This window comes from Actinoallomurus iriomotensis, assembly GCF_030269445.1.
GTDB classification, from domain to species: domain Bacteria; phylum Actinomycetota; class Actinomycetes; order Streptosporangiales; family Streptosporangiaceae; genus Actinoallomurus; species Actinoallomurus iriomotensis.
Genome location: NZ_BSTJ01000008.1, coordinates 509,856 through 567,120, shown reverse-complemented (window position 1 = coordinate 567,120; position 57,265 = coordinate 509,856). Strand labels below are relative to the sequence as shown.

General features: G+C 71.7%; 52 protein-coding genes (2 of these 52 only partly in view). 19 read left to right on the top strand and 33 right to left on the bottom strand.

The annotated features are described in order from the left end of the window. Positions 1-807 carry the 3' portion of a DUF4349 domain-containing protein gene (locus QSK37_RS32215; protein ID WP_285628829.1) on the top strand. 45 nt of this gene lie to the left of the window's left edge, so only the last 807 of its 852 coding nucleotides appear in the window; its start codon lies beyond the left edge, outside the window; its stop codon occupies positions 805-807. Positions 808-835: 28 nt separating this feature from the next. Here QSK37_RS32215 and hemE read toward each other — a convergent pair whose 3' ends face one another. Then, complete coding sequence (gene hemE, locus QSK37_RS32210) at positions 836-1,888, bottom strand: uroporphyrinogen decarboxylase (RefSeq protein ID WP_285628867.1); 1,053 nt, start codon at positions 1,886-1,888, stop codon at positions 836-838. A 273-nt stretch (positions 1,889-2,161) separates the two neighbouring features. Between hemE and QSK37_RS32205 the strand changes: the two genes are divergently transcribed. The 4 genes from QSK37_RS32205 to QSK37_RS32190 all read left to right on the top strand — a co-directional run bounded on the left by QSK37_RS32205 (position 2,162) and on the right by QSK37_RS32190 (position 4,736). After that, positions 2,162-2,338 carry a hypothetical protein gene (locus QSK37_RS32205; RefSeq protein WP_285581808.1) on the top strand — a complete coding sequence of 59 codons (177 nt, stop codon included), beginning with the start codon at positions 2,162-2,164 and terminating at the stop codon, positions 2,336-2,338. Between the two features lie 70 nt (positions 2,339-2,408). Continuing rightward, on the top strand, positions 2,409-2,987 hold the full coding sequence (locus QSK37_RS32200) for a DUF3000 domain-containing protein (protein ID WP_285628827.1): 579 nt from the start codon (positions 2,409-2,411) through the stop codon (positions 2,985-2,987). A gap of 23 nt (positions 2,988-3,010) precedes the next feature. After that, positions 3,011-4,234 (top strand): ribonuclease D, encoded by a 1,224-nt coding sequence (locus QSK37_RS32195; protein WP_285628864.1) that lies wholly within the window; start codon positions 3,011-3,013, stop codon positions 4,232-4,234. Then, positions 4,224-4,736 carry a GNAT family N-acetyltransferase gene (locus QSK37_RS32190; protein ID WP_285628824.1) on the top strand — a complete coding sequence of 171 codons (513 nt, stop codon included), beginning with the start codon at positions 4,224-4,226 and terminating at the stop codon, positions 4,734-4,736. The genes QSK37_RS32195 and QSK37_RS32190 overlap by 11 nt, the downstream gene beginning before the upstream one ends. Before the next feature lie 124 nt (positions 4,737-4,860). Here QSK37_RS32190 and QSK37_RS32185 read toward each other — a convergent pair whose 3' ends face one another. Beyond that, positions 4,861-5,661, bottom strand: a complete 801-nt coding sequence (locus QSK37_RS32185; RefSeq protein WP_285628821.1) for a polysaccharide deacetylase family protein — start codon at positions 5,659-5,661, stop codon at positions 4,861-4,863. 249 nt (positions 5,662-5,910) lie between these two features. Here QSK37_RS32185 and efeU point away from each other — a divergent pair, with 249 nt between their 5' ends. Next, positions 5,911-6,780: an iron uptake transporter permease EfeU gene (gene efeU, locus QSK37_RS32180; protein ID WP_285628819.1), complete on the top strand. Its 870-nt coding sequence runs from the start codon at positions 5,911-5,913 to the stop codon at positions 6,778-6,780. 27 nt (positions 6,781-6,807) lie between these two features. Here efeU and QSK37_RS32175 read toward each other — a convergent pair whose 3' ends face one another. Continuing rightward, on the bottom strand, positions 6,808-8,460 hold the full coding sequence (locus tag QSK37_RS32175; protein ID WP_285628816.1) for an AMP-binding protein: 1,653 nt from the start codon (positions 8,458-8,460) through the stop codon (positions 6,808-6,810). A 149-nt stretch (positions 8,461-8,609) separates the two neighbouring features. On the opposite strand from QSK37_RS32175, the gene QSK37_RS32170 reads away from it, so the two are divergent. Continuing rightward, complete coding sequence (locus tag QSK37_RS32170; protein WP_285628813.1) at positions 8,610-9,797, top strand: thiolase family protein; 1,188 nt, start codon at positions 8,610-8,612, stop codon at positions 9,795-9,797. Next, positions 9,794-11,875 carry a 3-hydroxyacyl-CoA dehydrogenase NAD-binding domain-containing protein gene (locus tag QSK37_RS32165; protein ID WP_285628811.1) on the top strand — a complete coding sequence of 694 codons (2,082 nt, stop codon included), beginning with the start codon at positions 9,794-9,796 and terminating at the stop codon, positions 11,873-11,875. Before QSK37_RS32170 ends, QSK37_RS32165 begins: the two co-directional genes overlap by 4 nt. 61 nt (positions 11,876-11,936) lie before the next feature. Here QSK37_RS32165 and QSK37_RS32160 read toward each other — a convergent pair whose 3' ends face one another. From QSK37_RS32160 to QSK37_RS32145, 4 genes are all read right to left on the bottom strand, one after another. Continuing rightward, positions 11,937-12,188, bottom strand: a complete 252-nt coding sequence (locus tag QSK37_RS32160) for a hypothetical protein (protein WP_285628810.1) — start codon at positions 12,186-12,188, stop codon at positions 11,937-11,939. 239 nt (positions 12,189-12,427) lie between these two features. Continuing rightward, a complete protein-coding gene (locus QSK37_RS32155) occupies positions 12,428-12,601 on the bottom strand; it encodes a hypothetical protein (RefSeq protein WP_285628808.1) in 174 nt (57 codons plus the stop codon). A 16-nt stretch (positions 12,602-12,617) separates the two neighbouring features. Further along, the gene (locus QSK37_RS32150) at positions 12,618-13,385 is read right to left on the bottom strand and encodes a class F sortase (RefSeq protein ID WP_285628807.1); all 768 of its coding nucleotides are present in this window, start codon (positions 13,383-13,385) and stop codon (positions 12,618-12,620) included. A gap of 59 nt (positions 13,386-13,444) precedes the next feature. Further along, entirely contained in the window at positions 13,445-13,933 is a 489-nt protein-coding gene (locus tag QSK37_RS32145) for a class F sortase (protein ID WP_285628861.1), read from the bottom strand. On the opposite strand from QSK37_RS32145, the gene QSK37_RS32140 reads away from it, so the two are divergent. Further along, positions 13,845-14,042: a hypothetical protein gene (locus QSK37_RS32140; RefSeq protein WP_285628872.1), complete on the top strand. Its 198-nt coding sequence runs from the start codon at positions 13,845-13,847 to the stop codon at positions 14,040-14,042. The two genes, QSK37_RS32145 and QSK37_RS32140, sit on opposite strands and share 89 nt — an antisense overlap. 29 nt (positions 14,043-14,071) lie before the next feature. Here the strand turns inward: QSK37_RS32140 and QSK37_RS32135 are convergent, their stop codons facing one another. From QSK37_RS32135 to QSK37_RS32125, 3 genes are all read right to left on the bottom strand, one after another. After that, a complete protein-coding gene (locus QSK37_RS32135; protein WP_285628804.1) occupies positions 14,072-14,710 on the bottom strand; it encodes a hypothetical protein in 639 nt (212 codons plus the stop codon). A 206-nt stretch (positions 14,711-14,916) separates the two neighbouring features. Beyond that, positions 14,917-16,275 carry an FAD-dependent oxidoreductase gene (locus QSK37_RS32130; protein ID WP_285628801.1) on the bottom strand — a complete coding sequence of 453 codons (1,359 nt, stop codon included), beginning with the start codon at positions 16,273-16,275 and terminating at the stop codon, positions 14,917-14,919. A 59-nt stretch (positions 16,276-16,334) separates the two neighbouring features. After that, positions 16,335-17,804 (bottom strand): amino acid permease, encoded by a 1,470-nt coding sequence (locus QSK37_RS32125; RefSeq protein WP_285628799.1) that lies wholly within the window; start codon positions 17,802-17,804, stop codon positions 16,335-16,337. 151 nt (positions 17,805-17,955) lie between these two features. Between QSK37_RS32125 and QSK37_RS32120 the strand changes: the two genes are divergently transcribed. Then, a complete protein-coding gene (locus tag QSK37_RS32120; protein WP_285628797.1) occupies positions 17,956-19,086 on the top strand; it encodes an MFS transporter in 1,131 nt (376 codons plus the stop codon). 55 nt (positions 19,087-19,141) lie between these two features. Here the strand turns inward: QSK37_RS32120 and dxs are convergent, their stop codons facing one another. Continuing rightward, on the bottom strand, positions 19,142-21,034 hold the full coding sequence (gene dxs, locus QSK37_RS32115) for a 1-deoxy-D-xylulose-5-phosphate synthase (RefSeq protein WP_285628795.1): 1,893 nt from the start codon (positions 21,032-21,034) through the stop codon (positions 19,142-19,144). Between the two features lie 123 nt (positions 21,035-21,157). Here dxs and idi point away from each other — a divergent pair, with 123 nt between their 5' ends. Then, positions 21,158-21,748, top strand: a complete 591-nt coding sequence (gene idi / locus QSK37_RS32110; protein ID WP_285628792.1) for an isopentenyl-diphosphate Delta-isomerase — start codon at positions 21,158-21,160, stop codon at positions 21,746-21,748. Here the strand turns inward: idi and mug are convergent. Together mug and QSK37_RS32100 are read right to left on the bottom strand one after the other, a co-directional pair. Further along, complete coding sequence (gene mug / locus QSK37_RS32105) at positions 21,738-22,298, bottom strand: G/U mismatch-specific DNA glycosylase (protein ID WP_285628789.1); 561 nt, start codon at positions 22,296-22,298, stop codon at positions 21,738-21,740. The genes idi and mug overlap by 11 nt on opposite strands. Before the next feature lie 168 nt (positions 22,299-22,466). Next, positions 22,467-25,223: an aconitate hydratase gene (locus QSK37_RS32100; RefSeq protein WP_285628787.1), complete on the bottom strand. Its 2,757-nt coding sequence runs from the start codon at positions 25,221-25,223 to the stop codon at positions 22,467-22,469. 273 nt (positions 25,224-25,496) lie between these two features. Between QSK37_RS32100 and QSK37_RS32095 the strand changes: the two genes are divergently transcribed. Both QSK37_RS32095 and QSK37_RS32090 read left to right on the top strand, forming a co-directional pair. After that, positions 25,497-26,099, top strand: a complete 603-nt coding sequence (locus tag QSK37_RS32095; RefSeq protein ID WP_285628785.1) for a PadR family transcriptional regulator — start codon at positions 25,497-25,499, stop codon at positions 26,097-26,099. 14 nt (positions 26,100-26,113) lie between these two features. Beyond that, on the top strand, positions 26,114-26,725 hold the full coding sequence (locus QSK37_RS32090) for a DUF1707 SHOCT-like domain-containing protein (RefSeq protein WP_285628782.1): 612 nt from the start codon (positions 26,114-26,116) through the stop codon (positions 26,723-26,725). Positions 26,726-26,854: 129 nt separating this feature from the next. Here the strand turns inward: QSK37_RS32090 and QSK37_RS32085 are convergent, their stop codons facing one another. From QSK37_RS32085 to QSK37_RS32045, 9 genes are all read right to left on the bottom strand, one after another. Further along, the gene (locus tag QSK37_RS32085) at positions 26,855-27,463 is read right to left on the bottom strand and encodes an NUDIX domain-containing protein (RefSeq protein ID WP_285628779.1); all 609 of its coding nucleotides are present in this window, start codon (positions 27,461-27,463) and stop codon (positions 26,855-26,857) included. Beyond that, the gene (locus QSK37_RS32080; protein WP_285581769.1) at positions 27,453-28,658 is read right to left on the bottom strand and encodes an ROK family transcriptional regulator; all 1,206 of its coding nucleotides are present in this window, start codon (positions 28,656-28,658) and stop codon (positions 27,453-27,455) included. Before QSK37_RS32080 ends, QSK37_RS32085 begins: the two co-directional genes overlap by 11 nt. Before the next feature lie 17 nt (positions 28,659-28,675). Continuing rightward, entirely contained in the window at positions 28,676-29,977 is a 1,302-nt protein-coding gene (locus QSK37_RS32075) for a sugar ABC transporter permease (protein WP_285628777.1), read from the bottom strand. 8 nt (positions 29,978-29,985) lie between these two features. After that, positions 29,986-30,789, bottom strand: a complete 804-nt coding sequence (locus QSK37_RS32070) for an ATP-binding cassette domain-containing protein (RefSeq protein WP_285628774.1) — start codon at positions 30,787-30,789, stop codon at positions 29,986-29,988. 61 nt (positions 30,790-30,850) lie between these two features. Beyond that, on the bottom strand, positions 30,851-31,945 hold the full coding sequence (locus tag QSK37_RS32065; RefSeq protein ID WP_285628771.1) for a sugar ABC transporter substrate-binding protein: 1,095 nt from the start codon (positions 31,943-31,945) through the stop codon (positions 30,851-30,853). Between the two features lie 390 nt (positions 31,946-32,335). Next, positions 32,336-33,742 (bottom strand): lipase family protein, encoded by a 1,407-nt coding sequence (locus tag QSK37_RS32060; RefSeq protein ID WP_285628770.1) that lies wholly within the window; start codon positions 33,740-33,742, stop codon positions 32,336-32,338. Between the two features lie 165 nt (positions 33,743-33,907). Next, complete coding sequence (locus tag QSK37_RS32055) at positions 33,908-35,833, bottom strand: serine/threonine-protein kinase (protein WP_285628767.1); 1,926 nt, start codon at positions 35,831-35,833, stop codon at positions 33,908-33,910. A gap of 20 nt (positions 35,834-35,853) precedes the next feature. Next, complete coding sequence (locus QSK37_RS32050; protein ID WP_285628764.1) at positions 35,854-36,609, bottom strand: nucleotidyltransferase domain-containing protein; 756 nt, start codon at positions 36,607-36,609, stop codon at positions 35,854-35,856. Next, positions 36,606-37,286: a nucleotidyltransferase domain-containing protein gene (locus QSK37_RS32045; RefSeq protein WP_285581756.1), complete on the bottom strand. Its 681-nt coding sequence runs from the start codon at positions 37,284-37,286 to the stop codon at positions 36,606-36,608. The genes QSK37_RS32050 and QSK37_RS32045 overlap by 4 nt, the downstream gene beginning before the upstream one ends. A 376-nt stretch (positions 37,287-37,662) precedes the next feature. On the opposite strand from QSK37_RS32045, the gene gndA reads away from it, so the two are divergent. Beyond that, the gene (gndA, locus tag QSK37_RS32040; protein WP_285628761.1) at positions 37,663-39,087 is read left to right on the top strand and encodes an NADP-dependent phosphogluconate dehydrogenase; all 1,425 of its coding nucleotides are present in this window, start codon (positions 37,663-37,665) and stop codon (positions 39,085-39,087) included. Positions 39,088-39,300: 213 nt separating this feature from the next. On the opposite strand, the gene QSK37_RS32035 is transcribed toward gndA, so the two are convergent. Continuing rightward, positions 39,301-39,945: a TetR/AcrR family transcriptional regulator gene (locus QSK37_RS32035; protein ID WP_285628758.1), complete on the bottom strand. Its 645-nt coding sequence runs from the start codon at positions 39,943-39,945 to the stop codon at positions 39,301-39,303. 144 nt (positions 39,946-40,089) lie between these two features. Between QSK37_RS32035 and QSK37_RS32030 the strand changes: the two genes are divergently transcribed. Beyond that, positions 40,090-40,869, top strand: a complete 780-nt coding sequence (locus QSK37_RS32030; RefSeq protein ID WP_285628755.1) for a glucose 1-dehydrogenase — start codon at positions 40,090-40,092, stop codon at positions 40,867-40,869. After that, the gene (locus QSK37_RS32025) at positions 40,866-41,342 is read left to right on the top strand and encodes a nitroreductase/quinone reductase family protein (RefSeq protein WP_285628752.1); all 477 of its coding nucleotides are present in this window, start codon (positions 40,866-40,868) and stop codon (positions 41,340-41,342) included. The genes QSK37_RS32030 and QSK37_RS32025 overlap by 4 nt, the downstream gene beginning before the upstream one ends. A 66-nt stretch (positions 41,343-41,408) precedes the next feature. On the opposite strand, the gene QSK37_RS32020 is transcribed toward QSK37_RS32025, so the two are convergent. The 7 genes from QSK37_RS32020 to QSK37_RS31990 form a co-directional block, all read right to left on the bottom strand. Next, positions 41,409-42,764 (bottom strand): DUF2252 domain-containing protein, encoded by a 1,356-nt coding sequence (locus QSK37_RS32020; RefSeq protein WP_285628749.1) that lies wholly within the window; start codon positions 42,762-42,764, stop codon positions 41,409-41,411. Positions 42,765-42,838: 74 nt separating this feature from the next. Beyond that, entirely contained in the window at positions 42,839-43,801 is a 963-nt protein-coding gene (locus QSK37_RS32015) for a hypothetical protein (protein WP_285628746.1), read from the bottom strand. Next, the gene (locus QSK37_RS32010) at positions 43,798-46,326 is read right to left on the bottom strand and encodes a polynucleotide kinase-phosphatase (RefSeq protein ID WP_285628743.1); all 2,529 of its coding nucleotides are present in this window, start codon (positions 46,324-46,326) and stop codon (positions 43,798-43,800) included. Before QSK37_RS32010 ends, QSK37_RS32015 begins: the two co-directional genes overlap by 4 nt. After that, positions 46,323-47,762 (bottom strand): 3' terminal RNA ribose 2'-O-methyltransferase Hen1, encoded by a 1,440-nt coding sequence (locus tag QSK37_RS32005; RefSeq protein ID WP_285628740.1) that lies wholly within the window; start codon positions 47,760-47,762, stop codon positions 46,323-46,325. The genes QSK37_RS32010 and QSK37_RS32005 overlap by 4 nt, the downstream gene beginning before the upstream one ends. Before the next feature lie 42 nt (positions 47,763-47,804). Then, positions 47,805-48,539, bottom strand: a complete 735-nt coding sequence (locus QSK37_RS32000) for a TetR/AcrR family transcriptional regulator (RefSeq protein WP_285628737.1) — start codon at positions 48,537-48,539, stop codon at positions 47,805-47,807. Positions 48,540-48,629: 90 nt separating this feature from the next. Further along, complete coding sequence (locus tag QSK37_RS31995; RefSeq protein ID WP_285628734.1) at positions 48,630-49,559, bottom strand: LLM class F420-dependent oxidoreductase; 930 nt, start codon at positions 49,557-49,559, stop codon at positions 48,630-48,632. A gap of 160 nt (positions 49,560-49,719) precedes the next feature. After that, a complete protein-coding gene (locus QSK37_RS31990; protein ID WP_285628731.1) occupies positions 49,720-51,897 on the bottom strand; it encodes a COG1361 family protein in 2,178 nt (725 codons plus the stop codon). 281 nt (positions 51,898-52,178) lie between these two features. Here QSK37_RS31990 and QSK37_RS31985 point away from each other — a divergent pair, with 281 nt between their 5' ends. Continuing rightward, entirely contained in the window at positions 52,179-52,388 is a 210-nt protein-coding gene (locus QSK37_RS31985; protein WP_285628728.1) for a hypothetical protein, read from the top strand. A 6-nt stretch (positions 52,389-52,394) separates the two neighbouring features. Here the strand turns inward: QSK37_RS31985 and QSK37_RS31980 are convergent, their stop codons facing one another. From QSK37_RS31980 to QSK37_RS31970, 3 genes are all read right to left on the bottom strand, one after another. Beyond that, complete coding sequence (locus QSK37_RS31980) at positions 52,395-52,787, bottom strand: hypothetical protein (protein ID WP_285628725.1); 393 nt, start codon at positions 52,785-52,787, stop codon at positions 52,395-52,397. A gap of 208 nt (positions 52,788-52,995) precedes the next feature. Further along, positions 52,996-53,655 (bottom strand): potassium channel family protein, encoded by a 660-nt coding sequence (locus QSK37_RS31975; protein WP_285628722.1) that lies wholly within the window; start codon positions 53,653-53,655, stop codon positions 52,996-52,998. Further along, positions 53,655-54,323, bottom strand: a complete 669-nt coding sequence (locus tag QSK37_RS31970) for a potassium channel family protein (protein ID WP_285581729.1) — start codon at positions 54,321-54,323, stop codon at positions 53,655-53,657. The genes QSK37_RS31975 and QSK37_RS31970 overlap by 1 nt, the downstream gene beginning before the upstream one ends. Before the next feature lie 170 nt (positions 54,324-54,493). On the opposite strand from QSK37_RS31970, the gene QSK37_RS31965 reads away from it, so the two are divergent. Together QSK37_RS31965 and QSK37_RS31960 are read left to right on the top strand one after the other, a co-directional pair. Then, positions 54,494-56,530, top strand: coding sequence for an APC family permease (locus tag QSK37_RS31965; protein WP_285628719.1), 2,037 nt, complete (start codon positions 54,494-54,496; stop codon positions 56,528-56,530). Next, positions 56,517-57,265 carry the 5' portion of a class I SAM-dependent RNA methyltransferase gene (locus QSK37_RS31960; RefSeq protein ID WP_285628716.1) on the top strand. 505 nt of this gene lie beyond the right edge of the window, so only the first 749 of its 1,254 coding nucleotides appear in the window; the start codon lies at positions 56,517-56,519; its stop codon lies beyond the right edge, outside the window. Before QSK37_RS31965 ends, QSK37_RS31960 begins: the two co-directional genes overlap by 14 nt.

Sequence of the window (57,265 nt, the reverse complement as noted above, 5' to 3'; positions counted from 1 at the left end):
ACGGCCTGCTCCGGCGCCGACAACGGAGCATCCGCCGGCTCGGGCGGCCGCGCCGCCGTCGCGCGCGCACCGAGCAAAGAGGCCGACGCCGCGGGCCGGGCGCAGAACGTGCGCCTCGCGCCCACCCAGGCCATCGTCTACACCGCGGACCTCACGATGCGGTCCGGCGACGTCACCGGCGCCGCGGGCCGGGCGAAGAGCGTGGTCGCCGCCGCGGGCGGCTACGTCGGCAACGAGAACGCGACCGAGAACCCCGGCTCGCGCCCGTCGGCCACGATCACCTTCAAGATCCCGTCGGCGCGGTACCAGGGCGTGCTGGACCAGCTCGCGTCCTCGCGCATCGGCACCCGCGTCTCGCTGCGGCAGCAGGCCGATGACGTGACCCAGGAGGTCGCCGACGTCGACAGCCGGGTCAAGTCGGCCAAAGCGACCCTGGCGTCGTTCCGGAAGCTGCTCGACAAGGCCTCCGACGTCGACGACATCGTGCAGCTGGAACAGGAGATCGCCAGCCGGGAGTCCGACCTTGAGTCCCTGCAGGCACGCCAGAAGTCACTGGCCTCCCAGACGAGCTACGCCACCGTGACGCTGCGGCTGGAGGGCACGACGCCGACGCGCCGCGAACATCACCGGTCGACGGGCTTCTCGGGCGGCGTGTCGTCGGGCTGGCACGCGTTCACGGTGTTCGTGAAGGGACTGGCGCTCGTGGTCGGCTGGCTCCTGCCGTTCGCCGGCCTCGCCGCGGTGATCGGCCTGCCGGCCTGGTGGCTGTGGCGCCGCCGCCGTTCGTCCGGGTCGAGCGCCGCCTGACCGTACGCCCCGGCCCGCCCCGGGGCGGTCAGCGCGCCTGGGCGTGGACGGCGGACTCCTCGTGGACCAGGTCGGCGAGGCGGGCCAGCACGCCCGGGTCGGTCGACGGGAGCACCCCGTGGCCCAGGTTGAACACGTGGCCCTCCGCCGTACGGCCCTGGGCGAGGACCTCGCGGGCGCGTTCGGCCGCGACCTCCCACGGGGCCAGCAGGATGGCCGGGTCGAGGTTGCCCTGCAGGGCCTTGCCGGCGTCGACGCGGCGTACGGCATCGTCGAGCGGGACCCGCCAGTCGACGCCGACCACGTCAGCGCCCGCCTCTCCCATCAGCCCCAGGAGCTCGCCCGTGCCGACGCCGAAGTGGATGCGCGGCACGCCGTACGGCTCCAGGGCGGAGAAGATCTTTTCGCTGTGCGGCAGCACCGACCGCCGGTAGTCGGCCGGCGCCACGCCGCCGACCCACGAGTCGAACAGCTGGATCGCCCGCGCGCCCGCCTCGACCTGCACCTTCAGGTAGGCGATCGCGATGTCGGCGAGGCGGTCGAGCAGCCGCGCCCACAGCTCCGGCTCGCCGTACATCATCGCCTTGGTGCGCTCGTGGTTCTTCGACGGGCCGCCTTCGATCAGGTAGGAGGCCAGGGTGAACGGCCCGCCGGCGAAGCCGATCAGCGGGATGTCGCCCAGCTCGGCGTCGAGGGAGCGCACCGCCTCGGTGACGTAGGGCACGTCCTCCGGCGTCAGGGGGCGCAGGCGGCCGACCGCGGCGGCGTCGTGGATCGGGTCGGCGATCACCGGGCCGACGCCCGGCTTGATGTCCAAGTCGACGCCGATGGCCTTGAGCGGCACCACGATGTCGCTGAAGAAGATGGCCGCGTCCACCGCGTAGCGGCGCAGCGGCTGCATCGTGATCTCCACGATCAGGTCGGGGATCGTGCACGCCTCGAGCATCGGGACGGTGCCTCGTGCCTCGCGGTACTCCGGGAGCGACCGGCCGGCCTGCCGCATGAACCACACCGGCGTGTGCGGCACCGGCAGCCGGCGGCACGCGTTGAGGAACGGGCCGTCGCGGCGGGCGGCGGGCAGGTTCGCACGGCCGTTGTCCGGCCTGGTCTCCGGTGCTGCGCCGGGCCGCGGAGCGGCGCCGTTCTGGGGGTTCTCGACGTCGGGCACACTTGGATGGTCCCACGAAACATCGCAGGCCGGGCCGGTACCCCCAAGTCCGTACGGCGACAAGGGCCGCACGTCCGTTATGAGAATCTTCGGGACACGCCGAGCGACATCCCGCGATCGTGCCGGGCGGCATGCGAGCGTGTGAACGCTCCACCCCGAAGCCGAGTTGAGGGAGGCTGTCAGCGGATGACCCTCACCCGTCACTGCTCCGTCTGTGATGACGAACGCGTCTTCGAGCAGCCGCCGTGCGACGAAGGTCACGGCGTCGACTGCCCCGATCTGATGTGCTCGGTGTGCGGCACGGCGATCGTGATCGGCGATGCCCCCGAGATGCCGGTGATCATTCGGTCCCAGGCCGCGTAGGACCACCCCGTACCATGCGTCCCCTTCTCCCCACCGAGGACATGCGTCCGGCGGATCGCCCGGTGGACCGATGACTCCCCGGGACGCGCGCCCGCCGGAGCCGTTCCGGCGAGCCGTCGAGACCATGCGCGCGTTCGTCGAGGCAGAGCCGGCCCGCTCGGAGCTCGTGATCGAGGACATGCCGGCGCCGCAGCGCCTGGCGCCGTACGCCGCGGCGATCATGGCGACCGTCTACCGCGAGGACGACAGCGAGCTGGGCGTCGGCCGGCTCATCCTGCTGTACGACCCCGAGGGTCAGCGCGGCTGGCACGGCGACTTCCGCGTGGTCGCCTACGTCCGCGCCGACCTGGAGCCGGAGATCGCGGCCGATCCGCTGATCGGCCCGGTCGGCTGGAGCTGGCTGACGGAGGCCCTCGACCAGCGCGGCGCGGGCTACAAGGCCGCCTCCGGGACGATCACCCGGGCGGTCTCGGAGAGCTTCGGCGACAAGAACGACGACCCTGAGACCACCGAACTCGAGCTGCGGGCTTCCTGGTCACCGACGGACGGGGACATGTCCGGGCATATCAACGCCTGGTGTGATGTTCTGTGTCTTGCGGCTGGATTGCCGCCGGCGGGAGTCACCTCCCTGCCTGGTCCAGGTGTTTGACGACGTACGGTAGGCGCGTGGGATTGTCGGAAGCAGAAGTAGTACCTCTCCTCGAACCACGGGAAGGCATCCCCCCGGTCTGTGAGAGCGCGCATGCGCTGGCCGCGGCGGTCGAGCGGCTCGCCGGGGGCGAGGGGCCGGTGGCGGTCGACGCCGAGCGTGCCTCGGGCTATCGCTACGGGCAGCGCGCCTACCTGGTGCAGCTCCGCCGCAGGGGCGCCGGAACGGTCCTCGTCGACCCCGTGCCCTGCTCGGACCTGTGCGAGCTGAACAACGCGCTCGCCGACACCGAGATGGTCCTGCACGCCGCCACCCAGGATCTGCCGTGCCTCTCGGAGCTCGGTCTCGTACCGGGCCGGCTGTTCGACACCGAGCTGGCCGGCCGGCTGCTCGGCTACCCCCGTGTGGGGCTGGGCACCATGGTCGAGACCGTGCTGGGCTTCACCCTCGAGAAGGGTCATTCGGCCGCCGACTGGTCCACGCGCCCGCTGCCCGCCGACTGGCTGCGGTACGCCGCGCTCGACGTCGAGCTCCTCGTCGAGCTCCGTGACGCGCTGCGCACCGAGCTGGACGAGGCGGGCAAGCTCGCCTGGGCCGAGGAGGAGTTCGCCGCGATCCTGGCCGCGCCGCCCAAGGAGCCCCGCCAAGACCCCTGGCGCCGCACCTCCGGCATCCACCGGCTGCGCACCCGGCGCGGCCTGGCGGTCGTACGGGAGATGTGGACGACGCGCGACCGGATCGCCCGCGAGCGCGACCTGTCCCCCGGGCGCGTCCTGCCCGACGCGGCCATCATCGAGGCCGCGCTCCAGCTCCCGCGCACGCCCGACGACCTGGCCGCGCTGCCGGCGTTCCGCGGGCGCAACCCCCGGCGGCACGCGGCGGCGTGGTTCCGCGCCGTGCAGAAGGGCCGTACGCTGCCGGACGCCGCACTGCCCGAGCACAGCCTGCCCGGAGAGGGCCCGCCGCCCGCGCACCGCTGGGCCGAACGCGACCCGGCCGCCGCCGAACGCCTCACCGCCACCCGCGCCGTGGTCGCCGCCCTCGCCGACGAGCACACCATGCCGACGGAGAACCTCCTGCAGCCCGACACCGTACGGCGGCTCGCGTGGAGCCCGCCGGAGTCGATCAGCGAGGAGTCGGTCGGGCTCGTGCTGACCGCGCTCGGAGCCCGGACGTGGCAAGTGACGCTGACGGCGAAGCCGCTGGCCAAGGCGATGGTCAGGCTGGCGACCAAGAGTGAGTCCTGAGGGCCCGCCCGGGAGCCGTGGCGAGCCTTTCGAGGCGATCCGCACCCCTCGGCTCGAACTGCGGCCGCTGACCGCCGGAACCGCACGCGACCTGGCGGACGGCGACTACTCCGGCGTACCCGCCGGTGCCGACTGGCCCACGGAGGCGACGCCGATCGTCGCGATGCGGGCCGCCGTGGACCCGGGCGCGCTGACCTGGCTGATCGCCCGCCGGGGCATGGTGATCGGCGAATGCGGCCTGAAACACGCACCGGGCCCGGACGGGTCGGCGGAGATCGGGTACGGCATGGGCGCGGCCTGGCGGGCGAACGGCTACGGCACCGAGGCGGTCGGCGCCCTGGTCGAGTGGCTGCCGAACCTCGCCGGCTGCCGCCGGGTGACCGCCGAGGTACACGAGACGAACCTCGCGTCCCGGCGCCTGCTCGAACGCCTGAGCTTCACCATCGACCACCTGGCCTCGCCGTACGTCTGGTACTCCCGCGTCCTTTCCCACGACCTGTGAGTGTTCGACCCGGATCAGCCGACGCGCGGCCGTCATGACCGGGCGGCTCAGTCACGGTCGAGCACCCGGGCCCAGCGCGATGCCAGAATTTCGGCCGGCGTCGAGCCGGCGGCCGATCTCGAGTTCACAGGGACACGAAGGTCAGGCCGCGTTTCTTCAGCTCTGGGATGACCTTGCGCAGGGCCTTGATGGTCTCCGAGCGGTCGCCGCCGCCGTCGTGGCAGAGGAGGATGTCGCCGCCCTTGGCCTTCAGCATCGCGCGTTTGATGTGCCCGGTGCCCGGACGCGCCCAGTCGCGGGGGTCGATGTCCCAGTCGATGGGCATCATGCCGTGCCGGGCGGCCGAGTGGAACACCGCGTGCGACCAGGCGCCGCCGGGCGAGCGGAAGAACTTCGGCGCGATCCCGGTCGCCTCACCGATGCGGTCGTGCGCCTCGGTGATCTCCCGGTCGACCCGCTTCCGTGACAGCGAGGCGATGTCGAGCGGATGGGTCATCGTGTGGTTGCACAGCTGGTGACCCCCCTGGACGATTCGCTCCGCCAGCTTCGGGAACTGCTTCACCTGGATGCCGATGAGCGAGAAGGTCGCCTTCACGTCGAACTCGGCCAGCAGGTCGAGCATCTTCGGCGTCCACTCCGGCTGCGGGCCGTCGTCGATCGTCAGCGCGATGGCGTTCGGCGGCGCCGTCGGGAACAGGTCGTGCACCCGGTGGATCGCGTCGGTCCGCGCGGGCACGGGGGCGTTCGGCGGAGGCATGACGCCCGGCCGCGGTCCCGAGGGGACCCGCTTCCTCTTGACCGGCCGGGCCGCCGGCCGCCCCTGCGCTAAGGGGCGCACCGGGAGAGACGCCACCCGGCCACGGTCGCCCACGGCGAGCGCACCGAGGCCGGCGGCGCCCAGCGCGAGCATCCGACGGCGAGTCATCACGTCCCTAAACTCCACATGTCAAACGCTATGCCCTCTAGAGGCGGTTGGGGTACATGTGGCCCCACCAAATCAACACCAAATGATCACCGCTCCGGCACTCCGGACGATCTACCCGCAAGTGTCACAGGCCACAGGGTTGCGTCGCCCCCTCCCGCGCCACAGAATCGCGATTAGGTTAGGTTTACCTAATGGCCTAGTGCGCCTAGGCCCGAAGATCCGGCTCCGCCACCGGAGCCCCTGGAGGAGGTGCGCCCCTTGTTGCTCGGCAACTACCTCATCGGCCTGCGCGAAGGACTCGAGGCCTCACTCGTCGTCAGCATCCTGATCGCGTATCTGGTGAAGTCGGGCAACCGTGCCGCGCTGACACCGGTCTGGGGAGGCGTGGGCACCGCCATCGCGGTCGCCATCGGCTTCGGCATCGCCCTGAGCGTCGCCTCCGGAGAGATGCAGTTCAAGACGCAGGAGACCTTCGGCGGCATCCTGTCGATCATCGCGGTCGGCCTCGTGACCTGGATGGTCTTCTGGATGCGCCGCACCGCACGGTTCATGAAGGCCGAGCTGGAGGGCAAGCTGGAGGGCGCGCTGTCGATGGGCGGCGGGGCCCTGTTCGCGGTCGCGTTCCTGGCCGTCGGCCGGGAGGGCCTGGAGACCGCCCTGTTCCTGTGGACCAACATCAGCAACGCGAACAACTCCACCGAGCCGATCATCGGTGCCGTGCTCGGCCTGCTCACCGCGGCGATGCTGGGCTACCTGCTCTACCGGGGCGGGCTCCGGCTCAACCTCAAGAAGTTCTTCACGATCACCGGCGCGGCCCTGATCATCGTGGCGGCCGGTGTGTTCGGGTACGGCTTCCACGACCTGCAGGAGGCTTCGCTCCTGCCCGGCCTGACCGCTCTCGCCTTCGAGCCGAGCCACTGGTTCGCCGGCCTGGGCCAGGTCGGCCAGTGGATGCAGACGGCGCTGCAGGGCGTGTTCAACCTGACTCCGCAGGTCACGATCGCGCAGGCGATCGCGTGGGTGATCTACATCATCCCGGTGATGTTCTTCTTCCTGCGCCCGGCCAAGCCGCCGGTCACGGCCGCGCCGCGGAAGCAGACCGCCGGCGCGGGCGGCTGAGGCGGCTTCGCACCGCCGGCGCCGGGGTCAGGCGTCGGCGGTCTCGTTCAGCCGGTGCGGCACGACCTTGCCCATCGCGTTGCGGGGCAGGTGCGGGCGGAAGTGGACGTCGCGCGGCACGGCGTACCGGGCCAGGCGTTCGCGCACGTGGCCCCGTACGGTGTCGGCGTCGAGCCGGGCACCCGGCGCCATGACGATGTAGGCCGCCAGCCGCTCGCCGTACTCCTCGTCCGGCACCCCCGTCACCGCGACCTCGCGCACCTGCGGCAGCCGGGCGATCACGTCCTCGGCGGCGGCCGGGAAGACGTTCTCGCCGCCAGAGACGATCATCTCGTCGGCGCGGCCGTCGACGTAGAGCAGTCCCCCGTCGTCGAGGTGGCCGACGTCGCCCATGAAGAGCATGCCGTCACGGGTCTCCACCGGCACGCCGCCGGTGTAGCCCTCGAAGCGCGTGCTTCCCGCGACGTAGATCCGGCCGGTGGCGCCGCGCGGGACGGGGCGTCCCTCGGCGTCCAGGATGGCCACCTCCGCTCCGCTCGCCGGACGGCCCGCGGTGTCCGGGTGCGCGCGCAGGTCGGCGGCGGTGGCGATGCTCACCCAGCCCGCCTCGGTGGAGCCGTAGACGTTGCACAGCTCGACCGAGAAGGCGTCCATGAAGGCCGTGGCCAGGTCGCCCGGCAGCCGTGAGCCGCTGACCGCCGTGATGCGCAGGGACGAGGTGTCGTACGCCGCGCGGGTGCGCTCCGGCAGGGCCAGCAGGCGCTGCAGCATGATCGGTACGGTGACCAGTGTGGTGCAGGAGCGTTCCTGGATCGTCGCGAGCGTCCGCTCGGGGTCGGAACGGCGTCCGAGCACGACGGTGCCCCGCATCGCCAGGGCGAGCTGGAGCGAGGAGTAGCCCCACGCGTGGAACAGGGGCGCCTCGATGAGCATCCGGTCACCGACGCGCAGCGGCGTGCGCGCCAGCATGGCGGTGAGCGGCACGAATCCCGGGCGCGGCGGGCGGCGCGCGCCCTTCGGCCGTCCGGAGGTGCCGGAGCTGAGGAAGACGACACGCCCCTGGATCGGCGGCGGCTCGAGAGCGGGCGCGGGCGTCGCCTCGATCAGCTCCTCCAGGGTGGGCCCGCCCCCGCCCGGGGCGTCCTCGTCGGCCCAGGCGGTCACCTTCGTGAACCGGCGCCCGCCCCGCGGCAGCAGGTCGGCGAACTCCGCGTCGGCGATGACGATGTCGGCCCACAGCTCGCGCATCACGCCGTTGAGCTGTCCGGGCCCGAGCCCGGTGCCCAGGAGCACGACCTCGGCCCCGCGCTTGCTGCAGGCGATCAGCGACTCGACCAGCCCGCGATGGTTGCGGCACAGCACGGCGACCCGCAGGCGGCGACCGCGGCAGTCGGGGATCAGCCCGGCGGCGAGCCGGTCGGTGCGGTCGTGCAACTCGGCGTAGCTCAGCTCGCCCTTCTCGTCGACCAGGGCCGTACGGTCGGGGTCGCGTGCGGCCGCGGCGGCCAGGCCGCCGGCCAGCGTGGTGCCCCAGTGCAGCAGCGCGGTGAGCTGGCGGGTGGCGCGCAGTGGCCGCCACGGCCACAGCAGGCCTCTTCTCGCCATGGTCAGCGGAACGTTGAGGGCCTGACCCGCCCAGCGTCCGGGCCCGGAGCGATACTCCGGTCTGGCGTGCACCACTGACGTGTCACTCCCTGCGATCCCGTGATTCCGGTCAGGCTACGGCGGGGACACGTCTCCATCAAGACCCGCTTTCGCACCTGCTGTTACTGGCGAGTAACCTATACGCGAAAGAACTCATCAGCACCGCATCAGAAGGAGGACCGACCGTGCCTCGTATCGCGCGTGACGTGGTCTTCGTCGACGGCGTACGCACGCCGTTCGGCAAGGCCGGCCCCAAGGGGCTGTACGCCGAGACCCGCGCCGACGACCTCGTCGTCCGGGTGATCCGCGAGCTGCGGAGGCGCAACCCCGCGCTGCCCGCCGAGCGCATCGACGAGGTCGCCATCGCGGCCACCACCCAGATCGGCGACCAGGGCCTCACCATCGGCCGTTCGGCCGCGGTGCTGGCCGGGCTGCCCAAGAGCGTCCCCGGGTACGCCATCGACCGCATGTGCGCGGGCGCGATGACCGCCGTCACGACGGTCGCCGGCGGCATCGCCTTCGGCGCGTACGACGTGGCCATCGCCGGCGGCGTCGAGCACATGGGCCGGCACCCGATGGGCGAGGGCGTCGACCCCAACCCGCGGTTCCTCGCTGAGAAGCTCGTCGACGGGTCCGCCCTGATCATGGGCATGACCGCGGAGAACCTGCACGACCGGTACCCGCAGATCACCAAGGAGCGCGCCGACGCGTACGCGGTGCGCAGCCAGCAGAAGGTCGCTGAGGCGTACGAGGCCGGCCGGTTCCAGCAGGACCTGGTGCCGATGGCGATCCGGTCCGCGGAGAAGGGCTACGGGCTCGCGACGCGCGACGAGCCGCCGCGCCCCGGCACGACCATGGAGAACCTGGCCGCGCTGAAGACGCCGTTCCGCCCGCACGGGCACGTCACGGCCGGCAACGCCGCCGGGCTCAACGACGGCGCGACGGGCTGCATCGTCGCGGCCGAGGAGGTCGCCGCCGAGCTGGGACTGACCGCGCGGATGCGGCTCGTCGACTACTCGTTCGCCGGCGTCGAGCCGGAGGTCATGGGCGTCGGGCCGGTCCCGGCCACCGAGAAGCTGCTCGCGCGCAACTCGCTGACCATGGACGACATCGGCCTGATCGAGATCAACGAGGCGTTCGCGGTGCAGGTGCTCGCCTTCCTCGACCACTTCAAGATCGCTGAGGACGACCCGCGCGTGAACCCCTGGGGCGGCGCGATCGCCATCGGCCACCCGCTCGCCTCCTCGGGCGTACGGCTGATGACACAGCTCGCCCGCCACTTCGAGGAGCACCCGGACGTCCGGTACGGGCTCACCACGATGTGCGTCGGCATGGGAATGGGCGGGACGGTTCTTTGGGAGGCAGTTCGATGAGTGTCGCCGACATCTTTTCCGACGAGGTCGTGACGCACACGCGCGTACGGGACGTCGAGTTGCCGTACGGCGCGGGCACGATGGCGTTGATCACGCTCGACAACGGGTTCGACCACACGAAGCCGAGCACGTTCGGGCCGGGCGGCCTGACGGAGCTGAACGCCGCCCTGGACGCGATCGCGGCCCGTGACGACCTCGCCGCCGTCGGCGTGACCGGCAAGCCGTTCATCTTCGCGGTCGGCGCGGACCTGAACGGCGTGCCGCTGATCACCGGCCGCGAGCAGGCGCTGGAGATCGCCCGGCTGGGACACGACGTGTTCCGCCGGCTGGGCGAGCTGACGGTCCCCTCGTTCGCGTTCGTGAACGGCGCGGCGATGGGCGGCGGCGTCGAGGTCGCGCTGCACTGCGCGTACCGGACGATCTCCTCGGGCGTGCCCGCGGTGGCGCTGCCGGAGTGCTTCCTCGGCCTGGTGCCCGGCTGGGGCGGCACGTACCTGCTGCCGCGCCTGATCGGCGCGGAGAAGGCCCTGCAGGTGATCATCGACAACCCGCTGAACCAGAACAAGATGCTGCGCGGTCCGCAGGCCCACGATCTCGGCATCGCCGACGCGATGTTCGAGCCGGCCGACTTCCTGGAGGAGTCGCTGCGCTGGGCCGCCCGCGTACTGACCGGCGAGGTGACGGTCGAACGCGCGCCGGTCGACACGGGCGCGGCGTGGGACGAGGCGATCGCCCAGGCGCGGTGGCGGGTGGAGGGCAAGCTGCACGGCGCGGCGCCCGCCCCGCTGCGGGCCCTGGACCTGGTCGCGGCGGCCAAGGACCGTACGCGCGACGAGGGGTTCGCGGCCGAGAACGAGGCGCTCGCCGACCTGATCATGAGCGACGAGCTCCGGTCGGGGCTGTACGCCTTCGACCTGGTGCAGAAGCGGGCCCGGCGCCCGGCCGGCGCCCCGGACAAGGCCCTGGCCCGCCCGGTGACCAAGGTCGGCGTCGTCGGCGCCGGCCTGATGGCCTCACAGCTCGGCCTGCTGTTCGCCCGCCGGCTCGGTGTGCCGGTGGTGCTGACCGACCTGGACCAGGAGCGGCTCGACAAGGGCGTGGCGTACGTGCACGCCGAGGTGGACAAGCTGCTCGGCAAGGGACGGGTCTCCCCCGACGAGGCGGCCAGGCTCAAGGGCCTGGTGACCGGCTCGCTGACCAAGGACGCGTTCGCGGACGCCGACTTCGTCATCGAGGCCGTCTTCGAGGAGATGGGCGTCAAGCAGCAGGTCTTCGCCGAGGTGGAGGCCGTGGTCTCCCCCGAGTGCCTGCTGGCGACGAACACCTCGTCGCTGTCGGTCTCGGAGATGGCGGCCAAGCTGCGGCACCCGGAACGGGTCGTCGGCTTCCACTTCTTCAACCCGGTCGCGGTCCTGCCGCTGCTGGAGATCGTCCGCGGCGAGCACACCGACGACGCGACGCTGGCCACGGCGTTCGCGACCGGCAAGGCGCTGAAGAAGTCCTGCGTCCTGGTCAAGGACGCCCCGGCGTTCGTGGTCAACCGTGTCCTGCTGCGGATGCTCGCCGAGATCGTGCAGACCGTGGAGGAGGGCACACCGATCGACGTGGCCGAGCGCGCGGCGGCGCCGCTGGGCCTGCCGATGCCGCCGTTCGTCCTGATGGGACTGGTCGGCCCGGCGATCGCGCTGCACGTGAACGAGACGCTGCACGAGGCGTTCCCGGACCGCTTCCCGCTGTCGGGCAAACTGGCCAAGCTGGTCGCGGCCGGCAAGCCCGGGGTCTACCGGCCGGACTTCACGCTCGACCCGGAGGCGGTGGAGATCTTCGCGGGCGGCACCTCGCCGTCCACGGAGGAGCAGGTGCTCACGCGGGCCCTCGACGCGCTGGCGCAGGAGATCCGCATCATGCTCGATGAGGGCGTCGTCGCGGCCCCGCAGGACATCGACCTGTGCATGATCCTGGGCGCGGGCTGGCCGTTCCACCTGGGCGGCGTGACGCCGTACCTGGACCGCACGGGCGTCGCGGAGCGCGTGACCGGCTCCCGCTTCCTCGACCGCGGAGTCGCCTCGCTGCCGTAGACCGGGCCGGGTGGAGATCCCCGGCGGAGCAGGAGGGCCGCCGGGGACCGCCGTCGGCCGGCTAACCGGCCACGAGCCGGAGGCCGGCCATCTCGGCCAGCCGCCGGGCGTAGGCGCCGGGGTTCCGGTCGTTCGCGCGCGGATGGACGCTCAGGTGCACGGTCGACGTTCCCGGACGGTGAACCGGGTCGTACGGGCTGCCGTGGTAGGTGGCGTTGACGTTGAGGAGGACGCCGCTCAGCGCGGCGGACTCGCCGGGCCAGGCGCAGCACCACTCGACCGTGACCAGATCGTCGTCCGCCGCCGTGAGCAACGCGTCGGGTACGGGCTCGGACGGTCGCGGGTCGCGGGCTCGGGGGCGGGTGACCGGGCTCGGCCCGTACGTGCGTGAAGAACCACTCGGCGATCCGTACGGGTGACGCGGCGGGTGGGAGCAGGCCGGCCTCGGCGAGCGCGGTCAGCCATCGCTCGACACGGGGTCGTTCGATATGTTCCCGGCCGGGTTCGGCGATGAGGCTCAGCCACAGCTGCGATGCCGGTGGCTCGTCCCGGTCACGTCCCAGCCAGAAGGCCGATCCGAACGTCGACGCGCTGTTCGGCGTACCAGTCGCCGAGCGGCTGCTCGCGCGGCGTCGCGGCCAGCCGCCCGAGCCCGGAGGGCGGTACGGCAAGGACGGCTCCGACATGCGCCTCCGGTGCCACCGCGGCGACCGCCGCCAGCCGCATCAGGGTTCCCCGACCGTCAGTGCACGAGGTGGGCGTAGACGATGATGTTGCCCAGGTAGTGCATCGTCTTCTTGTCGTACTTGCCGCCGCACGTGACGACGCGCAGCGCCGCGTACCTGGTCTTGCCGTACACGCTCTGCGTGGGAAAGCGGTCCTTCGCGACCGGCACGACGCTGTCGACGGTGAAGGTGGCCACGCTGCCGCCCGCACGTGTCACGTGGATGCGGTCGCCACGGTGCAGGCTGCCCAGCCGGAAGAACACCGCCTGGTGGCGGTGGGCGTCGACGTGGCCCAGTACGACCGCCGCGCCCTTCTGGCCGGGGGTCGGGCCGTACTTGTACCAGCCCGCGAGGTTCGGCCGGGTCAGGGTCGGGACCTCCACCGTGCCGTCGGCGTTCTGGCCGAGCGCCTCGATCGGGGCGTTCACGTGGATGCGCGGGATGGTGATGCGCACCGGCAGCGCCCGGTTCATCGGGCGGGCCTTCACCACCGGCTCCGGCGCGGTGACCGACTTCGCCTTCGGCGGCTGCGGCGGGCCGCCGCCGTTCGAGCCGACCACGATCATCGTCACGCCCGCGCCCACCACGACGACCATGCCGCCCGCGACGAGGATGTTCGAGCGCCGGCCACGTCGCCTCCGCGGCGCCACCGGCTCCTCCGGGAGAGCCGGCTCCCCCGGAGAGGTCCAGCCCGTGCCGGTGTACGTGCCGAGGTCGGGGACGGTCGCGTCGATCACGGGCATGCGGAGGTCGGGGACCGTGACCTCCGCGAGAGGCACTGCCATCGGTTCCCCGCCCCCGTCGTCTGGCCGGCGGTGCCGGCCGGGACGTACGCTGCGTTCGCTCAGGTGCCGTTCACCAACCTGCCGTACGCGATGATGTTGTCGACGTGATGCCCCCATGACGCGTCGAAGCGGCCGCCGCAGGTGATCAGGCGGATGCCCGGATACGACAGCTTGCCGTACACCTTCTGCGTCGGGAAGCGGCTCTTGGCGATCTGCTCCAGCTTGGTGATCTGGAAGGTTGCGACGCTGCCGTTGGCGCGCGTCACCTGGACGGTGTCGCCCGGCTTCAGCGTGCCCAGCTTCTCGAACACCGAGGGATGGCCGTTGCCGACGTTGTGCCCCAGGATGACCGACGCGCCCTTCTCGCCGGGAGTCGGGCCACCGTCCCACCAGCCGGTCATGTTCGGCCGGCTCAGGGGCGGCACCTGGATCGTGTGGTCGGCGTTGAGGCCGAGCTTCATGATCGGTGAGTTGATGTGCAGCTTCGGAATGCGCAGCCGGGAGGGTACCGAGCGGGCCAGTGGCTTCGTCGGCGCGCTGCTCGACACGGACGGAGCGGGCGTCCACACCTTCGCCGGCGGCTTCGCGCCGCCGCCTCCCCCGCACCCGGCCGCCGTCACCGCGAGCAGCGCACCGGCCGCCACGCCCAAGGCGTGACGGCCGGCACGGTACCGCTCAGGGAGCACTCAGGCTCCAGCCGACGAACGCCGGCGGGTGTAGAGGAAGGTGCCGCCCGCGAGGCCCGCGATGACGACGGCCGCGCCACCGGCGATCAGGCCGGTGTTCCCGCCGCCGCTGCCCGAGCCGTCACCGGTCTGCGGGGCGCCGCTGGGCAGCCCGGTCGGGGTGCCGGACGCGGTCGGCGTCGGGGTGCCGGACTTGGTCGGCGTGGGGGTGGGCTTCGGCCGCTTGTGCGGCTGGGTGGTGAACGTGTCGCTCCAGCGCCCGCAGTGGACGCTCACCGAGTACTTCTTGCCTTCGACCAGCTTCTTGCGGGTGGTCTCCTTGGCCGCGTAGCTGCCCTCGGTGCCCGTCGCCTTGAAGGGCTGGGTGGCGACGAAGAGGCCGTTCACGTCCTCGATCGTCGGCACGACCGCGCAGTTCTCGACGGTGAAGGTGAGCGTGTCTCCCCCGTAGAAGGACTTCGGCGTCACGTCGGCCGTGGGCTCCTTGCCGGCCGGCTTCGACGGCGCCGACGGCGCGTCCTTGGTGACGCCGCCCCCCGTCACCGGGCCCGGCGTGTCGGTGGCGAACGCCGGTCCCGCCGCGCACAGTGCGACGATCGCGGCTGCCCCGCCGACTGCCCCCAGACGTGCGATGTTCATTCGATGTTTCCCCTTAGAGAGTGCGTGGCGTCGGTCGAAGGTGGCCGGAGCGTCGCCACGACGTGTCAGCGCAGCACGCTAGTGGTGCGCATGGGGAAATTACTGATCAAACGGACATACTGGCAAGCTATGGCCATATCGGAAGATTCACAGCAACCAAACAGGCGATTCGCGCGTCTAAGCCTTCGATGAAGGCTTGCTGAGAGTCAGCTCAGAGGGTCATGGCCGTACGCCCGGCGCAGGGCCTCCCAGCCGGACAGCTTCACGCGCTCGCCGCGATCGAGGGAGCGCGCCAGTTCGATCTCGCCCGCGTCGATGCCCAGCCAGTCGTCGTACGTCACCACCCGCACGCCCCGCGACTCCAGCAGCGCCTCGATCGCCTGCCGCTTCCGCGAGCGTCCGCCCAGGTCGGCGAGCAGGGCGCGGACGGTCTCCGCCGCGTCGGCCTTGTTGGTGCCGATCACCCCGGTGGGGCCGCGCTTGACCCAGCCCGCGACGTACTCGCCCGGTAGCGGCGCGCCGTCCTCGCCGAGGACCCGGCCGCCCTCGTTCGGCACGACGTACGCCCGCGCGTCGAACGGCACCCCCGGCAGGGGCACGCTCTGGTATCCGACCGAGCGCAGCACCAGGCCCACCGGCAGCGTCTCGTACTCCCCGGTGCCCACGACCCGGCCCTCGGCGTTCAGCGTCGTGCGCTCCAGCCGCAGGCCCTCGACCCGGCCGGTGCCCAGGATCTCCACCGGGCGCAGCCAGAACCGCAGGTCGAGGCGGCGCGGAAGGTCACCGGCCGGACGGCCGGCCCACTCGCGCATGACCGCGACGTTGGCGCGCACGTGCCGGTCCGACTCGGCCAGCGCGGCGCTCACCGGATCGAGCCGCAGGTCCTCCTCGCGGACGTGCACCTCGGCGCCCGGCAGCGCGCCGAGCTCGCGCAGTTCCTTCGTGGTGAACTTCGCCTGCGCCGGCCCCCGCCGCCCGATCATGTGGATGTGGCGTACCGCGCTGCCGCCGAGCAGGGCGAGGACCGGGTCGGGCACGTCCGTGGCGCGCAGTTCGCCGGCGGTCTTGGCGAGGATCCGTACGACGTCGACCGCGACGTTGCCGACGCCGATGACCGCGACGGCTTCCATCGACAGGTCCACCGCGAGGTCCGTCGCGTCGGGGTGGCCGCAGTACCAGTTGACGAAGTCGGTCGCGGCGACGCTGCCGACCAGGTCCTCGCCCGGGATGCCCAGGTGGCGGTCGACCATCGCGCCGGTCGCGTAGATCACCGCGTCGTAGCAGTCCAGCAGCGTCTCGCGCGTGACGTCCTTGCCGAACTCCACGCCGCCGAGGAAGCGCACGGCGGGATCTTCCAGCACGCGCTGCAGGTAGCGCGCGATCGACTTGATCGACGTGTGGTCGGGCGCCACGCCGTAGCGCACCAGCCCGTACGGCGTGGGGAGCCGGTCGAAGACGTCGACCTGGACCTCACCTTGCGCCTGCTTCACCAGGGCCTCGGCGGCATAGATGCCCGCCGGCCCGGAGCCGATGATCGCCACGCGAAGACCAGATGCGTCCACCACCCCCACATTGTTCCCAGCTCGCGGCCCGATTCCCATGCCCACGCGGTATCAGTCCCCTGTCACCTCGGCCCGCCCGTCGCGCGCCCCACCCGGCTGTGGGCACGGCCGTACAGGAGGTAGACGGCGAAGCCGATGACCATCCAGGCGACGAACCGCAGCCAGGTCGCGACCGGCAGGTTCAGCATGAGGTAGCCGCAGGCCACGACGGCGAGGAACGGCAGGACCGGAGAGGCGGGCACCCGGAACGAACGCGGCAGGTCCGGATGGGTGTGCCGCAGGATCACCACGCCGATCGCGACCACCGCGAAGGCGAACAGCGTGCCGATGTTGACCAGCTCCGCGAGCGCCGAGAGCGGGACGAGCCCGGCGATGAGGGCCACGACGACGCCGATGACGATCGTGATCCGGTACGGGGTGCCGTACCGCGGGTGGACCTTCGCCAGCCACGGCGGCAGCAGGCCGTCGCGGCTCATCGCGAAGAACACCCGGCTCTGTCCCAGTATGAGGATGAGCACGACCGTGGTGAGGCCGGCCAGCGCGCCGATGCTCACGACCGTGGCGAACGCCGGATGCCCGACGTCCCTGAACGCCTGGGCCAGTGGCGCGTCGACGCTCAGGTGGCGGTAGTCCCGCATGCCGGTGACGACCAGGGAGACCGCGACGTACAGGGCGGTGCAGACCAGCAGGGAGGCGATGATGCCGATCGGCAGGTCGCGCTTGGGCCTCTTGGTCTCCTCCGCGGCGGTGGCGACCACGTCGAAGCCGATGAAGGCGAAGAAGACGATCGCGGCCCCGGCGAAGACGCCCGCCCACCCGTACGTCGACGGGGTGTAGCCGAAGAGCACCTGGATCAGCGGCGCCTTGCCGCCGTGCGCCTCGGGCGTGGCCGTCGCCCTGGGCACGAACGGGTGGTAGTGCGCGCTCTTGACGAAGAACAGGCCCGCCACGATGACGAGGAGGACCACCGCGATCTTGACGGCGACGATGACGGCGTTGACCCGCGAGGAGACCTTCACGCCGAGGACGAGCAGCGCGGTGACGGCCAGCACGATCAGCATCGCGGGGACGTTGAACGCCGCCCGCTCCCCCACCAGCGAGGCGGGCAGGTGGAGGCCCATCTCGTCGAGGAGGATCGTGGCATAGCCCGACCAGCCCACCGCCACGGTCGCCGCGCCGAGCGCCAGTTCGAGCATGAGGTCCCAGCCGATGATCCAGGCGGGCAGCTCACCGATGGTGGCGTAGGAGAAGGTGTACGCCGATCCGGCCACCGGGACGGTGGAGGCGAACTCCGCGTAACAGAGCGCGGCGAGCGCGCAGGCGATCCCGGCCGCCACGAATGACAGTGCCACGGCCGGTCCGGCGTTCTCCCTGGCCACCTTCCCGGTGAGCACGAAGATGCCGGTGCCGACGATGACGCCGACACCGAAGACGGTGAGATCGAGCGCGCTCAGCTCACGGCGCAGGCGGGATCCCGGCTCGTCCGTCTCCTGGATGGAACGTTCCACGGATTTGGTGCGAAGAACACTCATCACGATCCTCGAAGGGGCCCGGACCGCGGTGACGTCGACGTCCGTTTCCCGCCAGCGTCGTCGCGCCGATGATTCCTACGGTTGGCGCGTGAGAACTGATCCTGCCGGGGTCGATCGGCACCGCCCATTGTCTGGTCCTGTCATCTGGTTCATGTCGCTCGCGGCCGCGCTCGGGACAGCGACGATCTACCCGTTGCAGCCGGCGATCGCCGATGTGGCGAACTCGTTGGACGCCTCACTCGCCGCCGTCGGCGTGGCTCTCGCGTGCGGGCCGATGGGCTACATGGTCGGACTCGGCCTGCTCGTCCCGCTACTCGACCGATTCCCTCCGGGCCGGGTGCTGTCGGCGCAGGTCGGCGTCTTGGCGGTCGCCCTGTTCGTGAGTGCCGTTGTCGGCAGTGTATGGGCGTTGGGACCGGTGATCGGCGTGATCGGAGCCTGCTCGGCGGTCGGCGCGGGCCTCAGTTCGGTGGTCGGCCGGCTCGCGTCCCCGCATCGGCGAGCGACAACGCTGGGGATCGTGACCGCCGGGATATCGGCGGGGATCCTCGCCGGCCGGATCGTCGGCGGTTGGCTCGCCGAGGCGATCGGCTGGCGCGGCATGCTCATGGTGTTCGCCGCGGCCTGCGCGGCCGTCGCGGTGGGCCTGCCGCTGGTGATCCCGGGAACTCGGGGAGGCCCGGAGCGTGGTTATCTCGCCACGCTCAGGTCGATTCCCGGGCTGTTCGTCCGGTTCACGGCGTTGCGGTCGGCGGCCACGCGTGGCGCCCTGTGGTTCTTCGCCTTCTGCGCGATGTGGGCGGGGCTGGCGGTGGCACTCTCGCAGCCCCCCTACTCGTACTCGGCGGAGCGTATCGGCATGTACGCGCTTGCCGGACTCCTCGGCATTCTCGCCACCCGGGTCTCGGGCATGTGCACCGATCGCCTCGGCGCGCGCCGCGTGATCCTCGTGGGTCTCGTGATCGCCGGAGCCGCGGCGGCGACCGTCGGGTTCGCCCTCCCGAGCACTGCCGCGGCCCTGGCCTGCCTGGCGCTGTTCGACGCGGGCCTGTTCGCCGCGCAGGTCGCGAACCAGAGCATCATCCTGGCGATCGATCCCGCGGCGCCCGCGCGGTTCAACAGCGCCTACATGCTCGTCTACTTCGTCGGCGGAAGCCTCGGCACGGCCTTCGGCACGGCGGCCGTCGAACGGTTCGGCTGGCCGGCGACTACGACGATCACCGCAGCCGCCATCGCGGTCGCCGCGGCGCTCACGCTGCGCGCGGACGATCGGTCAGTTTGATCCAAGCCGGGACGGCCCGATCCGCCGGCCGGGCCGGCGGATCGGCGCCGGAACGTCACTCGGTGGGTTCGAGGACCGAGCCGCGGGAGATGGCGGCGGTGACGTCGCGGGCCAGGCCCTGGGGGGTCAGGCCGATGTCGGTGAGGATCTGCGCGCGCTTGGCGTGGTCGAGGAACTCCTGGGGGATGCCGAAGGTGCGGACCGGCACGTCGACGTCGCCGTCACGCAGCAGCCGCGCCACCGCGTCGCCGACGCCGCCGACACGGATGTTGTCCTCCACGACCGCGACGAGGCGGTGTTCGGCGGCCAGGCCGACGAGCTTCTCGTCGAGCGGCTTGACCCAGCGGGGGTCGACGACCGTCACGCCGATGCCGTGCGCGCCGATCAGCCTGGCCGCCTCCAGGGCGGTGCCCGCCATGGCGCCGACGGCCACCAGGAGCACGTCGCCCCCCTCCGAGCGCGACAGCACGTCGACGCCACCGATGCGCTCGATCGCGGGGACCTCGTCGCCGGCCGGGCCCTTGGGGAAGCGCACGACCGTCGGGCCGTCGGTGACCTCGACCGCCTCGCGGAGCTGCTCGGTGAGCTGGGCGCCGTCGCGCGGAGCCGCCATGCGCAGGCCCGGCACGACCTGCAGGATCGACATGTCCCACATGCCGTTGTGGCTGGGCCCGTCGTCGCCGGTGACGCCCGCGCGGTCGAGCACGACGGTGACGGGCAGCTTGTGCAGCGCGACGTCCATCAGCAGCTGGTCGAAGGCCCGGTTGAGGAACGTGGCGTACACCGCCACGACCGGATGCATGCCGCCGAGCGCCAGGCCCGCCGCCGAGGTCACCGCGTGCTGCTCGGCGATGCCGACGTCGTAGGTGCGCTCGGGGTAGACCTCGGCGAAGGCCGCCAGGCCGGTCGGGTGCAGCATCGCCGCGGTGATGGCGACGATGTCGGGCCGCTCGGCGCCGATCCGCACCAGCTCCTCGCTGAAGATCTTGGTCCAGCTGGGGCCGCCGCCCTTGGCGAGCTTGCGGCCGGTGGCCGGGTCGAACAGGCCCGGCGAGTGGAAGTTCTCCTCCTCGTCGTTCTCGGCGGGCGCGTAGCCGTGGCCCTTGTGCGTGATGCAGTGCACGATGACCGGGCCGCCGAACGCCTTGGCCTTGCGGAGGGCGTGCTCGACGGCGGCCTCGTCGTGGCCGTCGATCGGGCCGACGTACTTCAGGCCGAGGTCCTCGAACATCGCCTGCGGCTGCAGGATGTCCTTGATGCCCTTTTTGATGCCGTGCAGGGCGTCGTACGCCATGCCGCCGACGACCGGCGTCTTCGGCACGGTGCGCTTGATCAGGTCGAGCGCGTGCTCGTAGCCGCGGGTCATGCGCAGGTCGGCGAGGTGGCTCGCCAGGCCGCCGATCGTCGGGGAGTAGGAGCGGCCGTTGTCGTTGACGACGATGACGACGCGCCGGTCCTTGCCCGCGGCGATGTTGTTGAGGGCCTCCCAGGCCATGCCGCCGGTGAGCGCGCCGTCGCCGATGAACGGCACCACGAACCGGTCGCCCTCGCCGCGCAGCTGGAACGCCTTGGCGATCCCGTCGGCGTAGGACAGGGCGGTCGAGGCGTGGGAGTTCTCGATGACGTCGTGCTCGGACTCGGCCTGGCTCGGGTAGCCGGACAGGCCGCCGCGCATGCGCAGGCTGCCGAAGTCGTGACGCCCCGTGAGCAGCTTGTGGACGTACGCCTGGTGGCCGGTGTCGAAGAGGATCCGGTCGCGCGGTGAGTCGAAGACCCGGTGCAGGGCGATGGTCAGCTCGACCGCCCCGAGGTTGGGCCCGAGGTGACCGCCGTTCGTCGACACGGCTGAGACGAGGAGGTCACGGATCTCCCCCGCGAGCTGGGGCAGCTGTTCCGGCTCCAGGCGCTTGAGGTCTTCGGGCCGTTCGATCGACTCAAGTAGGGTCACCCGGGTCATCTCCTCGTGTTCTCTGCGGATGCCGATTTTAGTGGTGCTTCCAACCGGTGGGACGCGGACGGTCCGGGGCGAAGTTCAGGTAGCGCGCCGTAACAATCGGATATAAAGAACGGGATGAGCGAACAGAGAGTGACGACAGACGAACTGATCGTGTTGCTCGACGCCGAGGGGCGGGCGGCCGGCACGGCGCCCAAGGCGCCCAGCCACCATGAGTCCACGCCCCTTCACCTGGCCTTCTCCTGTTATCTCACGGACGACGCCGGACGGGTCCTGATCACTCAGCGGGCCCACGGCAAGGCGTCGTTCCCCTCGGTGTGGACCAACAGCTGCTGCGGGCACCCGGCGCCCGGCGAGAGCCTCCGCGAGGCGGTGAGCCGGCGCGTGGCCACCGAGCTGGGCCTGCGCACCGAGGCGCTCACGCTCGTGCTGCCGGAGTTCCGCTACCGCGCGACGGCGGCGAACGGCCTGGTCGAGAACGAGCTGTGCCCGGTGGTCCGCGCGGCCGCGGCCGGCGAGCTGCGGCCGCACCCGGAGGAGGTCGCGACGGCCGAGTGGCGCGACTGGGACGCCTGCGTCAAGCTCGCCGATCATCCGTCGGCCTCCCCGTGGTTCCGCTCGCAGATGGAACGGCTCGTGCCGCTGGGCGCTCCGGCGACGTGGCCGGCCGCGTCGCCGGAGCTGCTGCCGCCCGCCATCACGTGGTGACCGGCTCATCGGCGGCCGTACGCAACGCGCGGAACTCCGCGGCGAGGGTGTCGACGGTGTAGTGGGCGTTCAGCCCGGACGGGTTGGGCAGGATCCACAGGCGCGCCCCGCCGAGCGTGCGGTCCTGGGGGCCGATGCGAGCCGACCGGTCGCCGAACGCCGTGCGGTAGGCGGTCACGCCGAGGACCGCCACCGCCCGCGGCGCGTGCCGCTCCACGAACGCCTCGAGCAGCGCCCCGCCCTCGGCGAGCTCCTCCGCCGTCAGCTCGGCCGCCTGGGCGGTGGCCCGCGCGGCGAGGTTGGTGATGCCCAGGCCGTAGGAGGGCAGCAGGTGCTGCTCGGCCGGGGTCAGGAGCCGGTCGGTGAAGCCGGAGCGGTGCAGCGCCGGCCAGAACCGGTTGCCCGGCCGGGCGAAGTGATGTCCGGTCGCGGCGGAGTAGAGCCCCGGGTTGATGCCGGAGAGCAGCACCCCGCCACGGGGCGGCACGACGTCGGGGATCGTGCGGTCCTTCGCGGCCGCGAGCTCGGCGGCGGTCGGTCGAGACATCATTGACGAACGGTATCCCCCTAGGCGCGCGGCACGGTGACCTGACCATGGATCACATATTACTGAGGGTAGCTATGAATTTACCCTCCGCACGCGCGGTTTCACGACGCACACGAAGGGCCGCCTCACACAGAGACGGCCCTTCGCACGTCCGGACTCCCGCAGACCTGCCTACTTGCGGAGCAGGGAGCGCAGGACGTACTGCATGATCCCGCCGTGGCGGTAGTAGTCGGCCTCACCCGGAGTGTCGATGCGGAGGACCGCCTGGAACTCCTTGTCGCCGGCCTTCACCGTGACCTCGCGCGGGGTCTCACCGTCGTTCAGGCGCTCGACGCCGACGATGTCGAAGGTCTCCTGGCCGGTCAGGCCCAGGGACTCGACCGACTCGCCGTCGCGGAACTGCAGCGGGAGGACGCCCATGCCGATGAGGTTCGAGCGGTGGATGCGCTCGAACGACTGGGCCAGCACCGCGCGGACGCCGAGCAGGCTGGTGCCCTTGGCCGCCCAGTCGCGCGAGGAGCCGGAGCCGTACTCCTTGCCGCCGAGCACGATCAGCGGCGTGCCCTCCGCGGCGTACGCCTGCGCGGCGTCGTAGATCGACATCTCCTCGCCGTCCTTGACCGTGACCCCGCCCTCGGTGCCGGGGGCGAGCAGGTTGCGCAGGCGGATGTTGGCGAAGGTGCCGCGGATCATCACCTCGTGGTTGCCGCGCCGGGAGCCGTAGGAGTTGAAGTCGCGGCGCTCGACGCCGTGCTCGGTGAGATAGCGGCCGGCCGGGCTGTCGGCCTTGATCGCGCCGGCGGGCGAGATGTGGTCGGTGGTGACCGAGTCGCCGAGCAGCGCGAGGACCTTGGCGCCGGTGATGTCGTTGACCGGCTCCGGCCGCTCCCCCATGCCGTCGAAGTACGGCGCCTTGCGCACGTACGTCGAGTCGGGGTCCCACTCGAAGGTGTTGCCGCCCGGCGCGGACAGGGCCTGCCAGCGCTGCTCGCCGGCGAACACGTCGGCGTAGTCGCGGCTGAACATCTCCTGCGCGATGGCCGACTCGACGACCTCCTCGACCTCCTGCGGCGACGGCCAGATGTCCTTCAGGTACACCGGCTCGCCGTCGGACCCGGTGCCGAGCGGGCCGTTCGCGATGTCGACGTCCATGGAGCCGGCGAGGGCGTACGCGACGACGAGCGGCGGTGAGGCCAGGTAGTTCATCTTGACGTCGGGGTTGATGCGGCCCTCGAAGTTGCGGTTGCCGGACAGCACCGACGTCACGGCCAGGTCGCCCTCGTTCACGGCCGCGCTGATCTCCTCGGGCAGCGGGCCGGAGTTGCCGATGCAGGTCGTGCAGCCGTACCCGACGAGGTTGAAGCCGAGCTTCTCCAGGTACGGCGTGAGGCCCGCGCGGTCGTAGTAGTCCATGACGACCTTCGAGCCCGGGGCGAGGGAGGTCTTCACCCACGGCTTGCGGGACAGGCCGCGCTCGACCGCCTTCTTGGCGAGCAGCGCCGCGCCGATCATGACCGAGGGGTTGGAGGTGTTGGTGCAGGAGGTGATCGCGGCGATCACCACGGCGCCGTGGTCCAGCTCGAACTCGGCGCCGTCCACGCTGACCGTGACCGGGTTGCTCGGCCGACCCGCGGCGGCGTCGGCCGCGCTCTCGGCGGGCTTGTCGCCGCTGCCGTTGTGGGCGATGGCCGGGGAGTCCGAGGCCGGGAACGACTCGGCGGACGCCTCGTCCAGCGGGCCCCGGATGCTGTCCTCGGAGACGTAGTCGCGGACCGAGGTGCGCCAGGCCTGCTTGGCGTCGGACAGCGCGATGCGGTCCTGCGGGCGCTTCGGGCCGGCGATGGACGGGACGACCGTGGACAGGTCCAGCTCGAGGTACTCGGAGTACTCCGCCTCGTGGGCCGGGTCGTGCCACAGGCCCTGCTCCTTGGCGTACGCCTCGACGAGCGCGACCTGCTCGGCCGGGCGGCCGGTGAGCTCGAGGTACTTCACGGTCTCGCCGTCGATCGGGAAGATCGCGCAGGTGGAGCCGAACTCGGGGCTCATGTTGCCGATGGTCGCGCGGTTGGCCAGCGGCACCGCGCCGACGCCGTCGCCGTAGAACTCGACGAACTTGCCGACGACGCCGTGCTTGCGCAGCATCTCGGTGATCGTGAGGACGAGGTCGGTGGCGGTGGTGCCGGCGGGCAGCTCGCCGGTGAGCCGGAAGCCGACGACGCGCGGGATGAGCATCGAGATCGGCTGGCCGAGCATGGCCGCCTCGGCCTCGATGCCGCCGACGCCCCAGCCGAGCACGCCGAGGCCGTTCTGCATCGTCGTGTGGGAGTCGGTGCCGACGCAGGTGTCGGGGTACGCGACGCCGTTAGTGTCGAAGACGACCCGGGCCAGGTGCTCGATGTTCACCTGGTGCACGATGCCGGTGCCGGGCGGCACGACCTTGAAGTTGTCGAAGCCCTGCTGGCCCCACTTGAGGAACTGGTAGCGCTCACCGTTGCGGCCGTACTCGAACTCGACGTTGCGCTCGAAGGCGTCCTCGCGGCCGAACACGTCGACCTGCACGGAGTGGTCGATGACCATCTCGGCCGGGTTGAGCGGGTTGACCTTCTCCGGGTCGCCGCCGAGGTCGCGTACGGCCTCGCGCATCGTGGCGAGGTCGACGACACAGGGCACGCCGGTGAAGTCCTGCATGATCACGCGGGCGGGCGTGAACTGGATCTCCTGGTTCGGCTGGGCGTTCGGGTCCCAGCCGGCGAGGGCGCGGATGTGGTCCGCGGTGATGTTCGCGCCGTCCTCGGTGCGCAGGAGGTTCTCCAGCAGAACCTTCAGGCTGTACGGGAGGCGCGCCGAACCCTCGACGGCATCCAGCCGGAAAATCTCATAGGACGCGTCGCCGACACGGAGCGTCTGTCGGCTGCCGAAGGTGTCCAAGTCGTCTCCTCCTCGTGCGCGCTCGCCGCGGGATCCCCCCTCGTAGCGGAGCGCGGGGGCGGTGTCTTTACGTTCCGAATCTTGCCGCAACGGGGGACGGCGGCGAGCACTGAGGCTCACCTAACTTCCCGCGCGAATTTCTCTCGACGTCAAGGTATCACAGGTATCTCGACATCGAGGTATCTGTGCGCCCTGTTGACAGCGAGCGCTATCGATATATCGTTGTCGTATCGCGAGGGATCAAAGACTGATCCCAGAAGGGAGTGCAGAACCATGCACGCGACATCAGACGCATCACGTCGGCAGCGCGGCGGACGCCGCGGAGGCTTCGGACGGCGGGGCGGTTTCCCCGGCCCGTTCGGCGGCCCGTTCCCCGGTCCGGTCGGGGGGCCGTTCGGCGGTCCGCCGCCGTGGGGAGGACGCCGGGGCAAGGCCCGCCGGGGCAACGTGCGGGCGGCGATCCTGGCGCTGCTCGCCGAGGAGCCTCGCAACGGCTACCAGCTCATCCAGGAGATCGAGGAGCGCAGCGACGGCGAGTGGCGGCCGAGCCCCGGTGCCGTCTACCCCGCGCTCCAGCAGCTCACCGATGAGGGGCTGATCGAGGCCGAGGAGCAGGAGGGCCGCCGCACGTTCCGCCTGTCCGACAGCGGACGGGCGTATGCGGAGGCCCACCCGGACGAGGTGAACGCCCCCTGGGAGGCGATGACCTCCGACGTACGCGACGACGTGCGCGACCTGCTGGGCACCGCCGCCAAGACCGGCGCGGCCGTCATGCAGATCGTCCACACCGGCGACGAGAACCAGGTGGCCGAGGCACGGGAGATCCTGACCGAGACGCGGCGCCGGCTGTACCGGCTGCTCGCCGACGACGAGTGAGGATCCGAAGCACGATGAGCCCCGAGCAGCTCCGCGTCGGCGACGCGGAACGCGACGAGGTGACCGCGGCCCTGCACGAGCACTTCGCGCAGGGCCGCCTCACCCGCGAGGAACTCGACGAACGCCTGACCGCGGCCCTGTCCGCCCGGACCGTCGGCGATCTGCGGGCGATCACCCGCGACCTGCCCGGCGCCCTGGCGGCCACGGACACCGGGCCCCGGGGGCGCGGCCCGTGGGAGCTGGGGACGGCGTACTGGGGCCGGGGCCGGTTCATGGCGCCGTGGCCGCGCGGCGGCTGGGGCCCGCACGGCCGGGGGCCTCTCGTCCCGGCCACCGGTGACGAGGCGGATGACGGCCCTTGGGCTGCGGGCGGCGGGCCACCGGTCGGTCGCGGGGGATCGGCTTGGGCCGCGGCGCGGGGCGGGTGGGGACCCGCCTGGAACGGCTGGGGGCCGCCGCGCGGCCGGCCCTTCGGCCCGTTGCTGCTCGTCGCCCTGATCATCACCGCGGTCACCGGCGGCTGGTGGGTGGTGCTCCCCCTTCTCGCCTGCCTGTGGCTCGCGGTCGCCTTCCGAGGCCTCAGGGGCATACGTCACGCCCGCCGCCACCTGATCGCGCGGCGATAGGGCGGTCTCATGAGAGCCCGCGCGGGCAGGGGCGGCGGTGCCGCGCGGCCGGCCTACGAGGAGGTCGAGCCTCGTTCGCGGTGGGCGCGCGCCACCGGACGGCGGCCCTTGTGCGTCAGCCCCCTCCGGTCACGCTCCCAGAAGGGTGGTGAGGCCGCATACGGCGCGCCCGAGATTCGGGTCGGTGGTCGCCGGCGGCAGGGCGCGGGCCTCCCCCGGCGTCACCCAGCCGATCCCGGCGAACTCCCGCGTGTCGTATCGGGTGATCTCCTCAGGCCGCGCCTGGACGGCGTACCAGAGGGAGACGTCCGTGTGGCTGCCGGCGCCGCGCGTTCGTGCCACGGAGACGAAGAACGGCGTCCGGCCGGTGGGCTCCAGCGGGGCCGCCTCGACGAACAGCTCCTCCCGGCACTCGCGGGCGACCGTGGCCCACGGGTCGCGGTCGGCCGGCTCGACGTGGCCGCCCGGTGGCAGCCGCAGTCCCGCGCCCCGGTGGTCGGTCAGCAGGAGACGGCCCGTGCGCGGGTCGACGACGGTGAAGTACGCGACCAGGTGGACGGCCGGCACGTCCGGCTTGCGGACCCGGTAGAGCGGGGCGCCGCCGGCCGCCCATTCCCGTGCGTACCGGCGGTGCGCGGCCTCGGTGCCGTCGGCGGGGCGGAGCCGGTCGAGCAGGGCCACGAGCCGGGCCCTCGGGTCCGCCGGCTCGTACGGGACGGGCGGCGACTCAGGCGGCATGACGGCTGAGGGTACCGATCGGGTCTTCGAGGAGGGGTTCGAAGGCCAGTTCGGCGGCGCCGACGATCTGGGCGTCGGGGCCGAGCGCCGAGGCGGCCAGGCGCACCTGCTCGCGCGGCGCCACGAGTGACGACTGCGCGGCCGCCTCCGCCACGGTGTCCGCGGTCGCCTGGTACAGCTCACCGAGCGGGCCCGCGAGGATGACGATGTCGGGGTTGAAGGTGTTCACGAGGATGCCGACGCCCACGCCGAGCCAGTTCGCGACGCGGGCGGCGGCCGCCACGCAGTCACGCTCTCCCGCGGCGGCCTTGGCCAGCACGTCGCGGTAGGCGTCCATGCCGCTGCCCGGGCGGCGGCCGGCCTCCCGCAGCAACGCGTCGGCACCGACCTCGGTCTCCAGGCATCCGGTCGAGCCGCACCGGCAGAGCCGGCCGTCGGGATTCACCCGGAGATGACCGATCTCCCCCGCGTACCCGCCCCGGCCTCGGAGGGGGCGTCCGCCGACGAGGATGCCGCCGCCGATGCCGATCTCGCCGGACATCACGACGACGTGCTCGTACCCGGCGGCCGCGCCACGCCAGTGCTCGGCCAGCGCGCCCAGGTCGGCGTCGTTGGCGATCACGGCCGGGAGGTCCAGCCGCTCCCCCAGCCGAGCGCCGAACGGCACGTCGGTCCAGCCGAGGTTCGGCGCGAACCGGAGCAGACCGTCCTCGTGCCGGACCACGCCCGGCACGGACAGCCCGACCCCCACGCACCGGGCACCGGACGGGGCCGCCCGGCGCAGCCGGTCGCACGTGTCGGCGATCGCCTCGACGGTGACGTCCAGATCGCTCCAGTCGCGCTCGGGCTCGACGTCGACGCGGTCGAGCACGTCGCCGCCGAGCCCGACCCTCGCCACGGCCAGGTGCCGTACGCCCAGGTCGACCGCCAGGACGTACACGCCCTCCGGGAAGGGCACCACCTCCAGCGACGGGCGGCCGGCCCGCCCCTGGGCGCTCGCTGAGCGCTGCAGGACGAGCCCGGCCTCCGTCAGTTCGGCGACCAGGTCGCCGATGGTGCTCCGGTTCAACCCCATCTCCGCGGTGAGCAGGGCACGCGACCGGTGACCGTGCCGGTGCACCTCGGTGAGGATCGTGCCGAGATTGTGCCGGCGCACGTCGTCCTGGGTCGACCCGCGGATGCGTCGACGCGTCACGGGATCGCTTCCGGGGATCAGCGGCCGGTCGCGGAGCGGCGACGCCGGGCCAGCGCGTCGATGCTCGCGGCGAGCAGGAGGAAGCCACCGGTGATCAGGTAGTTGAGGTACGCCTTGGCGCCCAGCAGGCCGAGGCCGTTGTCGATGGTCGCGATGACGAGACCGCCGATGAGGGCGTCACGCGCCTTGCCCTTGCCGCCGAACAGGCTGGTGCCGCCGATGACGGCCGCGCCGACCGCGTACAGCAGCGTGTTGCCGGCACCGGCGTCGGGCGTGACCGAGCCGAGGCGCGAGGCGAGGACGATGCCGCTGATGGCGGCGAGCGTGGAGCCGATCATGAACACCGACATCCGGATGCCCGTCACGCTGATGCCCGCGCGGCGCGCCGCCTCGGCGTTGCCGCCGACCGCGTACACGTGCCGGCCGTACGTGGTGCGCTGCAGCACGAACGTGCAGATGATGAACAGGACGGCGACCAGCGGCACGCCCCACGGCACGCCGCCCAGGAAGATGGTCGACACGCGCGCCCGGTTCTGGTTCAGCACGGCGGTCGCGCCGATGAGGATGATCGCGATGACGATGATGCGCGCCAGGACGAGGGCCATCGGCTGCCGGGACAGGCCCTTGGCCGCCTGCCGCTGCTGCCGCAGGAGCTGGAAGCCCGCGTACAGGACGACGCACACCACCGCGAGCGTCCAGCCGAGCCAGACCGGCATGTTCTTGTTCGCCAGCGCGATGATCACGTTGTCGTGCACCGGCACCGTGCCGCCTTCGCCGATGAGCTTCAGGGCGATGCCCTGGAGCCCTAGGAAGAAGGCCAGTGTGACGACGAACGACGGGATGCGCACGATGGCGACGAGCGCGCCGATGACCCCGCCGATGATCAGGCCGGTCACCAGAGCGGCGATGACGGCGACGATCCAGTTCACACCGCCGTCGATGAGCAGCTTGCCCATCACCGCCGCGGACGAGCCGCTCGCGACGCCCGCGGACAGGTCGATCTCTCCGAGCAGCAGGACGAAGACCAGGCCCATCGCGAGGATCGCGACCGGCATCGCCTGGGTCAGCAGGTTCGCCAGGTTGAGCTTGGACAGGAACGTCTCGGGACGCAGGCCGTAGAACAGGATGACCAGGACCGCGAGCCCGAAGACGGCGGGCAGCGAGCCCAGGTCGCCGGAGCGCAGGCGCGCCCCGTAGTCGCTGAACGCCGTGGACACCGTCTGGACACGGGTGTCGGCGGAGAACGCGGAGTCGGCCGAGTCCGCGGCGGGCGGGGTGTCCTCGACCGTCTCGGCAGGCTGGGGGGTGTCTGTGGACATGGTGAACCTCAGATGCTTTCGGCGGCGGTCGCGGGCGCGAGTCCGAGGTCACCGGACCGGCCCGTGGTGATGAGTTCCACCACCTGGCTGTGCGTCACGTCGGAGCGGGCGACGTCGGCCGCGACCCGTCCCAGGTAGAGCGTGGTGATGCGGTCCGCGACCTCGAACACGTCGTTCATGTTGTGCGAGATCAGGATCACGCCGTGACCCGTCTCGGCGAGCCGCCGGACCAGGTCGAGCACCTGCCGCGTCTGCGCGACGCCCAGGGCGGCGGTCGGTTCGTCGAGGATGACCACCTTCGACTCCCACAGCACGGCCTTGGCGATCGCCACGGTCTGCCGCTGGCCGCCGGACAGGCTGGCCACCTGCTGGCGGACCGACTTGACGGTGCGCACCGACAGCCGCGCGAGCGTCTCACGAGCGGACTGCTCCATCGACGCCTCGTCGAGGACGAGGCCCTTCTTGCGCTCGCGCCCCAGGAACATGTTCTGGGTGATGTCGAGGTTGTCGGCGAGCGCGAGGTCCTGGTAGACGATCTCGATGCCGAGGGCCGCGGCGTCCTTCGGACTGCCGATGCTCACCGGACGCCCCTCGAACATGACGCTGCCCGAGTCGATCGGGTGGATCCCGGCGATGCACTTGATGAGGGTCGACTTACCCGCGCCGTTGTCACCGACCAGCGCGGTCACCTGGCCGGGATGAACGGCGAGGCTGACGTCGTGGAGCACGTGCACGGCTCCGAAGCTCTTGTTGATCCCCACGAGTTCGAGCGTGGGGGTGCCGTTCTCGGACGGCGTTTGGTTCTCGGACAACGTTTTCGTTCCCCCTAGGACGGCGAACGGGGCGCCCGCTCCGGCGGGCGCCCCATGACGGTCACTGGATGCCGGCCGCCTTGCACTTGGCGGCGTAGCCGCCCTTGCACACGTCGGAGGCCTTGACGCCGCCGTCGGTGATGACCTGCTTGATGTTGTCCTTGAAGATGCCGATCGGCTGGAGCAGGATCGAGGGCACCTGCCGCTTGCCGGTCGGGTCGTCGGCCGTGCCGTTGGTCTGCGGCTTCTGGCCCTTGGCCAGCGCGGTGACGACCTTGACGAGGCTGTCGGCCTCCTGACGGTTCGGCTTGTAGACCGTCATGCACTGGGTGCCGTCGAGGATGTTCTGCAGACCCTGCGGCGTGGAGTCCTGGCCCGTGACCGGCACCTTGCCGGCCACGCCGTTCTTCTTCAGGATCGAGATGGCCGCCTGGCCGAGGCCGTCGTTCGCGGCGTACACGCCGTCGATCTTGCCGTTCTGCTGCGTGTACATCTGCTCGAAGATGGTCGCGGCCTTCTGGTTGTCCCAGTCGGGCACGGCCTGCTCGGCGACCTTGGTGTAGTTGGTCACCTTGTCGAGGACCTCGTGCGCGCCGTTCTTGAAGAGAGTGGCGTTGTTGTCGGTCGGGGAACCGTCGAGGTAGACGATGTTCGACTTCTTGTCGCCCAGGCACTTCTGCAGGCCCTGGCCCTGGACGCGGCCGACCTGCGTGCCGTCGAAGGACACGTAGTAGTCCGCGGAGCCGCCGAGCGTCAGCCGGTCGTAGTCGATCGTCTGGACGCCCTGCTGCTTGGCCTTGCTCTCGATCTGGGCGCCGGAGGCGGAGTCGAGGTTGACGATCGCGAGGATGGTCACGCCGTTCGTGATCATCTGGTCGGCGATCGTCTGCATGCGCTGCTTGTCGCCCTCCGCGTTCTGGATGTCGGCGGGGATGCCGGCCTGCTTGAACGCCTGGGTCAGGACAGGAAGGTCGAAGTTCTCCCAGCGGACGGAGGACTTGGTGTCGGGGAGGATGATCCCGACCTTGCCCTTGATCTTGCCGCTGTCGGAGCCTGTGGTCTTGCCTTTGTTGTCATCTCCGCTGCCGCAGGCCGCGAGGCCCGCGGTGGCCATGGCAGCGATCGCCGCGATACACGCCGTGCGCTTCAGTCTCACGTCGACACCTTCTCCGAGCTCCCCAAGGAAACAGTTTGTTTGGCCGCACAACGTATTCCTCGTGAGCTGCCGCGTATAGGGCCCGAAAGGTGGAGACACGGGACGGTTACGACATCGAAATCTGATCGTCACATAACTCTCCGAGACCGATACGTCGCGGTTCGCGATGACGGGTCAAGGGTGCCCAGGACAGGCCACGGTTGGCGACGTTTCCGCAGGCCGTATGCGATGACAACGTAGGACAGAAAGGGACTCTGGACGGCCGGCGGCGAGAGGTGGTGCGGTCCGGCGACGAGGGTCGCCCGGCGGTGACGATGCGTGACCGAAACGGCGGATTGCCGCTTCGGGTGAGCGCCCCCGGGCCGTGGGCCCGGGGGCGCCGCTCCCGCGTCAGGGCTGGACGGGCATCGTCCAGCAGTTGGAGGTGGCCGCCTTGCCGGACAGGCGGTCGGTGAGCCAGGACACCGCGTCGCCCTGGTCGGTGATCAGCGGGGTGAGGTGGTTGGTGAGGATCTTGTCCCCCAGGTTCGGCAGGACGAGGGGCTGGTAGGTGACGTTGCCGCCCTTCTGGCACCAGTCCACCGCCAGTTGCCGGGCCTGGGCGTGCGGGACGATGTCGTCCTGGGTGCCGGTGGCCAGCCGTACGGGACCGGCGGGCTTGAGCGTGCCGATGCGCTGCGCGTCGAGTTCGGCCTGCGCCGACGGGTTGGCCGCGATGACGGCGGCGATGGACCGGCCGCTGGTGGTCCACTTGGTGCTCGTGGCGAACCCGTAGGTGAGGATCGCCTCTCCGATGCACATGGTCGACAGGTCCTGCAGCGCGGCCTTGCCGGCGGCGTTGGTGTTGGCGTCGAGGATGGTCTTCAGGGCGGGGTCGGACTGGGTGAAGCCGTTGATCGCCCAGCCGAGCGCACCGGCGAGCGCGCTGCCGTCGATGCCCTTCATGGTCGAGGTCAGGTCGGCGGGCGGGGCGCCGGCGTAGGTGCCGGCCAGGTTCACGTCCGGCGCGTACGAGGGCTGCAGCTCGGCGGCCGCGGCGCTGGCGCCGCCGCCCTGGCTGTAGCCGTACAGGCCGACGCGCGAGGCGCCGGTGATCGACGCTCCCGGTACGGCGTGCGCCGCGCGGGCCGCGTCCAGCAGCGCGTGCCCCTGGTCGAGGCGGTTGACGTAGGTGTGCAGCCGGTCGGTCGCGCCGAGGCCGACGTAGTCGGTGACGACGACCGCCGCACCGGTGGAGAGCAGCCGGTAGATGGCGAGGTCGTCGTAGCCGACCGACAGCGTCTGGCCGGTCAGGTTCAGCGGGTACTGCAGCGCCATCGAGGCCGCGCACTGGTCGCCCTGGCCCATCGTGCCCGAGGCGAAGGCCACCAGCGGCCGGGAGCCTCCGCCGTGCCAGGCGGCCGAGGGCTCGATGTACGCGCCGGTCACCGCGACCGGCCGCCCGTTCGCGTCGGTGGACCTGTACATCAGCCGGGTCGCCGTGCCCGGCAGCGGACGGCCGTCCAGGCCCGGCAGGCTCAGGCCGAGCGGCAGGGGCTCGGTGCGGACCAGCGCGCCGTTGGCGGACGGCAGCGTGGCGGGCGGGTCGTAGAACGCCGGGATGGTCACCCCGCGGGACACCTCGCCGGGCGACACGACGGAGGCGGACGAGGGTGCGGCGGTCAGGCCGACGCATGCCGCGACGGCCGCGATGACGGCCAGGGCTCTTCCGCCGCCCGGCCTTCGCCGGACGCCGGCGAAGGCCGCCGGAGAGGTCGGATCGATGGGGGCACGGAGACGGGGGGCGATGCGACGCACAGGGCTCTCCTCGCTCTGCTACGGGGAAGTGGCCGCAAATTAACAGCGCCTGCCGTCGCGGGTAACTCACCAGTAGGTTACGCGTGGGTAACTTCGGCCGAGTCACTAATCTGTTGCCGATTTTTACCTGTTGATCCATCAATCTCGGATAATGGCGGAGCTGCCTCAGTCCTTGGCGGGGCGGAATGTCGTGGCGAAGGCCTCGAAGATGGACTTGCTCGCCTTCCAGCGGCCGTCCGGCACCTGCCAGTACAGGGCGTAGGCGTGCTTGCCGTTGGCCAGGATGTTCCGGTTGAGCACGTGCGTACGGCCGCTCGAGCCCCGGTAGGTGAACTCCCAGTCGGCGGCCTTGCGGGCCTGCGGATAGTCGATCGATTCCAGGCGCACCCGGTGGTAGTCCGAAAAACCGCCGCGCCGGGCGGCCTCCTGTTCCTTCCAGTCGGCCAGCGGGTTGGACTTGGGATGGTCCGACTGGTCGACGATGAGGATCCGCGAGCTGTGCGGGTCCTCCACGTACAGGTAGTGGCCGTGGTGCTTGGCCGTCCAGCCGTCCGGTACGGCGATCGAGAAGCCCGTGTCGTCGTGATGCCAGTGATAGCCGTCCGGGAGGACGACGGCGGTGGGCGACGTCGTCGGGGAGGCGGTCGCCGCGGGCGATGACGCCGACGGCGACCCCGTGGAGGACGGGCTCGCCGGCGCGTGGCTCGGCGTCGTGCCCGCGTGTCTCGCGGACCGGCGGTCGTGGGCGTTCCCGCCGCCGAACACGGCGACGGCGGCCCAGGCCAGCAGGGCCACGGCGACCACTCCGGCGGCGGCCATCAGGCCGGCCCGCGCGCGCCGGGACGGGTGGTGGCCGGTGGCCGGGACGGTGCCGACCGTCGCCGCGTCCAGCCCGGCCGTTCCGGTCGTCGCCGCGTCGGCGGTCGCCGGTTCCGGCGATCGGTCCGGTGTCGCCCCTGTGGCCTCGGTGGTCCCCGTGTCCCCGCTCGCCGCCGGCGCGGCGAGGTCCCGCGGCTCGTCCGGGCGCTCGACGCGGTCGGATGACGAGGGCGCCACCGGGTACCCGTCGGGTGCCGGGCGCGGGACGGCCTCGCTCGGAAGGGAGTCCTGCGATGCGGAGTCCTCCGAGGGGGACGGTCCCTCTGACGAGGGTGGCCCGACGGGCGTGATGCCGCCGGACCGCCGGCCGCGGGCCGGCCGGCGGCCGCGCTTGGCCGGCTTCGCCCGCTCCTCGCCTTGGACGGGCTCCACGCCTTCCCGTACGGGCTGCTCGGCGGCGCCATCGGCGATCTCGCGCAGGCGTTCGGCGACGGTGTCGACGGACGGGCGGGCCGACGGGTCGCGCTGGAGCAGGGCGCGGATCAGCGGCCACAGCGGGCCCGCGCGTTCGGGTTCGTCCGGGTCGTCCATGACGAGCGCGGCGAGGGTGGCAACCGAGCTGTCGCGGTCGAACGGCGGGCGGCCCTCCACGGCCGTGTACAGCGTGGCGCCGAGGGACCACAGGTCCGACTCCGGTCCCGCCTTGTGCCCGCGCGCCCGTTCGGGCGCCATGTACGACGGCGAGCCGATGAGCACGCCCGACGAGGTCACGGTCGAGCCGCCCTTGGCGGTGGCGATCCCGAAGTCGCCGAGCACGACCCGTCCGTCCTCGGCGAGCAGGACGTTGCTCGGCTTCACGTCGCGGTGCAGGACGCCCGCCGCGTGCGCCGCCCGCAGGCCGCCGAGGAGCTGCAGGCCGATCGCGGCCGCGCGCTCCGGGGTGAAGGGACCGTCGGCGCGCACGGTCTCGGCGAGCGACCGCGACGGGACGTACTCCATCACGATCCACGGCCGGTCCTCGTCCTCGACGATGTCGTACAGGCCGACGACGTTGGGGTGGTTGAGCCGCGCGTTGGTCCGCGCCTCGCGGAGCGTACGGCGGCGCAGCGTCTGCTGTTCGTCCTCGGGCAGGCCGGGCGGGAAGACGACCTCCTTCACCGCGACCCTGCGGTCGAGCACCTCGTCGGAGGCGAGCCAGACCACGCCCATGCCGCCACGCCCGATGACGCTGCCGAGCCGATACCGGTTCTTGAGTAGACGGGGGGTGTCCACGACGTACCGATTTACCCTTGCTACCGAGAGCTAACGTGCGGACGGCCAAGACGTGCGCGTACGACGAGGTCGTGCAGCGCCGGTTCGGCGGTGGCCTGTTCGGGCAGCGGCGAGCGGTCCCGCTCCTCCTCCAGCCGCGCCGTCATCGCGTTGACGTCGGCGGCGAGGCGTTCGCGGCCCGGCGCGTCCGGGGGCAGCGTGCCGTGCTCGGCCTCACGTTTGGCCGCGACGAGCTCCGGCACGTACGCCGGCGCGTGGCCGAGGGCGGTCAGGTCGGCGACGACCTCACCCGTCCGCATGAGGTGGATGCCGGTGGACAGCACGCGGAACGTGTAGAGCAGCGGCTTGAGCTCCCCGGTGCGTTCGAAGAACCCCCACTGCGTGCGCGCGAAGCCGAGGTAGTGGTGCGCGTGGTGAGGTGTCAGGCAGTCCGGCGCGAGCGCGACCAGTTCCTCGTGCAGCGGTGAGGAGGCGACGACGAGCGGCGAGAGGAGCTGTTCCAGCACGTAGCCGTTGCGGCGCAGCAGCAGGCGGGCGAACTTGGCCAGGTCGTGCGTGACGAGGTCGACCTCCACGCCGTCGCGCGTCCAGGTGCGATCGATGGTCTCGGCTCCGGTCCGCAGGCCGACGACGTCCTCGATCGGCATCAGGTGGACGCCGCGCAGGTCGACGTCGGAGTCGACGGACGGGAACCCGTACAGGTGTGCGCCGCTGACCGTCGCGAACACCACGTCGCCGGTCACCTCGCCGAGCCAGGACGGCAGCGTACGGGTCATCGCGCGCCCCTCCGCCGTACCGAGACCAGGAAGTCCTCCACCCGCGCCCGGTCCGGCTCGGCGGGCAGCGCGCTGCGCTCCACGGCCGCGTCCAGCTCGCGGGTCAGCGACTCCCGCCAGGCCTCGATCTCCGCCCACGGCACCTCGCCCCGGCGTACCGCGAGCAGCCGCTCCCGGTGCTCCGGCACGCCGACGAGCGGCTCCCCGTGCGCCAGGAGGTGCCGTCCGCTGATCATCAGGCGCAGCATGTGCATCACGTGCTTCCAGCGCGGCTCGCCACGGGTGCGCAGGTCGCCGGCCAGCTTCCGGAACTGGCTGTCGGCGTACCGCAGGAACGTCCGGTGCGCGCGCCGGGACAGGAAGGCCCAGCGCAGGGCGAGCAGTTCCTCTCCCCGCTCGGTGACCTTCTCGACGAGGGGCGACCAGAGGCACTCCAGCGCGGTCGGGTTGGCCTCCAGCGCGAGCCCGAGAAAGCGTTCCAGCTCCCAGGAGAAGCGCTCGGCGTCCGGCCCGTCCACATGCGTCGGCGGCTTGGCGAACCCCCAGAACAGCGGTGTCGGCGCGACGAACACCCCGCGCCGGTCGACGTCGCTGGCCTCCGTGGCGAGACCGTACGCGCGGGAGCCGACCACGACGGACAGCACCGTGTGGTCGCGCACCAACGAGAGATCATCCACGAGGGGAAAGCCTGTCGGAGATCGCCGGTGTGGCCAACGTTATTTGCTCAAAAATCCTGACTTTCCGCGATGGGCCCGCGTGGGCGATCGCCGGACCGGCACCGCGACCCGGTGGCGCTCTCGCGGCGGGTAAGCGCCGGAACGAAGAGGCCGAGCCCCGCCGTGTGCGGCCCCGGCACGCGGCGCATACCGCCGGTAGCCAGTCAGAACGCGCGGAAATACGACTGTCAACGCACGATACGACGTTCCAGCTTCCTATTCTTCGAGATGCGGCATGCACCTTGGAAAGCCATCCGCCCTCCCGGCCGGGTCGGCCCACGGACGGCGTCCGCGGCCTCATGGGCCGGAGCGGCTAACCTGGGCACGGGGTGATGATGTGGGAAGTCAGATCGGTGTCACCGGCCTCGCCGTCATGGGGCAGAACCTCGCGCGCAACATCGCGCGCCACGGATTCCCGGTGGCCGTGCACAACCGCAGTGAGAGCCGGACGAAGCATCTGATCGAGCGCTATGGGGACGAGGGCGACTTCACGCCGGCGACCTCGCTGGAGGACTTCGTCGCCTCGCTCGACCGACCGCGCCGGATCGTGATCATGGTGAAGGCGGGCGGGCCCGTCGACGCGGTGATAGACGAGCTGGTGCCGCTGCTCGACAAGGGCGACATCCTGATCGACGGCGGCAACTCCCACTTCGAGGACACGCGGCGGCGGGAGAAGGCACTGGCCGAGCGCGGCCTGCACTTCCTCGGCACCGGCGTCTCCGGCGGTGAGGAGGGCGCGCTGAACGGCCCGAGCATCATGCCCGGCGGCCCCGACGACGCGTACGCCCCGGTCGCGGAGATCCTCACCACGATCGCGGCGCAGGTGGACGGCACGCCGTGCGCCGCGCACATCGGCCCCGACGGCGCGGGCCACTACGTCAAGATGGCGCACAACGGCATCGAGTACGCCGACATGCAGCTCATCGCCGAGGCGTACGACCTGCTCACGAGCGCCGCCGGCCTGTCCGCGCCGGAGATCGGGCAGATCTTCCGGCAGTGGAACGAGGGCGACCTGGAGTCGTTCCTCATCGAGACGACCGCGACGGTGCTCGGCCACACCGACGCCGCGACGGGCCGTCCGCTCGTCGACGTGATCCTCGACGAGGCCGAGCAGAAGGGCACCGGCCGCTGGACCGCGCAGTCGGCGCTGGAGCTCGGCGTACCGGTCACCGCGATCACCGAGGCCGTGTACGCCCGCGCGCTGTCGGCCCGCAAGGACCAGCGCACGCGCGCCGCCGCGATCCTGCCCGGCCCGTCCGGCGGTTCGGCCCCGGACGGCTTCGTGGACGCCGTACGCGACGCGCTGTACGCCTCCAAGGTGGTCGCGTACGCGCAGGGCTTCGAGCAGATGCGCGCGGCCTCCGACGAGTACGACTGGAACGTCGACCCGGGCACGCTCGCCACCATCTGGCGCGGCGGCTGCATCATCCGGGCGCGCTTCCTCGACCGCATCAAGGAGGCGTACGAACGCAGCCCGGAGCTGCCGAACCTCCTGCTGGACGACTACTTCCGCGACGCGGTCGCGAACGCCCAGGACGCGTGGCGCAAGGTCGTGCACACCGCGGTCGACCTCGGCGTCCCGACCCCGGCGTTCTCGGCGTCGCTGGCCTACTACGACGGCTTCCGCCGCGAACGCGGACCGGCGTCGCTGATCCAGGGCCTGCGCGACTTCTTCGGCGCCCACACGTACCGCCGCGTGGACCGCGAGGGCGTCTTCCACACACTGTGGTCGGAAGACCGCCGCGAGGTCTCCGCCGACTGACCCGGCACCCCCTGGCCGCCCGCCCGCCCGGCGCCCGGCCAGGGGTCACGCCGGTCGTCCGGTGTAGGCGTCCACCGCGACAAGGTCGGCATAACCGTTGCCGAGTTGCACTTCCCGCCCGAGGATCACCAGTCTCGGCTGACCGGACAGGGGCAGGAAGATCCGCGAGCTCAGGCCCGCGGGTACAGCGAGACTCAGTCGCGGTCGGCGGGATCAGTCGTTGGCGGACGCCCCTGGTCCAGTCGCGGCGTACCGGGCCGCGATGGTGCGGACGGCCTCGTCGACCACCTGAGCGACGCGTTCGGTGCTCACCTCCCAGCCCGGCACTAGGAGTGTCGGCCAGAAGACGTAGTTGGAAATCATGCCCAGGAACTGCGTGGCTGCGAGGTCCACGTCCTCGATCCGCACCGTTCCCGCCTCGTGCTCGGCTAGAAGGTAGCTGCGTACGGACTCGAAGTAGGGCATCTTCCCGTGCGAGAACTGCGCATGGGCCAGTTCGGGGAATCGCGGCAGCTCGGCGATGACGATTCGGAACAGGCTGGTCATCTGGGGGCGTCTCAACAGCTCGGCGTAGCGGCGACCGAAGGTGCTGAGCCCGTCGATGACGTTGCCTGCCGGCGGAGGCTTCTCTTCGTCAGCGGTCGACCAGGACTCGGTGACGATGGCGTCGAACAGGGCAGCCTTGGTCGGAAACTGCTTGAACAAGGTGGCACGCGAAACGCCCGAGCGCTCTGCGATCCGCGCCAGCGACGTCCGGTCGTAGCCCAACTCGAGAAACAGTGCGGTCGCGGCCGTCACGATCAGCGCGCGCTTCTCCTGGGCGACGCGCTGGTGATACGTCGTCACGACCTTGCTCATGGACCGAGCATACGAGATGAGTGGCTTGACTCGCCACTCCCCCCGGCCTACCGTCAGGGCAGTGGTGAGTCACTCGGCTCACCATCGGCCGCCGTTCATCACTGATGATCCCGGTCAGTCACCCACGTACCGAAGGAACATCCGATGCCCCGCTTCGACGACCAGACCGTGCTCGTGACCGGCGGGACCGGCGGCCAGGGCTCGAGCCACGTACGCGCCTTTCACGCGGAGGGAGCGAACGTGGTGATCGGCGACATCGACGCGGAACGCGGCGCCGCTCTCGCCGACGAACTCGGGACCCGCGCTCACTTCGCCCGCCTCGACGTCACCGACGAGAACTCGTGGTCCGCCGCCGTGCTAGCCGCCGAGAGCGCCTTCGGTGCCCTGAACGTGCTCGTCAACAACGCGGGCGTGCAGAATCCGCCTGCGACAATCGAGACCACGGACCAGGCCACGTGGTCGCGCATCCTCGACATCAACCTCACAGGGACCTTCCTCGGCATCAAGGTCGCAGCCCCCGCTCTGCGCCGCGCAGCAGGGGGAGCCATCGTCAACGTCGCCTCGACCATGGGCCTGGGCGGCACGGCTCACTACGCGCCGTACGTCGCCAGCAAGTGGGCCGTGCGAGGCCTCACCCGAACGGCAGCACTCGAACTCGGCCGCGACCACATCCGGGTGAACACCATCCACCCCGGCGTGATCGCGACCCCCTTCATCCAAGAACCAGCAGCCGGCGCAGTCACGGCAATCGCCGACTTCTACTCACCCGAGCCGTTCGCCATCCCTCGGCTCGGGGAGCCGACCGACGTCAGCCGCCTTCTCCTGTTCCTCACGTCATCAGACGCGTCGTTCATCACGGGGTCGGAGTACGTCATCGACGGTGGACTCCTCCTCGGCCCCGCCCTTCAGGCCGCGACCGCATGAGCACTCCCGACACGACCGGGTCGAACGACTCCGCACGGGACGCGTCTTTGTCGCACCTGCCCGATCACATCCGGCACGCCATTGAGATCACCCCCGCCGCGGGCACCAGAGAACGGATCATCGACATCACGACGCTGGGGCGCCGCACCGGCCGGCCACGCCGCATCGAGATCTTCTTCTACCGAGCTGCGGGCACCACCTATCTCTGTAGCGGCGCCGGCGGTGCCGCGACCGACTGGCATGCGAACCTTCTCGCCAATCCCAACTTCACCTTCCACCTCAAGAACGGGACCCATGCAGATCTGCCCGCACTGGCCACGCCTGTCACCGACCCAGCCGAACGTCAGGCCGTGCTGACGGAGATCGTCGCGGATCTCAATCAGCCCCACGATCCCGGCACCATCCGGCCGACACGGCTCGAAGACTGGGCCGACAGCCGGCTGATGCGCATCAGCTTCCGCCCTCGGCCGTGATCGCGGGGACCCGGTAACTCCTTCGCCGCGGCCGCGCTGAGCCCCTCAGTCATGACACGCGGGCGGTCAGAACAAGGGGCGGCCGCTGTTCTTCGCGGTGGCGTACGCCTGCCAGTCGCTCGTCACCTGGTCGGCGTAGCTCTTGGCGAACGTGAGGGTCTCCGCCTGCAGGCCCGGTACCGAGGTGATCGCCTTGTCGATCGCCGCGTCGGCGGAGTAGGTCACTCCGGTGCCCGGGATGTCCTGGTCCGCCCGTGAGTGGGCGGCGGCCAGGAGCCGGGCGATGTCGCGGACCGAGTCGTCCCAGATCGTCGAGCTCGTCAGGTCGTCGATCGACAGGTCCTCCGCGAACGGCGACTTCTCCTTCACCAGCACCGGGACGTTCCCGGCGTTCGCCCAGCCGGCCAGCGGGTCGGACTCGTCGGCCTCCCACCGCAGTGCCAGGGCCGGGCGCTGTCCGCCGGTCAGGGACGTCGTGGCCGGGGCGAGCGTCTTCGGCGCGGGGTCGACCTCCTGCTTCAGCTCCAGGATCCGGTCGTCCGACGGACTGGACGTGTCGCCTTCGACCAGCACGTACCAGCGGAACCGGCCCAGGCTGCCCGTGCCCGCGCCGAGGCGGCGCCGGACGTCCTTGACCTTGGCCTCGCTCGCCGACAGAGGCTCGGCCGCCGTCGTGCGGTACGCCGCGACCGCGGCGACGAGGTCGGCGCGGGTCGAGGCGGGCACGGTCTGCAGCTCCGGGTCGGCCCTGAAGGCGCCGTTCAGCGTCGTCCACTTCGCCAGCAGGTCCGCGCGCTTGTCGGCCGCCGCCTTGTCGATCAGCGACTGCGTCAGGTGCGCGGTGTTGCCGGAGGTGAGCCGCCAGTCCGCCTCGTCGTCGGTGCCGTGGAACCTGCCGATCCACTGGGCGTACTCCGACACCAGGGTGTCGACGTCGGTGTCGATCTGGCTCTCGCTGCGGCCGTCCGCCCGCCCGGCCAGGACGAGCGCGACGGCTTCGCGGCGCAGGTCCCAGGTCCACGAGCCGCGCCAGGCGTCATCGGTGTCGTTGACGGCGTACTGCTCGACGTTGTCGGCCCCGCGGTCGGCACCGGTGTTCTCCGGGTGCGCGTCGCCGGTGATCCAGACGTCGCCGCCGCCGGTGGCGTACGCGGAGGGCGGCAGTTCGCCGAGGTCGTGGTAGAAGAGCGGCGAGGTCCCGCGGAAGAAGGCCCAGGCGCTCGACGCCAGCAGGTCCGTCCGTGTCCGCAGGTCGTCGTCGGTCGCTCCGGCGTTCAGCTCGTGCAACGCGTGGTCGGACGCGTAGACCAGGGCGACCGGATCGCGGGTCAGCGGCGGCTGGGCCCGGGCCGCGGTGACGAGCGCGCCCGCTCCGGCGAGCGCCGCGGTCACCGCGGCGGCGTACCTGACGGTCGGCTTCATACCACCAGACGTACACGCGACAGGTGAGCGCAGGAAGTCGCCGAGATGACACCTGGCCGACATCCGCCGGCCCGCTACGACGGCGCGAACCGGCGCACCGGAACCGGATGAAGGGCCACGGCCGCCGCCACGATCTCCTCCGTCGTGTGGTCCAGGTTGCGGCTCGCCACCGCGAGCGGTGAGCCGTAGTACGTCAGCGACCGCCGGGCGTTGCCCCGCCGGAACCCCTTCAGGCTCGCCAGCGGTATCCGGGGGTCGGCGCAGACGAAGGCGATGACGCGGTGCCGCGGGTTCGGGCGGTTCCCGGTACGGAGCGGATGGACGCGGATCTCGGTGATGGCGGACCAGGGCAGGCCGACTCCGGTGCCGAAGCGCACCCCGCCGCCGTCCAGTACGAGCACCGGCCGTCGTGGCAGCACCCAGCGGATCAGGTTGTAGGCCATGAGCGGCCACAACACCGCGCACAGCACCAGGAAGGGCGCGGCGAACCAGCCCAGCAGGAAGGGTGTGACCACCGCGCAGGCCCCGGTCACGGCGAACGCCCGCGCGTACCCGAGCGACGTCGCCCGCCTGTCATGGGCGATGGTCAGCGGCCTTCCCTGGACCGGGGACGGCGCGGTCCACGGTGCCGGCACCTCACCGGCGAGCAGCGCCGGCGCGTTGACGTTCTCCATCCGGATGAGCCTCAGCCGGAGCCGTGTCGTACCGAGGACGAACCAGACGCTCCCCGCCACGAGGATGACGACGGGGACGGCCGAGGCCACCCCCGGCCGGTGCAGCAGGGCGGTGAGGTAGGCCCCCGCGATCATCGACGCGATGGCGGCCAGGGCGAAGACGAACGAGCGGCGCAGCCGGCGCGCGCGCCGGCGTCCGCCGAGCATGGTCCGCGCGTACCCGACCGCGACGCACGCGACGACCGGATCGGCGTGCGGACCGGTCCCCCGCAGCAGGTCGCGCCGGGTCTGACGGTCGAGTTCGCGCCAGGCGGAGACGGCGTCGGCGCCCGTGGGGATGGGCGGTGACCAGTTCCCGTTCACAGCCGCGGGTCCACGGGCTCGGACTCCAGGGCCAGTACGCCGAAGACGGCCTGGTGGACGCGCCACAGCGGTTCGCCGGCGGCCAGGCGGTCCAGGGACTCCAGGCCTAGGGCGTACTCCCGCATCGCGAGCGACCGCTTGCGGCCGAGGGACCGCTGCCGCAGCCGTTCGAGGTGCTCCGGCTCGGTGTAGTCGGGACCGTAGATGATCCGCAGGTACTCCCGCCCGCGGCACTTCAGGCCCGGCTGTACGAGCCGCCCCTCCGGGGCCGGGCCCAGCGGCTTGACCACCATGCCCTCGCCGCCGGCCGCGGTCAGGTCCCGCCACCAGCCGACCGCCTCGGCCTCGTCGTCGCCGGTCAGGTCGACGACGCGTGACCGCGTGGAGACGATCAGGTCGTCGGCGACGGCGAGCCGGTCGGCGGCCTCCAGGTGCCACCGGTGGTCGCGCGTGGCGTAGGAGGCGCCCTCCCCCGCCAGCACCTGGAACGGGGCCAGCCGCAGCCCCGTCAGCCCCTCCACCGGCCAGCAGTAGCGGGCGTACGCGTCGCGGAACAGCGCGGCGTTCGCCTCCCGGCGCTCGATCCGGCCGCGCAGGCCGCCGACGTCGAGGCCGCGCGCCTCGGCGCGGGCCAGGGCGTCCGCGGCGGCCGGCAGGGCGGCACGCGCCGCCGCGCCGGTGGCGGCGTACTGCCGGCGCAGCAGTTCCACCGCCTTGGCCGACCACGGCATCAGCTCGCAGTCCAGCACGAGCCAGCCGGTCTCCAGCTCCTCGAACAGGGACCCGGCGGCCGCGCGCACCCGCGCGAGGAACGTCTCGGTCCGCTCCGGGTCGGGGAAGAACGGCCGCCCGGTCCGGGTGTAGACCGCGCCGGTCGTGCCGTCGTCCACGCCGAACCTCGCCGCGGCGACGCCGGCGTCCCGGGTCACGACCACGACGGCACGCGACCCCATGTGCTTCTCCTCGCACACGACCTGGCCGACGCCCTGCTTGCGGTACGCCGCGAACGCCTCCGCCGGGTGCTCCAGGTGGTCCTCCAGCGACGAGGTGTCGGCGGGCGCCATCGTGGGCGGCAGGTACACCAGCCAGCGCGGGTCCACCGCGAAGCGGCTCATCGCCTCCAGCGCCGGCCAGACGTTCTCCGCGCGCAGGTTGACCCGGCCCATCAGCCGGGTCTCGACGGCCTCCTCGACGTCCTCGATCCGCAGGACGCCCGACTCGCGGTGCCCGCCGCGCGACGCCGGCGGCTCGGCCTCCAGCGGGCGGACCGGCGCGTACCAGACCTGGTGCGCCGGGACCGAGACGATCTCCTTCTCCGGGTAGCGCAGCGCGGTGAGCCGGCCGCCGAAGACGCAGCCGGTGTCGAGGCACAGCGTGTTGTTGACCCACTCCGGCTCGACGACCGGCGTGTGCCCGTAGACGACCATCGCACTGCCCCGGTAGTCGTTCGCCCAGGCATAGCGCACCGGCAGCCCGTACTCGTCCGTCTCGCCGGTGGTCTCGCCGTACAGGGCGAAGGAGCGCACGCGGCCCGACGCGCGGCCGTGGTACTCCTCCTTCAGCCCGGCGTGCGCGGCCACGAGACGCCCGCCGTCGAGGACGAGGTGGCTGACCAGCCCGTCCATGAAGGACAGTGCCTCGGCGCGGAACTCCTCCGGCTCGGCCGCGAGCTGCTCCAGCGACTCGGCGAGCCCGTGGGCGACCGTGACGCGGCGGCCTCGCAGCGCGCGGACGAGCTTGTTCTCGTGGTTGCCGGGGACGCACAGAGCGGTGCCCGCGTTCACCATGCCCATGGCCAGGCGGAGCACGCCGGGGGTGTCCGGGCCGCGGTCGACGAGGTCGCCGAGCAGCAGGGCGGTACGGCCGTCCGGGTGCGCGGCGCCGGCGGCACGGCCGAGGGCGTCGCGTTCGATGACGTAGCCGAGCCTCGTGAGCAGCTCCTCCAGCTCGGCCCGGCAGCCGTGCACGTCGCCGATCAGGTCGAACGGACCGGTCAGCTCGCGCTTGTCCGACCAGCTCCGCTCGTACGTGACGGTCGCCTCGTCGATCTCCTCGCCCGTCAGCACGTACGCGCGCCGGAAGGCGCGGTGCAGGTCGCGCATGCCGCGCCGCAGCTCGCGGCGCTGCCGGGGCACGACGTGCTCGGGCAGGTCGCGGTCGGTACGGGCGGCGTTGCGCGCCTTCGCCACCGACTCGGGCACGTCGAGCACGATCGCGACGGACAGGACGTCCTGCTCCTTGGCGATCCGGACGAGCTGGGCGCGCGGTCCCGGCTGCACGTTGGTCGCGTCGACCACGGTCAGCAGGCCGCGCCGCAGCCGCGTGCGGACGATGTGGTGCAGCAGCTCGAAGGCGTCGGCGGTGGCCGACTGGTCGTTCTCGTCGTCGGACACGAGGGCCCGGCAGTGGTCGGAGGAGACCACCTGCGTCGGGGCGAAGTGCCGCCGCGCGAAGTGGGACTTGCCCGCGCCGGACACCCCGACCAGGACGACGAGCCCCATCTCCGGAAGCCTGATCTCCGTCATCGGATAAACACCCCCATCTGGGTCGGCGCGCCGACGGACGGGTCGTCGTCGCCGACGGGTACGTGGCGGACCCGGTAGCCGTACGTCCCGGCCACCCGCGCGGTCCACGCGTCGAACTCCGCGCGCGTCCACTCGAAGCGGTGGTCCGGGTGGCGGAAGCCGGTGAGGTTCTCGTAGCGCACGTTGTACTCGGCGTTCGGCGTGGTCACGACCACGACGCGCGGCGCGGCGTCGCCGAAGACGACGCGTTCGACGGCCGGGAGCCGGGGCGGGTCCACGTGCTCGATGACCTCCATCAGCACCGCGGCGTCGTACCCGTGGAAACGCTGGTCCGCGTAGGTCAGCGCGGCCGTGAACAGGTTGAGGCGGTCCGCCTGGGCGCGCGGGAGCAGCCCCGGCGCCAGCCTCCGCTGGGCCGCCTCGATCGCGCGGGCGGACACGTCGGTGCCGGCCACGAACTCGAAGAACGGTTCCTGCAGCAGCCGGGACAGCAGCCGGCCCGACCCGCAGCCGAGGTCGATGACCGTGGCGGCGTGCTCGGCGCGCAGCGCGTCGAGCACGGCCTGGACGCGGCGTTCGGCGAGCGGCACCGGCGGCGCGGCGACGTCCTCGGCCGGCTCGGCGGACCCGGGCTCGGCGGCCGTCGGGTCGGCGACCGGCGGCTCCTCGTCGATGGGGTGGCGGTCGAGCGCGTCGTCGGGCGCGTCGTCGGCGTCGGCGAGCCGGGCCAGGGCCGTACGGACCAGGCGGTGGCGGTTCGCGAGGTAGCGGCGGGTGATCCAGGCCCGTGCGGGGTGCGCCGCGAGCCAGCCCTCGCCCGCGCGTACGAGCTTGTCGACCTCGTCCGCGGCCACCCAGTAGTGCTTGGAGTCGTCCAGGACCGGCAGCAGGACGTAGAGCTGGTTCAGTGCGGCCGCGAGCGTGGACTCGCCCTCGATCGTGAGGGTGACGTACCGCGAGTCGCCCCACTCGGGGAACCCCTCGTCGAGCGGGACCGGGCACGCCTCCACCTGCCAGCCGAGCGGCGCGAACAGGCTCGCGGCCAGCTCGGGTCCGCCCCGGCACGGCAGCGCGGGCAGCGTGATCCGCAGCGGGATCGGGGTGCCGGCCAGCTCCGGGCGCTCCCGGCTCTGGCCGCGCATGGCCGTGCGGAAGACGTTCGCCATCGCCGACGCGAGCAGGGACGACGCGGCGTACGGCCGGTCGTTGACGTACTGGCCGAGGGACAGGTCCGGCGTCCGCCGGGTGCGGGCCAGTTTGATGGGGTCGACGTCGAGCAGCAGCGCCGCCGTGCAGCGGTCCTCGTCCGCCTCGGGGTAGAAGACGTGAGCGGTGCCGAACGACTGCTCGAACGCCTGCACCCGGCCGGGATGCTTGACCAGGAGGTAGCCGAGGTCGGTCGCCGGACGCGCGGTCGTGGTGATCGTCAGAAGCACACCGGACAGTGTCGCGGACCCGGCGAACAGGGACCTATCGAATTAATCAGGTCGGTCGGCCGGAGCCCGCCGGCCGGTCGCGTACGAGGCGAGGCCGCGGACCAGGAGCTCCAGGCCGTACCGCAGGCGTTCGTCGCCGCCGCCGTCGACGAGCGCGCCCACCATCGAGGTGATGACCGGGAAGCGGTCGGCCGGCAGGCTGTGGAAGTAGTCGCGGACCTGCTCGTAGTACTGCCGCGTCTCCTCCTCCGTACGGCGTTCGCGGTGCAGGGAGTCCTCGACGGCGTCCGCGAGGATGTAGAGCGACAGCCGGTCGACGAACATGCCCGCCCGCTCGTCCGGCACGCCCCCGGCGCGCAGGAGGGCGAGGATCGCCTCCGTGTAGTGCAGGGCGTTGGGGCCGAGGGGAATGTTGGCGAGCGCGGCGCGGGCGATGCCGGGGTGCCGGGTCCAGACCCGGTGGGCCGCCATTCCCGCCTCGACGACCTGTTCCTGCCAGCGGTCCGGGTCGGGGGCCGGCACGTCCAGCTCGCCGGTGATCCGGTCGATCATCAGCTCCAGCAGCTCGTCCTTGTTCGCGACGTGCGCGTACAGGGACGCCGGGCCGGTCTGGAGCTCCATCGCCACCCGGCGCATGCTCAGCGCGTCGAGACCCTCGGCGTCGAGGATCCGCATCGCCGTGTCGACGATGAGCTCCTGGCTGAGGGGCCGGCGCTGACGCGCGGGCTTCTGGGGACGCCGCCACGGCGGAGGTGGGATCTCGGTCGTCCCGGTCATGGCACACTTCCCTTCCCGAACGGCGTGCCCGTGGCGAACGATGTTCCCATGACCGCGCCGGGGACACCTGCCCCGGCGCGGTCGCGGCGGTCAGACCTGGGGAAGGACGTCGCTCGCGAGGAGCTCGAGGTGGTCCAGGTCCTCCAGGTCCAGGGTCTGGAGGTAGATCCGCTCGGCGCCGAGCTCGCCGTACCGGCCGATCTTGTCGACGATCTCGGCCGGGGTGCCGGCCAGGCCGTTCTCCCGCAGGTCGTCGAGCGAACGGCCGATCGCGTCGGCGCGCCGGCGAAGCTCGGCCTCGTCACGCCCGCAGCAGACGACCTGCGCGGCCGACAGGACGATCGGCCCGCGCTCCCGTCCGCCGCTCTCGGCGGCGGCGCGCACCCGCTCGTACGCCGCGCCGGTGTCGGCGATCGAGTGGAACGGCACGTTGTACTCGTCGGCGTAGCGCGCGGCGAGGCGGGGCGTGCGCTTGGCGCCCACCCCGCCGATGATGATCGGCGGTCGCGGCCGCTGGGCCGGCTTCGGCAGGGCCGGGGAGTCGGTCACCTGGTAGTACGTGCCCTGGTAGTCGAACGTCTGGTCTTCGGGCGTCTCCCACAGGCCCGTGACGATCGCCAGCTGCTCCTCGAGACGGTCGAACCGCTCGGCCAGGCCGGGGAACGGGATCCCGTACGCCGTGTGCTCGCTGTCGAACCAGCCGGTGCCCAGACCCAGCTCGACGCGCCCTCCGCTCATGTCGTCGACGTTCGCCACGGAGATGGCGAGCGGGCCCGGGAGCCGGAACGTCGCGGCGGTCACCAGGGTCCCCAGCCGGACGCGCCGGGTCTCCCTGGCCAGGCCGGCCAGGGTGATCCAGGCGTCCGACGGACCCGGCAGCCCGCTGACGTCCCCCATCTTCAGGTAGTGGTCGGAGCGGAAGAACGCGTCGAAGCCGCACTCTTCGGTGGCCTTGGCGACGCGGAGCAGGGTTTCGTATCCGGCGCCCTGCTGGGGCTCGGTGAAGATCCGCAAAAGCATGGTCCCCATCCTGCTCCCCCGCTGCCTCGGCCCGCACCACCGGGTCCGCGTCCCGTGGACGCGAGACCGCCCGGACCCTCGGTGTGCGAGGTTCCGGGCGGTCCCGTACGGCCGCCCGGGAACCCTCACTCACTGACGGGCGAGGGTTCCCGGGCGTCTTTCAGCCGTCTTCGCGGCGCGTCCGGCTGAGCCGGTACAGCACCACGCCGGCGCCTGCGAGGCCGAGGCCCGTCAGGGCGAACAGCGCCGAGGAGCTACCGGTGGTCGGCAGCGCACGGCCCGGGGCCTCCCGCACCGGCACCGGCCGCGCGGCCCGGACGTGGCAGGCGGCACTCCCGGCGCCACCGCAGTGGAGCCCGTGCGGGTGGCCGGGCGCCCCGAGGTTGTGCACCTGCGGGTGGTGCGGCCCGGCGCCGAGCGGGCAGACGAACCCGGCGCCCTGCCGCACGCAGTCACGGCGGGCACGGCCCGAGCTCAGCGGGTGGTGATGCGGCCGGGCGAGCGGGTGGTGCGGCCGGCCCAGCGGGTGGTGCGCGGCCTTGCCCGGACCGGTCAGCGGCGTCATCGGCGCGATGGTCTCGGGCGTGGTGCCCGGCTCCTCGTGCACGGCGGCCGGTGTCTCCTGCGCGCAGGACGGGCCTGCGGGCAGGTCGGAAACGGTCTTGCCCGCCATCGGCTTGTCCGCCGCGGCGCACGGTGCGGTGTCGGACTGCGCCGGACCGGCGGCCGGCGTCTCCGGGACCACGGGCTCGGCGGCGGGCGCCGCCGGGACGTCGGCGGAGTGCAGGCAGCCGCAGGAACTCGGCCACTTCTGCGCGCACGGCGGGATCGCCGGCATGTTCGGCACGACGACCGGCTGTCCGGGAACGTCCACCGGCCGGGACGCCGCGGCGCCGCACGGCGTGGTGACGGGCGCGTCGTTCTTGCCGGCGGCCTTGTCCGTGGCCTTGTCGCCCTTGTCCGCGACCGGAGTGGACGTGTCGGTGGCCGGAGCGGACTTGTCCGTGGCCGGCTTGTCGGCGTGCTGGTCGACGGCCGACGTGGTCGGCGCCGACGGCGCCGCGGCCGGCTTGCCGGCGGCGCACGGCGGAACCGCCGCCGGGCTCTCCGGCACGATCACCGGGCGGGCGGGCAGGATGACCGGACGGTCGGCCGCCGCGCCGCACGGCGTGGTGACCGGCCTGTCCTGTGCCTTGTCGGCGGCCGGCTTGTCCGCGGTGGACGCGGACGGCGCGGCGGCGGGCGTGCCCTGCCCGGCCTGCTCGCCCAGGGCGCACGGCGGGACCTTCGCCGGACGCTCGGGCACCACGACCGGCTTGGCCGCCGCGGCGCCGCACGGCGTCGTCGCCGGCTCGTCGGCCACGGACGGCGCCTGCACGGAGGTGCCCACCCCGGCCTCGGGCCGGTCCTGCGCACCGGCGCACGAGGTCGCCGGGCGGTTCGTGACGACGTACGGACGGCTCGCCACCGCGCCGCACGGCGCCGAGACCGGGACGCCGGACGTGGAAGGACGGCTCGGGATGACCGCGTTCTCCGTCGGCAGGTCCGAGGACGGGCGCTCCTGCGCGACCGCGCCGCACCCGCACGCCGTGGGATCGTCCTGCTTGGCGGCGCAGGAGCCGAACTCCGGCTTGACCGCGGTGGTCTTACCGGCGGCCTTGTCCGGCAGCGCGCCGAGCGAGCACGGGCCGTCGGCGGCGGGCGCCCCGATCGGGCTCCGTACGACGACGGACTCGGCGGTCCCCGGGCCGTGCTCGGTCACCATGAGCGGGTACGGAAGCTTGTCCGTCGCCGCCGCGCCGGTGTCCGAGCCGTCCGGTGAGACGTCCACCGGCGGGAAGGCGGCGAGCCGCCGCTCCGGCGCCGGCGCGTTGTGCCACGACACCTGGATGGGGTTACGCAGCCGGACGGGCTCCCGCTGTGCCTTGCCGCCGGTGCGTGCGGGCGGGACGACCGTGGCGGTGATGACGCCGTGCCGGGTCTTTCCCTGCGGGAGCAGACCGATGTGGCAGACGAGCGGACCGGCCTCGCGCCAGCGGCACTTCGGCGGCGCGGCCAGCACCTTGAGGTTCTTGTCCGGCGTGGTCCGCAGGGCGACGTCCCGCGCCGGGATGGTGCCCCGGTTGGTCACCTCGAACGGCCAGTTGTAGGTCCTGCCCGGGACGATCGCCCCGCGCGGCCCCTTGGTGTCGACCACGACGTCGGCACGCCCGCGTTCGCGGTCGCGCGCGTCGCGCCCCTCGTGGCCGTCGTGGTCCCGGTGCGGAGTCGTACGGTCGTGCGCTCTGCCGGCCTTGCCGCCGGTGTGCGCGGACGCGCTGGTCGTCACCTGCGGCATGACGGCGAAACATGACGCCGCTGCCACCGCGGTGATACTCCGCATTCCGGCACGCACGGCGCGGCCAGAAATGTCGATCATTCGTGTCCCCCGTGACCTGCTCAGACGCTGTTGTCAACGCCCCGTTTTAGCCGTCCGAGGAGGCGAACTCATAGCAGCGCGTCGGCGTGTCGTCACAAACAGTGATGGTAAAAACCCGCCCGCACAACGAAGGCCCGTAACGACCACGGCACTCGGCGATAGTTTCCTTTGACGGCCTTTCGACCAAAAGGAAGAGACCAGTGCCCGAGAAAAAGGTCACCGCGGCCACACTCGCCGGCGCCATCGTGACGATCCTCGTGTGGGTCCTGCGGCTGGCCGGCGTCGACATTCCCGCCGAAGTGGCGGCCGCGATCACGACGGTCCTCGTCGCCGTCTCCGCCTACCTGGCCCCCCACAGCCACCGGCCCGACCTCGCCCGCGCGGCCGGGGACACGCGGCCGTCCGCCTGAACGACCTCAGAACCCGAGGCTGTCCCCGCAGTCGACGGTCGAGGAGCCACCGGAGCTGGTGGCGCTCTTGACCAGTTCGCCGTCGACGCTGAGCGTGCAGGTCAGCTCGCCGGAACCCGTGCCGTGGGCGTTCACGTCGACCTTCTGGCCGTCATTGACGGTGAAGGTCCTGCTCCAGGGCGGCGACACCACCATGCGACGGTGACGTCCGTCCGGTGCGGTGAACGAGACGGACGCTCGCCCGTTGCCCCGGATGGCGAACGTCACCTTGTGCGGCCCCGAGTGTTCCGGCGCGTCCTCACCGGGTTCGTCATCCGGCGGCGGTGTCGTGACCGGCGCCGTGGCACGCGGCGAACCGAATGCCGGACCCGTCGCCACCGGCGCGGGCAGCGGTGACAAAGAATGGCCTTTCGATCCACCCGCCGAATGGCCACCCGAAGAACACGCTCCGAGCGCCAGGACCAAAACCACGAGAATGATTCGCATAGTCGTCTCCAAAACGCATACCTCGTCGTACTGGAGTGACTACGGAGTGTAACCGCTTCGGCCCGGAGACGCGCGAGGGCGGCCCGCACCTCGGCGGGCCGCCCTCACGCGGCGAGTCGGGTCAGCGGGCGGAGAGCAGGTCCCCCAGCTCGTCCTCGACGTCCTGGTTGGCGACGAACATCAGCTCGTCGCCGCCCTCCAGCGTGTCGTCGGGGCTGGGCACCAGCACCCGGCCCTCGCGAAGGATCGCGACCAGCGCGGTGTCCTGCGGCCACGAGACCGAGCCGACGAGCTGGCCGACGAGCGGAGCGTCCTCGGGCAGCGTCAGCTCGACCAGGTTGGCCTCGCCCTGGCGGAACGTCATCAGCCGTACGAGGTCGCCGACGCTCACGGCCTCCTCGACGAGCGCGGACATCAGGCGCGGGGTGGAGACCGCGACGTCCACGCCCCAGGACTCGTTGAAGAGCCATTCGTTCTTGGGGTGGTTGATGCGCGCCACCACGCGCGGGACGCCGTACTCCGTCTTGGCCAGCAGGGAGACCACGAGGTTGACCTTGTCGTCTCCGCTCGCGGCCACGACGACGTGGCAGCGTTCGAGCCCGGCGTCGTCCAGCGAGGCGATCTCGCACGCGTCGGCGAGCAGCCACTCCGCCTGCGCGACGGCCTCGACCTTGATCGAACGGGGGTTCTTGTCGATGAGAAGGACCTCGTGGCCGTTCTCCAGGAGCTCCTGGGCGATGGAGCGGCCGACCGCTCCGGCGCCGGCGATGGCGACCCGCATTACTCCGCCTTCTCCTCGGGCCGCTGTGACACGGCGTCGTTGATGCGCTCCATCTCGCCCGCGGCGGCCATGACGTGGACCACGTCGCCGTCCTGGATGACGGTGTCGGGATCGGGGACCAGCGCCTCGCCCATCCGGTTGAGGAAGGTCACGCGGGTCTTCGCGGCGTCCTCCAGCACGGACACCTTCGCGCCCACCCACTTGGGGTCGATCTGCACCTCGGCGAGCACGACCTCGCCGGTCGGGTCGCGCCACAGCGGCGCGGGACCCTCGGGAAGGAGCCGGCGCAGCATCTGGTCGGCGGTCCAGCGCACGGTCGCCACCGTGGGGATGCCGAGCCGCTGGTACACCTCGGCACGGCGGGGGTCGTAGATGCGGGCCACGACGTTCTCCACGCCGAAGGTCTCCCGCGCCACGCGAGCGGAAATGATGTTGGAATTGTCGCCACTGCTCACCGCGACGAACGCGGACGCCTGTTCGATTCCGGCGTCCACGAGAACGTCGCGGTCGAAGCCGAAACCGTTGACACGGCGGCCCTTGAAACCTCCGCGCAGCCGCCGGAACGCCTCAGGGCTCTGATCGATGATGGCCACGCTGTGGCCTTTATCCTCAAGGATGTGGGCGAGTGTCGATCCGACACGCCCGCACCCCATGATCACGATGTGCACGGTCGTCCTTTCCGGCGCCGTCCGGTCCGCTTGGCTCCGTCTTGACCTGAGAAACCTACACATGGCCGGGCGCGGGTTAGAACTCCTGAACCCGTCCGTGGGTTCCACTGTTTTACTTGCCCATGCCACGATGGGTTTTCACGGTCCCGTTACCGACTACCATCACCGACGTGTCGAAGGCTCCCGACCTCGTCAAGAGGCTCCTGCTCGGCAGGGCGCTCCGCAGCGCCCAGCAGCACGAGCAAACGCTCCCCAAGACGGTCGCCCTGCCCGTCTTCGCCAGCGACGCCCTGTCCTCCGTGGCGTACGCGCCACAGGAGATCCTCATCGCCCTCGGTATCGCGGGCCTGGCGACCTATCACTTCACTCCGTGGGTGGCCGGCGCCGTCGTGGTGATCCTTCTCACGGTGGTGGCGTCGTACCGGCAGAACGTCCGTGCCTACACCAGCGGCGGCGGCGACTTCGAGGTCGCCACCACCAACCTCGGCAACAACTCCGGCATCGTGGTGGCGAGCGCGCTGCTCGTCGACTACGTGATGACGGTCGCGGTGTCGGTGTCCTCCGGCGTGGAGAACCTCGGCGCCCTCATCCACTTTCTGCAGCCCCACAAGGTCCTCGCGGCGATCGCCATCGTGGCGATTTTGACGATCATGAATTTGCGGGGAATCCGCGAGTCCGGCGTCGCCTTCGCGATTCCCACGTATCTGTTCATGTTCGGCGTCTTCGTGATGCTGCTGTGGGGCCTGACCCGCCTGGCGTTCGGCGCGCACCTGCACGCCGAGACGGCCGACCTGACCATCAAGGGGCACGAGGTCGGCGTCGGCGGGTTCGCGCTCGTCTTCCTGCTGCTGCGCGCGTTCTCCTCCGGCTGCGCGGCCCTGACGGGCGTCGAGGCGATCAGCAACGGGGTCCCGGCCTTCCGCCGGCCGAAGGGCAAGAACGCCGCGACGACGCTGCTTCTGCTCGGTGCCGTGGCGGCCTCGATGTTCGGCGGCATCGTCGCGCTCGCGTACATCACCAAGGCCAAGTTCGCCGACCCGAACCTCGGCACCCACCTGATCGACAAGGCCGGGCGCGACGTCTCGGACCAGGACCCGGTCGTCGCCCAGGTGGCCCACACGGTCTTCAGCAACTTCCCGCTCGGCTTCGCGTACGTGACCGTGATGACCGCCCTGATCCTCGCCCTGGCGGCCAACACCGCGTTCAACGGCTTCCCGGTGCTCGGCTCGGTGCTCGCCCAGAACCGCTACCTGCCCCGTCAGCTGCACACGCGCGGCGACCGGCTCGCGTTCAGCAACGGCATCATCATCCTCGGCACCCTGGCGGGCCTGCTCATCTACGCGTACGACGCGTCGGTGACCGCGCTGATCCAGCTCTACATCGTCGGCGTGTTCGTGTCCTTCACGGTCAGCCAGACCGGCATGGTCCGCCACTGGAACCGCCTGCTGCGCACCGAGACCGACCGGAGCAAGCGCCGCCGGATGAAGACCTCCCGCGCGATCAACGCCTTCGGCGGCGTGGTCACCGGGATCGTGCTGATCGTGGTCCTCATCACGAAGTTCCTGCTCGGCGCCTGGATCGCCTGTGTGGCCATGGCGGTGCTGTTCCTGATGATGCGGGGCATCCGGCGCCACTACGACCGGATCGCCACCGAACTGGTCGTCACCGGCGAGGACGTCGCGCTGCCGCCCCGCAACCACGCCATCGTCCTCGTCTCCAAGATCCACAAGCCGACGCTGCGCGCCCTGTCGTACGCGCGGGCCACCCGCCCCTCCACGATCGAGGCGGTCACCGTCGCGGTCGACCCGGAGGAGTCCGGCGAGCTGCAGGAGGCCTGGGACGCTCACGAGCTGCCGGTGCCGCTGAAGATCCTCGACTCGCCGTACCGGGAGATCACGCGGCCGATCCTGGAGTACGTCAAGAGCGTCCGGCGGCGCAGCCCGCGCGACGTCGTGACCGTGTTCCTGCCCGAATATGTCGTGGGACACTGGTGGGAGCACCTGCTGCACAACCAGAGCGCGCTGCGGCTCAAGACGCGCCTGCTCTTCGTGCCCGGTGTGATGGTGACGAGCGTCCCCTGGCAGCTGGCCTCCTCCGACCGCCTCAAGGGGCGTCCGGAGCCGGCCGCACCGGGCGCCGTTCGCCGTCCGTACGCCGAACAGAACGCCGAATCGAAGGGGTCACGTGCCGCCGGTGGAATCGTCTGAACTGATCGAACTCCGGATCGGCGCCGTCGCCAACGGCGGCTCATGCGTGGCCCGGCACGAGGGACGCGTCGTCTTCGTCCGGCACACCCTGCCGGGCGAGCTGGTCCGCGCCCGCGTCACCCAGGAGACCAAGAACTTCCTGCGTGCCGACGCCGTGGAGATCCTCGAGGCCTCCCCCGACCGCGTCCCGGCGCCCTGCCCGTTCTCCGGGCCGGGGCGCTGCGGCGGATGCGACTGGCAGCACGTCGCGGTCCCGGCACAGCGGGCCCTGAAGGCGGCGGTGGTCGAGGAGCAGCTGCGCCGGGTGGCGGGCATCTCGCGCGAGGTGGTGGTCGAGGAGGTGCCGGGCGCCCCGGACGGCCTGGGCTGGCGCACCCGCGTGCAGTTCTCCATACGCCGCGACGGCGCGGTCGGCCTCCGTAGGCACCGCTCCCACGCGATCGAGCCGATCGACGAGTGCCTGATCGCCCACCCGCAGGTGGAGGCCCTCGGCATCGAACGCAAGCGCTGGACCGGCGCGTCCGGCGTCGAGGCGGTCGTCTCGGCCGGCACGGGCGACCGCCTGGCCGTCCTGTCCGCCCGAGGGCGCGCCCGCGTCCCGCGCATGGACGCGCCCGTACGGCTGGTCAGCGAGCGAAACCAGGAGAAGCCGCCGTTCGTCCGCGAGGACGTCGCGGGCCGGCTGTGGCAGGTGAGCGGCAGCGGGTTCTGGCAGGTCCACCCGGGCGCCGCCCA

Coding starts and splice junctions, on each gene's coding strand:
- QSK37_RS32150 (WP_285628807.1), bottom strand. CDS start 13,385: ATGGCAGTGCCTCTCGCGGAGGTCACGGTCCCCGACCTCCGCATGCCC.
- QSK37_RS32205 (WP_285581808.1), top strand. CDS start 2,162: ATGACCCTCACCCGTCACTGCTCCGTCTGTGATGACGAACGCGTCTTC.
- QSK37_RS32135 (WP_285628804.1), bottom strand. CDS start 14,710: ATGAACATCGCACGTCTGGGGGCAGTCGGCGGGGCAGCCGCGATCGTC.
- QSK37_RS32090 (WP_285628782.1), top strand. CDS start 26,114: ATGAGCCCCGAGCAGCTCCGCGTCGGCGACGCGGAACGCGACGAGGTG.
- QSK37_RS31995 (WP_285628734.1), bottom strand. CDS start 49,559: ATGCTTTTGCGGATCTTCACCGAGCCCCAGCAGGGCGCCGGATACGAA.
- QSK37_RS32200 (WP_285628827.1), top strand. CDS start 2,409: ATGACTCCCCGGGACGCGCGCCCGCCGGAGCCGTTCCGGCGAGCCGTC.
- QSK37_RS32025 (WP_285628752.1), top strand. CDS start 40,866: ATGAGCACTCCCGACACGACCGGGTCGAACGACTCCGCACGGGACGCG.
- QSK37_RS32010 (WP_285628743.1), bottom strand. CDS start 46,326: ATGACGGAGATCAGGCTTCCGGAGATGGGGCTCGTCGTCCTGGTCGGG.
- QSK37_RS32050 (WP_285628764.1), bottom strand. CDS start 36,609: ATGACCCGTACGCTGCCGTCCTGGCTCGGCGAGGTGACCGGCGACGTG.
- QSK37_RS32075 (WP_285628777.1), bottom strand. CDS start 29,977: ATGTCCACAGACACCCCCCAGCCTGCCGAGACGGTCGAGGACACCCCG.
- QSK37_RS32120 (WP_285628797.1), top strand. CDS start 17,956: ATGTCGCTCGCGGCCGCGCTCGGGACAGCGACGATCTACCCGTTGCAG.
- QSK37_RS32085 (WP_285628779.1), bottom strand. CDS start 27,463: ATGCCGCCTGAGTCGCCGCCCGTCCCGTACGAGCCGGCGGACCCGAGG.
- QSK37_RS32165 (WP_285628811.1), top strand. CDS start 9,794: ATGAGTGTCGCCGACATCTTTTCCGACGAGGTCGTGACGCACACGCGC.
- idi (WP_285628792.1), top strand. CDS start 21,158: ATGAGCGAACAGAGAGTGACGACAGACGAACTGATCGTGTTGCTCGAC.
- QSK37_RS32030 (WP_285628755.1), top strand. CDS start 40,090: ATGCCCCGCTTCGACGACCAGACCGTGCTCGTGACCGGCGGGACCGGC.
- QSK37_RS32020 (WP_285628749.1), bottom strand. CDS start 42,764: ATGAAGCCGACCGTCAGGTACGCCGCCGCGGTGACCGCGGCGCTCGCC.
- QSK37_RS32035 (WP_285628758.1), bottom strand. CDS start 39,945: ATGAGCAAGGTCGTGACGACGTATCACCAGCGCGTCGCCCAGGAGAAG.
- QSK37_RS31990 (WP_285628731.1), bottom strand. CDS start 51,897: ATGCCGCAGGTGACGACCAGCGCGTCCGCGCACACCGGCGGCAAGGCC.
- QSK37_RS32000 (WP_285628737.1), bottom strand. CDS start 48,539: ATGACCGGGACGACCGAGATCCCACCTCCGCCGTGGCGGCGTCCCCAG.
- QSK37_RS32095 (WP_285628785.1), top strand. CDS start 25,497: ATGCACGCGACATCAGACGCATCACGTCGGCAGCGCGGCGGACGCCGC.
- QSK37_RS32155 (WP_285628808.1), bottom strand. CDS start 12,601: ATGCGGCTGGCGGCGGTCGCCGCGGTGGCACCGGAGGCGCATGTCGGA.
- QSK37_RS32125 (WP_285628799.1), bottom strand. CDS start 17,804: ATGAGTGTTCTTCGCACCAAATCCGTGGAACGTTCCATCCAGGAGACG.
- QSK37_RS32140 (WP_285628872.1), top strand. CDS start 13,845: ATGATCGGTGAGTTGATGTGCAGCTTCGGAATGCGCAGCCGGGAGGGT.
- QSK37_RS32185 (WP_285628821.1), bottom strand. CDS start 5,661: ATGACTCGCCGTCGGATGCTCGCGCTGGGCGCCGCCGGCCTCGGTGCG.
- QSK37_RS31975 (WP_285628722.1), bottom strand. CDS start 53,655: ATGCGGGTCGCCATCGCCGGCGCCGGAGCGGTCGGCCGCTCCATCGCC.
- mug (WP_285628789.1), bottom strand. CDS start 22,298: ATGATGTCTCGACCGACCGCCGCCGAGCTCGCGGCCGCGAAGGACCGC.